Source organism: Actinomadura sp. J1-007, from assembly GCF_009793335.1.
In the GTDB taxonomy this organism is placed as follows: Bacteria; Actinomycetota; Actinomycetes; order Streptosporangiales; family Streptosporangiaceae; genus Spirillospora; species Spirillospora yumaensis.
This window is the reverse complement of the sequence record NZ_WING01000002.1, coordinates 226,969-282,789: the sequence shown is the minus strand read 5'-3', so window position 1 is coordinate 282,789 and position 55,821 is coordinate 226,969. Positions and strand designations below refer to the sequence as shown.

The window sequence follows — 55,821 nt, the reverse complement described above, 5'->3', positions numbered from 1 at the left end:
AACACCAGCGACGACCCGGCGTACCGGTACCGGGTGGGGAACAGCTCGGTGATCCAGGCGGCCTCGGCCCCGACCAGCCAGAAGAACACCGGCGCCCAGACCAGCAGCGCGACCGACGGGACGAGCATCGCGACGCGGCGGCCGGCGCGGTCCGACCAGGCGCCGCCGCCGATCATGCCCGCGAACTGGAGCGCCGACGCGCGAGGTCGGCGACGGTGATCCCGGCGGGGCACTGCGAGACGGCGTCCAGCGCCCGCAGGCCGCGGTCGAGGGTCTGGAGGGTCGTCATCGCGGTCGCCGTCCTCCCCCGAAGCCGCCGGTCACGCCTGCGACGATCCCACACGCCCCGCGGCCCGTCCGCCCCGGCCGGGCCCGTCCGCGGACGGCGGGCGGACTCGCCGCGGGCCGCGGGCCGCGGGCCGCGGGCGCGGCGTGGCGTGGCGCGTGGTCCGCGTCTGGGGGTCACGGCTCGGGAGGGGTGGCGCGGCCGACTCTGCGCGCGAGCCGCCGCACGGCGTCCTCGGTGATCGCGAAGTGGCGGCCGGCGATGCGGGCGGCCTCGTCCCCGTCGCCGCGCGCGATCGCGTCGGCGAGCGCGTGGTGGTGCGGCCTGGCCTCCTCGTAGATCGCCCAGGTGTACGGCTCGGCCGACACGCCGAGGCTGACCTCCGACAGCAGCCGCTCGTGCAGGGCGAGCAGCCGCGCGTTGCGGGCGGCGCGGGCGATCGCGCGGTGCAGGGCCACGTCGTGCTCGCGGGCCTCGCCGGGCGTCGCCGCCGCGTCGAACCCGGCGAGGGCCCGTGCGATCGCGGCGCGGTCGTCGGCGGTGGCGCGCTCGGCGGCGGTACGGGCGATGAGGCTCTCGATCAGGCGGCGGTAGTCGAACAGCTCCTCGAACTCGTCCCACCGTTCGAGCAGGGCGCTGCGGACGGCGTGCTCGCTGGCCTCGGCCCACTCGGCGCGGACGAACGCCCCGCCGCCCCGGCCCCGCCTGATCTCCACCAGCCCCGAGCCGGACAGCGTGCGCAGCGCGGTGCGCACGCTCTCGCGGCTGACCTGGAGCAGCGCCGCGAGGTCGCGCTCGCTCGGGAGCCGGTCGCCGAGGCTGAACTCGCCGAGGGCGATCGCCGTGGCGAGCCGGTGCGCGACCTGCTCGCCCGTACGGGCCGGGCGCAGCGGGCCCAGCGACTCGTGGCCCATCGCGCCGCCCTCCCCCGGTGCCGTCCGGTCCCGCCGGTCGTTCCGCCTCGCGGCGCCCCCACCCCGCGGGTCGGACACCGTCCCGGAAACACTAACGTTACAGAAAGGTCTGGGATTTAGACCTTTTACGGCATATCCTCGCTGTCATCAGCGTTCACCCAGCTCACAGGAGGTCCGCGTGTCCGGAGCGCCCGCCGTCACCGAGGGGTACGCCCCGTTCCGCGGTCACCGGACCTGGTACCGCGTCACCGGCCCGCTCGACTCCGGCCCCGCCCCGCTCGTCGTGCTGCACGGCGGGCCCGGCTGCACCCACGACTACGTGCTGTCGTTCGCGGACCTCGCCGCGTCCACCGGACGCCCCGTCGTGCACTACGACCAGCTCGGCAACGGCCGCTCGACGCACCTGCCGGACCGGGGCGCGGACTTCTGGACGGTCGGCCTCTTCCTCGCCGAGCTGGACAACCTGCTCGGCCACCTCGGCATCGCGGACGGCTACCACCTGCTCGGGCAGTCGTGGGGCGGGATGCTCGGCGCCGAGCACGCCGTGCTGCGGCCCGCCGGCCTGCGCTCGCTCGTGATCGCGAACTCGCCGGCCTCGATGCCGCTGTGGCTCGCGGCGGCGGCCGGGCTCCGCCTCGACCTGCCGCCCGAGGTCGAGGCGACGCTGCGCGAGCACGAGGACCGCGAGACGACCGGCTCGCCCGAGTACGCGGCGGCGATGCGGGTCTTCTACGACCGGCACGTGTGCCGGATCCCGTGGCCGGACGAGGTGGCGCGCACGTTCGCCGCGATCGACGCGGACCCGACCGTCTACCACACCATGAACGGGCCGAGCGAGTTCCACGTCGTCGGGACGCTCCGCAACTGGTCGATCATCGACCGGCTGGACCGGATCGAGGTCCCGGTCCTGGTGCTGTCCGGCCGGTACGACGAGGCGGCCCCGGCGGCCGTCCGCCCGTACGCCGAGCGCATTCCGGACGCCCGCTGGCGGATCTTCGAGGAGTCCAGCCACATGCCGCACGTGGAGGAGCGGGAGGCGTGCCTCGCCGAGGTCGCCGCCTTCCTCGCGTCCCGCTGACCCCGCGACGCCCCGGCCCCGCCCGCTTCCCCGCCGGCCCCGCCCGATCCCCGGGCCCGCGCCCGGCCCGATCCCCCGGCGGCGCACCAGCGCCGATGCGCCGCCCCGCACCCGAACCACCCGTACCCCCTGAAAGGCGCGTGCGAATGACGACCGCCAAGCCCGGCGCGGCACAGCCCGGCGCATCCGACAGCGGCGAGGAGACGCTCGGCTCCTTCGGCTACGCCCAGGAGCTCAAGCGCTCCCTCAGCCTGACCGACCTGGTCGTCTACGGCCTGGTGTTCATGGTGCCGATCGCGCCGTTCACCATCTTCGGCGTCGTGTTCAACGGGTCGAAGGGCATGGTCGCGCTGACCTACCTCATCGGCCTGGTCGCGATGCTGTTCACCGCGCTCAGCTACCGCGAGATGTCCCGGGCGTTCCCGATCGCCGGGTCGGTCTACGCCTACGCGGGCCGCGGGATCAACGACAAGGTCGGCTTCCTCGCCGGCTGGGCGATCCTGCTCGACTACCTGCTGATCCCGACGCTGCTGTACGTGATGAGCGCCGCGGCGCTGACCTCCCTCGTCCCGGCCGTCCCGCAGTGGGCCTGGGTGATCGTCTTCGTGCTGGTCAACACGGTCGTCAACTTCCTCGGCATCGAGTCCACGGCCCGGCTCAACCGCCTGTTCCTGTTCGGCGAGCTCGTGGTGCTCGCGCTGTTCGTCGGGTTCGGCCTCGCGGCCGTCGCGCGCGGCGAGAACGGCGCGCGCTTCACGCTCGACCCGCTGCTGAAGCCCGAGCTGCTCACGCCGGGCCTGATCTTCGGCGCGCTGTCCATCGCGGTGCTCAGCTTCCTCGGCTTCGACGGGATCTCCACGCTGTCGGAGGAGGTCCGCGGCGGCGGGCGCAGGCTGGTCGGCCGCGCGACGATCCTCGCGCTGTGCCTGGTGGCGGGGCTGTTCGTCGTCCAGACGTACGTGGCGGCGCTGCTGGTGCCGGGCCGCGAGTCGTTCCCGGACGGCGACGCGACCAACTCGGCGTTCTACGACATCGCGTGGATCGCGGGCGGCGGCTGGCTGAAGGTGACGGTCGCGGTGGCCGCCGCCCTCGCGACCGGCATCGCCAACTCGCTGGTGGCGCAGGCCGCGACGTCCCGGCTGCTGTTCTCGATGGCGCGCGACCGCAAGCTGCCCCGGTTCCTCGCGCACGTCCACCCGACCCGGAGGACGCCCGAACGCGCGATCCTGTTCGTGGCCGCGATCTCGCTCGTCCTCGGGCTGTTCTTCACCGGGCAGATCGACCTGCTGTCCTCGCTGGTCAACTTCGGGGCGCTGTTCTCGTTCCTGATGCTGCACGTCGCGGTGTTCGTGCACTTCAGGCTCCGCAACCGCAGCACCCGCTGGCACCTGCACATCCTCGCGCCCGCGCTCGGCTTCCTGATCATCGGCTCGGTCTTGGTGAACGCCGACACCCGCGCGAAGATCGGTGGACTGGCCTGGCTGGCCGTCGGCGCGGTCGTCCTGGTGTTCTACACGCGTTCCGGACGGGGCGCCGACCTGAAGTTGGAGGACTGATGCACATCCGGCGCACGCAGCGTCACCACGTGTGGGACAACGCCATCGCCCCCGTCGCGACGCTCGCCCCCGGCGAGGAGGCGACCGTGGAGACGGCCGACGCGGGCGGCGGGCAGTTCAGCCCCGCGTCCACGTCAGCCGACGTCCCGGCCCTGGACTTCACCCGGATCAACCCGGTGACGGGCCCGTTCCTCGTCGAGGGCGCCGAACCGGGCGACGCCCTGGTCGTCGACCTGCTCGACGTGGCGGTGGGCGACTGGGGCTGGACGGCGTGCATCCCGGGCTTCGGGCTCCTCGCCGACGACTTCCCGGACCCGCGCCTGCGGATCTCCAAGATCGCCTCGACCGCGGACCTACTGGGGCTGGCCGTCCCGGTCGTCCCCATGGTCGGGACGATCGGCGTGGCGCCGCCCGAGCCGGGCGAGCACTCGGTCGTGCCGCCGCGCCGCTGGGGCGGCAACCTCGACGTCCGCCACATCGGGCCCGGCGCGCGCCTCGTCCTGCCGGTCGGCGTGCCGGGCGCGCTGCTCTCGCTCGGCGACGCGCACGCCGCCATGGGCGACGGCGAGGTCTGCGGCACCGGCGTCGAGACCGAGGCCGCGGTCCGCCTGCGGGTGGACGTCCGCAAGGGCGCCGCGCCCCGCACGCCGGTGATCGAGACCGACCCGCGCGCCCAGCGCACCGGCGCGGCCCTCGCGACCACCGGGATCGGCCCCGACCTGCACCGCGCCGCGCGCGACGCCACCCGGTACCTCGTGGACGAGATCTCCGCGCGCACCGGCCTGGACCCGGTGGACGCCTACCTGCTGGCGAGCGTCGCCGCCGACCTGAAGGTCTCCCAGGTCGTCGACGTCCCCAACTGGACGGTCACCGCCCACCTGGAGCTGTCCCTGATCTCGTAGGGCGCGTACGAGCTCGGCGCTCGACCGCGGCATCACGATCGCGTGGCACAAGGTGCCCTACCAGCTCGGCGGGTGGGCCGCCTGGAACCCCACGGACCCCGCCCACGGGCCCGCCTACCGGACGCTCCTGCGACCGCAGGGCGGCGACCGGTTCCGCGCTCACGCAGGGATTCGTGTAGCGGCCCGCGTACGGGTCATACCGGCGTATGACAGGACGGAGAAGGACTCCGGCGGGATCTCGTCCACAAGGGCCGCTCCGTAACGTCCTGCACGGCACCGAGACCGGAGGCGCAGAGACCATGACCGACCCGCCCGTCGTCCTGACCGAGACCGAGGTACGGGCGATGCTGCCGATCGGCGACGCCGTGCCCGTCGTGCGCGGCGCGCTCGTCGCGCACGCGGCGGGGGCCGTCACGCAGCCCGGCCGGTGGCGCCTGCGGACGTCCCGGACGCGGGTGGACGTCACCGGCGCGCACGTCCACGGCGGCGAGCACTTCACCGCGAGGCTCGCGACGCCCGCGTCCGGCCTCAGCGTGGTGGGCGACGCCGACGGGCGCCCGTCCGTGATCGTCCTCGACGACGGCTACCTGGGCGACGTGCGCACCGCGGCGGCGGGGGCGCTCGCGGCCGACGCCCTCGCCCGTCCCGGCGCCGCGACGGTCGCGCTCCTCGGCACGGGCCCGCTCGCCGAGCTCCACCTCGAAGCGCTCCTCGCCCTCCGCGCCCCGTCCGAGCTCCGCGTCGCGGGCCCGCCGGACGCCGCGTTCGCCTCGCGGATGCGCGCGCTGCACGGATGGACGGTCACGCACGCGGACGCGCCCGCCGACGCCGTGCGGGGCGCGGACATCGTCGTCACCCATGCCCCCGCGCCGTCCGTCCGCGGCGAATGGCTCGCGCCCGGCGCGCACGTCACCTGCCTCGGACCGGACGGCCACCGCGCCCTCACCGCCTCGGTCCTGGAGGCGGCGGCGCTCGTCGCGGCCGACGACCTGCCCCGCAGCCGCCACCTGCGCGACCTCGGCCACCCGGCCGACCTGCGCCTGGTCCTGCTCGGCGACGTGCTGACGGGCCGCAGCCGCGCGCCCCGCGACCGGACCACGGTCGCCGACCTCACCGGCCTCGGCGCGGCCGACGCCGCCCCCGGCGCCCGCGTGGCCCTGATCACCCGCGCGATCACCGGCGCCGTGCTGCCCTCCGCCTGACCTCCGGAACGGTCCCGCCTCCGCGCCCCCGCGGCGGCGGCCCGGGGTCCCGCCTCCGCGGAGGCCGAATGATCTCCTTCACGTCGCCGGGCGGACAGGCCGGGGACGGCGCGGCGACACCCGGCGCCGAGACCGTGTGGCGGCCAGTGGAGATCGTGAAAGGGAACCGCGATGCCTTATCCCGTCCGCCGCCTGCGCGGGCCGCTGCTCGTCCTGACCGCGCTGGCGGTCCTGGCGTCCGCGGCGCTGGCCGTCCTCGCGGGACGTTCCGCGAGCGCCGGCGACGCGCGCCTGCGCGCGATGACCTACAACGTCCGGCTCGACGCCGACGCGCCGCCGAAGGACTGGGCCTCGCGCCTGCCGCTGATGCGCGACGTCCTGCGCCGCCACCGCCCCGACCTGCTCGGCGTCCAGGAGGCGCTGTGGCGGCAGATGCGCGGCCTGGACGGCGCGCTCCCGCAGTACGACTGGGTGGGCATGGGCCGCCAGGGCGGGACGCGGGACGAGTTCTCGGCGATCTTCTACCGCAGGGACCGGTTCGAGGTGCTCGACTTCGACCACTTCTGGCTCTCCGACACCCCGAACGTGATCGGCTCGGCCACCTGGGGCAACACGATCACCCGCATGGTGACGTGGGCGAAGTTCCGCGACCGCCGCAGCGGCACGGTGTTCTACCACGTCAACACGCACTTCGACCACCAGTCCGTGAACGCCAGGACCAGGAGCGCGCAGCTCGTCCTCCAGCGCGTGCGCGGCTTCGAGGCGGGCGTCCCGGTCGTCCTGACGGGCGACTTCAACACCGCCGCCGAGAAGACCGAGCCGTACACGATCCTGACCGGTCAGGACGCGTTCGCCGACACCTGGAAGACGGCGCGCAGGCGCGGCCCGGCCATCAACACGTTCGGCGGCTGGAAGCCCCCGTCCCGAACGGCGACCGCATCGACTGGATCCTCACCCGGGGCGCCGTCTCGACCCTCTGGACGGAGATCGACCCGTACCAGCGGAAGGGCCTCTACCCGTCCGACCACTACCCGGTGGTCGCCCACCTCGTCATCGGCTAGATCCCCCGCCCGCCCGGCCCCCGGAAGCCCCGGGGACCGGGCGGGCGGCCCGTTCAGTCGCCGGGCGCGCCGAACCACCTGGCCATCTGGACGAGCAGATCCTCCTGCTCGTCGCCGACCCACGCGACGTGGCCGTCCGGCCGCAGCAGCACCGCGGGGACGTCCAGGTCCCCGCCGCCGTCGACGACGTGGTCGACCCGGCCCGTCCAGCCCGCCGCCGAGAGCCGTCCGGTCCGGTCGAGCAGCAGCCCGCGGCCTCCGCGCATCAGCGCGTAGAGGCGGCCCCGCTCCAGCTCGACGTCCCGCATCCGCCGGCCGAGCAGCTCGTGCCCCTCGCCGAAGTCGTAGCGGATCCCGGTCGCGATGATCTTCTCCGTCAGGTAGCGGGCCACGTCCTCGAAGTCCATCAGCTCCGACAGCAGCCGCCGCAGCGCCCGCGGGCCCGGCTCGACCGACATCAGCTCCGCCTGCGCGCGGGTGTTGCTCAGCACGTCGGCGGCCACCGGATGCCGTTCGGCGTGGTAGCTGTCGAGCAGCCCCGCGGGCGCCCAGCCGCGGACCTCGGCGGCCAGCTTCCAGCCGAGGTTGAACGCGTCCTGCATGCCGAGGCCGAGGCCCTGCCCGCCCATCGGCGGGTGGACGTGCGCCGCGTCGCCCGCCAGCAGCACCCGGCCGGTCCGGTAGCGCTCGGCCTGCCGGGTGGCGTCGTCGAAGCGGGCGAGCCGGCGCGGCGAGTGCACGCCGAAGTCGGTGCCCGCGAACGCCCGGAGCCGCCGCTTGAACTCGTCGAACGTCGGCGGGACCGCGCCGTCCTCGGCCACCCCGTCCGCGGGCACGATGATGCGGTACACCCCGTCCCCGATGGGTCCCGCGCCGATCCGCAGCTGGGTCTTGCGGAGCTCGGCCATCGCGGCGTCCAGCGTCTCCGGCGGCGCGGCCACCTCCATCTCCCCGAGCAGCGTCTCGGCCGCGGCGGGCTCGCCGGGGAAGCCGACGCCGAGCAGCTTGCGGACCGTACTGCGCCCGCCGTCGCAGCCCACCAGGTAGCGCGAACGCAGCCGCGTCCCGTCCGCCAGCTCGGCGGTCACCCCCTCCTCGTCCTGGCTCAGCCCGGCCAGCGCGCGGCCCCGGCGGATCTCGGCGCCGAGCTCGCCGGCGCGCTCGGCCAGCAGCCGGTCGGTGACGGGCTGCGGGATGGCGAGGACGTACGGATGCGCGGTGTCCAGCCGTTCCGGCGCGGGCTTGACGATCCCGGCGAAGTGACCGCGGACCGGATGCATCCGGCCGTACGGCAGGAACCGCTCCAGCAGGCCGCGCTGGTCGAGCACCTCGATGCTGCGCGCATGCAGGCCGAGCGCGCGGATGAGCCCCGAGGGCTCCGCCTCCTTCTCCACCACGAGCACGCGCACCCCGTGCAACCGCAACTCGCCGGCCAGCATCATGCCGGTCGGCCCCCCGCCCGCAACGATCACGTCGATCACGGACCCCCGTTCATCTCGCCCGGCCACCCCCGCGCGGCTCGGCGGCGCGCACCCGTTCCACGCCTCGTCCCAGCAGAGGACGAACGCCGCGCGCACCACCGATTTCCGCAGGCCATGGCCCCGGCCGGAGATTCTGCAACACCCCCCGGGCCTTGCCGCAAGCCCCCCGTCCCGCTATAGATTGAAAATGGAAGGAGTAACCGCCTCCTCCCCTTTCCTTTTTCAGCGAAATGGTTTCCGGCGCGCCCGACCGGATCATGCGCGGCTACGACCGCGGGAATGGCGCCGACCGCGCGGCGTTCAGCGCTTCTCCGGGGGGTCGGCTTTTCCGCGCCCGGGGCGGTTGGCGGCGATCAGGGCGGCGGTGTGGTCGGCCATGAGCCGGGGCACGCCGATCCGCAGCAGCAGCCGATGCACCGCGGACACGGGCCGGCTCCACTCCCCGGAACGTTCCTGCCGATTCGCCATGCGCGACCCCCGATCAAGATCGTTCAATAATGCCTGATCGGGACCGTCCGCGGGGCCGTTTGCCACTATCTGCTGGCAACGTGCCCGCCGCCGTCGCGCGCGGTCACCGCGGCGCCTCGGAGAGGAGGCGAGGGCGGACGCGGGCGGCGGGGCTCAGCGCCGTCCGTGCGGGTAGAGCGTCGGCGGCAGCCATCCGGCGGCACGTTCCCGTGCAGCCTCGCCTTGTCGATCACACCGGTGGACGCGGCCGTCCTGCCGCCGACCATCAGGCAGTCGACCTTCCCGGAGAACGTGACGCCGTTCTCGTGCGACGCGTCGAGCCAGTGCTCGACCTCGAACGTCCCCGAGGCGGGCGGCACGGTGGCCCGGGGTTCACTGGTCGGGACGGTCGTCCAGGCGCATCAGCGTCTGCTGGCCCGTCGCGATGAGCGTCCTGCGTTCGTCGCGGACGCCGAAGACCTCCAGCCGGCACACGGTGAGGGTGCGTCCGGACTTGACGACCGTCCCCACGGCCTCGATGCGGTCGCCTTCGGCGGGCGCCAGCAGGTTGATCTTGTATTCGACGGTGAGGACCGTGCTGTCCTCGGGGAACAGCGTGAAGCCCGCGTAGCCGCCCGCGGTGTCGGCGATGGCGCTGGTGGCCCCGGCGTGGACGTAGCCGTGCTGCTGGGTGACCTCGGGCCGGCTGGGCAGCGTGACGTGCACGCACCCGGGCGCCATGTGCGTGATGCGCGCGCCGAGGTGGCCCATCAGGCCCTGCCGGTCGAAGCTGGCCTGCACGCGCGCCCGCACCTCGGGGCTGAGCTGGTCCGATGACGTCTGGTCCTGCACGGCTCTCCTCGGGATCGGGGGCGGGTCGTACGGCGCCGGTCCCGTCGGGCGGGACCCGCCGATGTCGATCATCATGGCACCCGCGGCCCCCGCTCCGGCCGTCCTACCGGACGAACGGGGCCAGCAGCTCGAGCAGCGGTTCCGGACGGTCCAGCGGGATGATGTGGCCGGAGTCGACGACACGGCCGGTGAGGTCCGCGGCGACGGGCTCCAACTGCCGTTCGAGCGCCCGTCCCACCGGATGCGCGCCGATCGCCATCGCGGGCACCGTGAGCCGGGCGGTCGCGACGGCGTCCCGGATCTGCCGCGCGCTGGTCGGCATGGCCCTGTAGTGCTCGAACGCGCAGCGCAGCGCCTCCGACCCGGTGTAGGCGTCGACGAACGCGTTCCGGATCTCACTCGGAACGCCGCGCCCGTGCGTCCCCGCGTCGAGGAACCAGTCGATGTACGCCGCCTCGTGGCCGGTGAGGACGGTCTCGGCTAGGCCCGGCACGGCGTGGAAGCCGAACCACCACGGCGGCCCGGAGGACAGGAAGTCCTCCGCGCCGGGCAGCGTGCCGAGCAGCGATTCCATCAGGACGAGCCGCCGGACGCGTTCGGGCCGCCGCATGGCCAGCAGGAACGCGGGCGGCGTGCCCGCGTCGATCCCGACCACCGCGGCGGACGGGACGCCGAGGGCGTCGAGGACGCCTTCGGCGTCGGCTGCGAGGTTGGCGGCGTCGTAGCCGTCCGCCGCGCGCGTGGTCGCGCCGAGTCCGCGCAGGTCGGGGGCTATGACGCGGTGGGACGACGCGAGGCGCGGGATCACGTGCGTCCACAGCCGCCAGGTGTGCGGGAAGCCGTGGAGCAGCAGAACGGCGGGCCCGTCCCCCGCGACCGCCACGTTGGCGCGGATGCCGTTGGCCTCGACCCGGCTCACGGAGATCGGAAACGTGCGGTCGGCGGGCAAGGCGCCCCACCCCCTCCTAGTGGTCACCATCGGTTACCAGGCAACGTTAGGTAACCTCTACAGGCCGGCCAAGACGGCACTTTCACGACAGGTGGTGAGCTCCAGGTGACCTCCGGCGCCGAGGGCGCGCGCGGCGACCTCTTCGATCCCGCCTGCCCGACCCGCAAGCTGCTGGACCGCATCGGCACCAAGTGGACGTCGATGACCATCAAGATCCTCGCGGCGGAGGCCCCGGACGAGGTCCGCTTCGCCGAACTGCGGCGGCGGATGCCCGGCGTCTCCCAGAAGATGCTGTCGGTCACCCTGCACAGCCTGACCCGCGACGGCCTGGTCGAACGGCGCGTCGAGCCGACCGTGCCGCCCCGCGTCCACTACCGCCTGACCGACCTCGGCCTCTCCCTGGAGACCCCGCTCGCCGCCCTGCGCGCCTGGGCCGAGGAGCACATGGCCGAGGTAGACCGCGCCAACGCCGCCTCAGACCGAACGGCACCCGCCTGACGCCACCCGCCGGAGAAGCCGCCCGAACCGTCCGGCCGCGCGGCCCGCCCGACCAGGACCAGTGCGCGCGGCGGCCCGCGTGTTTCCTGTGGGCACGGGCGGCAACAAGGGACCTAGGCGTTGGTTACCCAGGGTGATCGCCTTGGACGGTTCCGTGGCGGTCGAGTCCCCAGCGCCGTTCCAAGTGAAAGAGACACCCATGTCACTCCCGAACGCCCCTCTCCCGTCCGGCGCCGACCCGGGAAGCGTTCCCGCCGTGCGGTGGCCGCAGCGGCGCATCCCCGACAACACCTGGATCGACCAGCAGATCCGTGCACTGGGTTGGGATCCCCTCACCAGGAGGCCGATCGGCGGCGAGGTGACCGGTTACCGGCTCGACCTCTCCTCGCTTGAGGGGGAGAAGTTCCTGAACTGCGCTCTGGCCGACCCCGGTCTCTGGACCGTGCTGGTCCGCGGCAGCGAGATGGCGTACGCGTCCGGGCCGTTCGAAGCGGTCACCGGCCTGGTGTTCAACCGCACGCCCGACGAGGTCACCGAGAACGTGACGTGGACGCACAGGGTCGGCTCCACCACCGGCTTCGCGCTGCGCGCCGAGGTCTCGGCGTGCTTCTACGGCATCGTCAACGCTTCGGTGGCAGCCTCGCTCGGCTACTGCTGGACCACCGAGGACACCGTCTCCAAGGACCACTCTCTGCGGGTGCCCGCCGAACACGCCGGCTGGCTGGAGCGCAGCGCGGCCATGCAGACCCTCACCGGTGAGATCTGGGTCATCACCACGGCCGGGGTCTGCGCCTTCCGCGGCGAGGCCAGCGTCACCGGACCCGCCACCGACGGGCGGCCCGCGGGCGCCCTGGTCGCCAGGTACCGGCCGATCACTCGAAGCGAACGGCGCCGGTAGCGAGCGGCCCCTCCGCGCCTGGGCCGGGGCGCCGCGTTCGGCGGGGCGGTGGCGAGGCGGAGGATCTACCAACAATCTATATACGTTCAGCAATCATTCAGATGCGGAGGGTTACATAAGGGGGGCATCCAAGCAAAGGAGCATGTCATGGCACCCCGGGCCCCGCAGGCCGTGGCGGCCTCTCCCCTCACCCTCCCGGGTCCGGTCCGCGCGGACCGGCGGCCGAGCGCGACGGCGCCGACGGTGCCCCGGCTTCGGCGGAGGCCGTCCCGATGATCAACCAGTCGTTCGCCCGCGGCCTCCGGCTGGAGAGGCTCTACCACCATGGCGCCCGCCTGCTGATGGTGCCGCTCGACCACTCCGTCACCGAGGGGCCGCTGGCCGGAGGCCGGGACCTCGACACCTTGGTGGGGGAGATCAGCCGCAACGGAGCCGACGCGATCGTGCTGCACAAGGGCGCCCTGCGCTACGTCCGGCAGGACCGCTTCGCGCACACCTCCCTGATCGTGCATCTCAGCGCCAGTACGGTGCACGCTCCCGATCCCGATGCCAAGTACCTGGTGGCGAGCGTCGAGGAGGCGCTGCGGCTCGGCGCCGACGTGGTCAGCGTGCACGTGAACGTGGGCTCGTCCGACGAACGGCGGCAGGTCACCGACCTGGCGAAGGTGGCCGACGCCTGCGACCGGTGGAACGTCCCGCTGCTGGCGATGATGTATCCGCGCGGCCCGGGGCTCGACGGCCCGCCGGACCCGGCGCTCGTCGCCCACGTGGTCACGCTCGCCACCGATCTCGGCGCCGACATCGTCAAGACCGTGTACACCGGCTCGCCCGGCACGATGGCGGAGGTGGTGCGGACCGCGACGGTTCCCGTCCTGGTCGCGGGCGGCCCCCGCCGGGACGCCTCGGCCGCAATGGCGTTCGCGTCCGAGGCCCTGAGCAGCGGCACCGCCGGCATCGCGATGGGACGCACCGTCTTCCAGGCCGACGATCCCGCGGCGATGACCCGCCGGCTCGCCGGGATCGTGCACGCCGCCCCGCCCCGCGGCGCCGGACCCGTGCCCGGACCGGCGCGCGGCGGCCATCCTTCGAAGGAGGAAGCTTGAAGATCACGTGGCTGGACGTCAGCGCTCTGGGCGAGACCAAGAAGGCGACCGTCCAGGAGGCGCTGCACGCCCGGATCGACGGCATCGTGGCCTCCGACACCGCCGATCTGGCACCGCTTCCGCCGACCGTGCGGCGGGTGCTGTTCCCCCGGGACCGGCCGCTGCCCGAGGACCTCTCCTGCGCGGACATCGTGATCGTGGATCCGGCCGTCCACGGAAGCACCGCGGAACTGGCGGCCGCCCACGACGATGTGGAGTTCGGGCGGTTCGTCGAAGTCGTCGACGCCGACACGCTGGAGCAGGCGTGCCAGTCCGCCCGCGCCGAGCGCTGGAGCGTTCTGGAGTTCAAGGACCCCACCAGGATCCCGCTGGAGATCGTGATCGCGGCGGCGGCGCAGGCCACCGGCAGCATCATCACCGTCGCCTCCGACGTCTCCCAGGCCGAGATCCTCTTCGGGGTGCTGGAGCACGGCTCGGACGGGGTGCTCCTGGCTCCGGCGGCGGTCGGCGACGCGACCGCGCTGACCCGGGCGGCCACGTCCCGGCCATCGGAGCTGACGCTGACCGAGCTGCGGATCACCGCGACCGAGCATATCGGGATGGGCGAGCGCGCGTGCGTGGACACCTGCGCCTACCTGCGCAAGGACGAGGGCATCCTGGTCGGCTCGCACTCCAAGGGCCTGATCCTCTGCGTCAGCGAGACCCACCCCCTGCCGTACATGCCGACCCGGCCGTTCCGCGTCAACGCCGGCGCGATCCACTCCTACACGCTGTCGGACGACGAGCGGACGCGGTACCTGAGCGAGCTGCGGTCGGGAAGTACGGTGCTGGCCGTCGACGTCAAGGGCCGGACCCGGGCGGTGTCCGTGGGCCGGGTGAAGATCGAGTCCCGGCCGCTGCTGTCGATCGACGCGGCCGACGCCGAAGGCCGCCCGGCCAACCTGATCCTCCAGGACGACTGGCATGTACGCGTGCTCGGACCGGGCGGAGCCGTTCTGAACAGCTCCGAACTGAAGCCCGGTGACGCGGTGCTGGGGTATCTGCCGTCCGCCGACCGGCACGTCGGCTACCCGATCGACGAATTCTGCCTGGAGCAGTGAGATGGGCGGCGTCGTCGATTTCCACGGCGGGCATGTGCGCGTCGACACCGGCAACGACGGGCTGCTGTCGTCGTGCGCTCGGGCGGACGGCCGGCCGGTGCCGTTCTGCTTCGGCGACCCGCACCGGGACGCGTCGCTCTGCCGCGAGCGCGCCGAACGCTTCCGGGGGCTGGAGTCCGCCAAGGCCGCGGTGGCGCGTCCGGACCCCGACCGGCTCGTCGGGAGGTCATGCCGATGAGGGCCTTCGGCGGCGCGCCCCAGCCCCGGTCCCGGTCCCGGCCCCGGCCCCGGCCGGGAGACTGGAAGAGCTACCGGGAACTGGCGCGGCTTCAGGACGCGCTGCTGCCCGGGGCGCTCGCGCGCGCCGCCCGCTCCCCCTTCTACGCCTCCCGTTTCGCGGACGGGCCGCCCGCGGACCGTGCCGGGTTCGCCGCGCTGCCGATCACCACCAAGCAGGACCTGCGCGACGGCTACCCGTTCGGACTGCTGGCCGTGGACCGGACGGAACTGGCGACCTACCACGAATCCAGCGGCACGGCCGGACGGCCCACCGCCTCGTACTACACCGCGGCCGACTGGGCGGAACTGGCCGAGCGCTTCGCCCGCAAACCGACCGGCATCCGCCCCGCCGACACGTTCCTCGTGCGCACCCCGTACGCCCTGATGATCACCGGTCACATGGCCCACGCCGGGGCGCGGTCGCAGGGGGCGACGGTGGTGCCCGGCGACAACCGCTCCCTGGCGATGCCCTGCTCCCGGGTGGTGCGCGTGCTGCACGACCTGGCGGTCACGCTCACGTGGTCGATGCCCAGCGAGACCCTGCTGTGGGCGGCGGCGGCCCGCGCCCATGGGCTCGACCCCGCCACCGACTTTCCGGCGCTGAGGGCCCTGTTCGTCGGCGGGGAGCCGCTCGGCGGCGCGCGCCGCCGCCGGATCGAGGAGATCTGGGGGGTCCCGCTGGTCGAGGACTACGGCACGACGGAGACCGGCGGCCTGGCGGGCGAATGCGAGCACGGGCGCATGCATCTGTGGGCGGACCGTGTGCTGTTCGAGGTGCGCGATCCCGCGACCGGGCGGATGTCCGCGGAAGGAAGCGGCCACCTGGTCGCCACCCCGCTGTTCCGCGAGGCGATGCCGCTGATCAGGTACGACCTGGAGGACGAGGTCGAGGTCGCCTACGACGACTGCCCCTGCCGCTGGCGGCTCCCGACCGTGCGCGTGCTCGGCCGCGGGGCCCGCGGGCACGCCGTCGCGGGCCGCACGGTGACCCAGCACGACCTGGAGGAGCTGGTGTACGGCCTGCCCGCCCGTCACGGCGTGCTGTTCTGGCGGGCCAGGGCCGAGCCCGAACGGCTCGTGGTGCAGATGGAAGCGCCCGGCGACCAAGGCACGGCCGCCGCGTCGCGGCTCGCGGCGCAGGTGCGTTCGACGCTGGGCGTGCCCTGCGATGTGACGGCCGTGCCGCCGGGGACCCTCGTGCCCGAACGGGTGCTGACCGCCGCGTACGACGTCGTCAAACCCCGCAGCCTGTTCGGCGCGACCGAGCGCTGGGACAAGGCCGTCCTCTACTACTGACCGTCCGGCCCTCCGGGACCGCCTCGACCCTCAGGGAACGACATGCCGCGAAACACGATCGACGTCGCCGTGGTCGGCGGCGGCGTCGCAGGGCTGACCCTCGCCATCGGACTGACCAGGGCGGGGCTCCGGTGCCGGGTCTACGAGCAGGCGGCCGAGTTCAGGGAGATCGGGGCGGGCGTCCAGCTCTCGCCGAACAGCACCCGGCTGCTGCACCGCCTCGGCGCCGCCGAGCCGCTGGACGCGATCGCGGTGAAGCCCGCCGGGGTCGTCGCGCGGCACTGGGCCACCGGCGCGCTGCTGAGGAGCACCCCGCTCGGCCGGATGTGCGAGGAGATGTACGGCGCGCCGTTCTACTGCGTTCATCGCGCGGAGCTGCACGCCGTCCTGCGCGGCCTGGTGCCGCCGGGGACGGTCCGGCTGGGGACGCGCTGCGTGGGCGTCACCGACCACCCCGACGGGGCCGGGATGCGGTTCGCCGACGGGTCCGCCGAAACCGCCGACGTCGTGGTCGGCGCGGACGGCATCTGCTCCGTCGTGCGCGAGGCCCTGGAAAGCGACACGCCGCGCTTCTCCGGCAAGAGCGCCTACCGGGGGCTCATCCCAGCGGACCGGCTGCCGGGATCGTCCACCGAGGCGCAGGTGCGGTTGTGGCTGGGTCCCGACAGGCATCTGGTGCACTATCCCGTCTCCCGCGGCCGGTGGATCAGCTTCGCGGCGATCACACCCGCCGCGGACTCGCGCGCGGAGACCTGGACGACGCCCGGCCGGGCCCGCGACCTGAGGACGGCCTACGAGGGCTGGCACAGCGACGTCCAGGAGTTCTTCGCCGCGGCCGGCGCGGTCACCCGGTGGGCGCTGCACGATCGCGCGCCGATCGGCCGGTGGCACCGCGGCCGGATCACGCTGGTGGGCGACGCCGCCCATCCGATGCTGCCGTTCGGCGCGCAGGGCGCCAGCCAGGCCATCGAGGACGCCGCGGCGCTCACCGCCTGCCTGCGCGGCGCCGGGCCCGGACGCGAGCAGATCACGAGCGCCCTGCGGCGGTACGGGGAGGTCCGCCGGGCACGCACCGGGGACGTCCAGCGCATGGTCCAGGAGAAGTCCCGCACCCACCACTACTTCGACGGCGCGGAACAGCGCGAACGGGACCGTACGTCACACCAGCGGGAAGGACTGCGGCAGCGGGAGTGGCTCTACGGGTACGAGGCCGAGGCCGCGGTGCTCCGTTGAACGGCGCGAGTGAACGGCACGCGCGGAACGGTCAGCGGCCGCAGACCCGATCGAGGATGGTGCTCCACCGGCGTTCGGCCGTGCCGCCCTGCCAGGCCACGTGCTGATCGGGGCGGACGAGCACCAGGTCGCAGCCCCACGCGGCCCGCACGGCGGGGATGTCGCACGGGACGCACGTCAGCGGCATACGGCGGCGCTCGGCCTCTGCGACCAGTGAGTCGCCGGCCGCCGAGTCGGTGAGCCCGACCAGGGTGAATCCCGGCCCCAGCCGGTCGAACAGGCGGTCGCCACCGGGCAGGCGGATCGAGGGCAGCCGCCCGCCGGGCCACGGACGGTCGTCCACCCGGTCCCAGGACCACGCCGGCGCGGTCCCGTCCGCCGGCCAGACCACCGGGGAGCCGGAGTAGCGGTGGCCGAAGTGGACACCGAGGTTGTCGAGCTGGACCATCTCCCGCTCCAGGAAGCCGGCGAGCTGCTCGTCGGAGGTGCCGGCGGCCGAGAGCCGGATGAACCTGTTCCAGGTCTCCACGAGCTTGCCGCACATCTCCCGGTTGAACAGCGCGACGGGACGGCGTTCGGCCTCGTAGGAGTCCAGAAGCCCCGGGCCCGCCCAGCCGGCCGCCACCGCCGCGACCTTCCACCCCAGATCGGCCGCGTCGGCGAATCCCGTGTTGGCCCCGTGCCCGCCCAAGGGGGAGAACTGGTGCGCGGCGTCCCCGGCGAGAAAGACCGGACCCGCACGGTAGGCGTCGGCTACGGCGAGCGTGACCCGCCAGTGGCTCACGTCCAGCAGTTCCTCGACCGCGAACGGGGCGCCGAACCTCGCTCGGGCCTCCGCGACCGGATCGTCGAGCTCCTCGCCGTCACCGACCGGGAAGCTCATGCTCCAGAGGCGATCGCCGTCGCGCGAGACCAGGTTCACACCGGTCGCCGTGACGGTCACGAACGGCGGGCACTCCCTGCGCAGCAGCGGGTCGTCGCTGACGAAGTACAGCGAGCAGCGCCGCGTGCCGGGTCCGTCGTCCTGGACGCCGATGCCGGCGGCTTGCCGCACGCCGCTGTCCGCTCCGTCGCATCCCACGAGCCAGCGGGCTCTGAAGCGCTGCCGGCCGCCGTCGCGCCCGACCGCGCTCACCTCGACCCCTTCCTGGAGCAGGGTGTAGCCGGTGAACCGGCATCCCTCCCACAGGTCGATGAGCGGATTCTCGCGCGCGGCGTCGCGGACCACCTCTTCCAGCAGGGAACCGCGCACCCGCTGGTAGGCGTGGGCGGGGGTGGCGCCGTCACCGTGCGCGGCGTACCTGCGGACGGTGTCGGCCACCGATGGCTGCCGCCATGCGGCCACCGGGGGCCGGGCGGCGTCCCGAAGGAACACGTGGTCGGCCGGCTGGTCCGCGGCCACCCCGCGTGCGCGGATCTCCGAAGTGACCCCGAGCCGGTCCAGCAGCTCCATGCTGCGGCCGTTGACGTAGTCCATCTTGGGAAAGCGGGGCGGTCGCGTCGAGCGTTCCAGCACGACGCTGGGGGTCTTCTGCCGGGCGAGTTCCAGGGCCAGTACCGCGCCCACCGGTCCCGCTCCGACGATCAGGACCGGGACGTCGGGGCCCGGAGCGCCGTCCGAAGGAACTCGCCGTCCTGCGACTTGCGGCGCCATCGTTCTCCTTCGCACGCTTTACCACTGATCACTGCGGCGGCACAACAATGCAATGAACCGCTCCCAGTAAATGATGCGTGATCACCCGGACATACTCAATAAAGCGCGAGTCAAAACGCGCGCCGGACTTTGACCATGGAAAATGCGGGGACGCCATCGGACGCACCCTTGCCCGACACCGGACAAACACCCGAACATTCCCGGTAGTCGTGTCGTTCGCCGACACTTCGGGCTATTTACGCACCTTTCCGAGAAAAGGCGTGGAGGCGCGGGCGCGGCCGGGCTCCTACGGCACGGCGTTCCAGCGAGGTTCCGGCCCGGGGTTCCGACCTGGTCGGCCAGTCGAACGGACGCGGCACCGGCAGGTTACGCGTTCTCGGGGGCGAGGCCGCTGCGGCGGGCCAGGACTCTGGTTCCCGGGCCGGAGGCGGCGCCGGGGCCGGGGAGCGCGGTCACATTGGCGTCGGACACCGGTTTCCCGCATTCCGAGCAGCAGACCCGCGGCGTGAATTCCGTACCGCATTCCTGGTGAACGAGGCGCACGGGCGGGCCGCCCTCCGGTGTCGACCATTTGTCGCCCCAGGCCATCAACGCCATGAGGACCGGTACGAGTTCGCGGCCGGCCTGGGTGAGGTGGTACTCGTGCCGCAGGGGGCGCTCCTGGTACGCCCGGCGCTCCACGATGCCGTCGGCGACCAGCGCCTCCAGGCGGCGGGTCAGCAGGTTGCGGGAGATGCCGAGGTTCTCCGCGAGGTCGTCGAACCGGCGCAGGCCGAGGTGGAGGTCCCGCACGATCAGCGGCGTCCACCACTCTCCGACGCGTTCCAGGGACTGCCCGATCGAGCAGTGCATCTCCGCGAAGCTGGTCCGTTGCATGGCTCCAGTGTAGAGGGTTGATTCATTGAACTCACTGTGGGTACGGTGGGCCCACCCAGAGAGTTCAATGAGAGGACTGACTGATGCCGTTCGTGGAGCTGTTCGTTCCCAAGGGCTCGCTCGACCAGGACCGCCGGGAGAGGATCGGGGGGCGGCTGGTGTCGGAGGTGATGGTCGCCGAGGGCGCCCCGGACACCGAGGCGGCCAGGGCCATCTCGTGGCTGGTGGTGAACGAGATCGACGCCTGGTTCGTGGGCGGCCGCCAGCTGCCCGCCGGGGAGAAGCCGAGGTACGTGGTGCGCGTCGGGGTCCCGGCCGGTTCGATGAACGACGACAAGCGCCGCGACATCGTGCGGCGCGTCACGCGGGTGCTCGCGGACGCCGACGAGGACCCGGAGCGCTTCGCCCACGCCGCCGCCGCGTGGGTGCACATCAACGAGATCCCCGAGGGCAACTGGGGCGCACGCGGCGAGATCGTGCGGATCGAGGACATCGCCGCCTTCGTGACCAGCGGCTAGAGCACGGACGCGCCTCCGCTCCCGATGGGAGCGGAGGCGGGTGCGGCGACGCCCGCAGGCCCGGGTCCGCGGGACGGCCTTGCCCGCCGCATCCGGCGGTCCGCGGGTCCGCGAGAACGCCGGTCGGGCTCAGGCCGCCGCAGCGTTGCGGCGCAGGGTGAACCAGAACGTGGGGAACGGGTTCGTGCCGGGCGTGGTGTCGACCAGGTCCCAACCGGCGAACCTGGCGCGCAACTCCTCGGCGGTGACGCCCGAGACCGGGTCGTCGAACGCCTCGGGCCCGTACCCGAACATCAGCAACCGCGCGCCAGGAGCGGCGCGGCGGGTGAGCCCGGAGGCGTAGCCGTCGCGGCGGTGCGGCGGTATCCCGCAGTAGCAGCTCAAGTCGAAGAACAGGTCGTACGGTCCGGGTACGTCCAGCTCGTCGAGACGGGTGGCGTCCCCGCACAGCACCCGCGCCGCCGCTCCGACCTTCTCCCGGGCCTGCCGGACGGCGCGCTCGACCAGGTCGACCGCCACGACCTCCCAGCCGCGCCGAGCCAGGTACGCGGCGTTGGTTCCGGTGCCGCAGCCGAGTTCGAGAGCGCGGCCGGGCGGCGGCGCGCCGCGTCCCTCCACCAGGGCGACCAGCTCGGGCGGCGTCACGCCGGTGTCCCAGGGCGGCCTGCCGGCGCGGTAGTAGTCCTCCAGCTCGCGGCGGACGGCCTCCTCTTGGTCGCGTTCCGCGCGGGCCCGCTCCGCGTCCGGTAGCCGCACGGCGTCGGCCTGGTCCATCGCTTCCTCCAGAAACTAGAGTTGAACTCTAGTGACGGACTCTAGACATAGACTCGGGGCATGGACAAGGCCAAGCGACCGGACAGGCGGGCCGAGCGCTCGCGGCGCACCCGCGAGAAGATCGTCGAGGCGGCGCGGGAGCTGTTCGTCGCGCAGGGGTACGGGGCGACGAGCATGCAGGACGTCGCCGACCGGGCCGGAGTGGCGGTGCAGACGCTCTACTTCGTCTTCCGCAACAAGCGCACGCTGTTCAAGGACGTCGTCGACACGTCCATCGCCGGCGACGCCGAGCCGGTCGCCACCATGGACCGCGCGTGGTTCCGCGCCGCGTGCGCCGCGCCCACCGCCGCCGAGCAGGTGCGCTCGCACGTTCGCGGCACCCGCGGCATCCTGGAGCGGGTCGCGCCGATCATGCCGCTGATCGCGGCCGCCGCGGCCACCGACCCGGAGATCGCCGCCCAGTGGCCCGACGGCCCCGATCCGCGTCACACCGTGCAGCGCGCCGCGGCCGAAGCGCTGGCCGCCAAGCCCGACGCGCGCCCCGGCGTCTCCGTCGCGATGGCCGCGGACCTGCTGTACGGCCTGCTCAGCCCCGAGCTGTACCTGGTCTTCGTCAGCGACCGCGGCTGGTCGCCGGACGCATGGGAGCGGTGGGCCCGCGCCACCCTGACCGCCCAACTCTGCACCGCGTCCGAGCCGGGCCGGTAGTCAGGCCGTCCGGTCGGCCGGGCTGTCGCTGAGGGCGCGGGCGCGGAGGGTGTCGGCGAGCGTGCTCTCCCCCGCTTCGGCGGCCAGGCAGAGGGACGAGACGCGCGCGAGGGGCCCGGCGAGTGCGGCGCCGGCGGAACGGGCCCAGCGGCCCTGGCAGGACGGCAACGAGTCGGCCCACGCGTTCAGGCTCCCCGGGAGGTCGGGGGGCGGCGCGGCGGCCTGGAGTTCTGCGTCCTGGTCGATGGACGCGGCGAGCATCAGCGACCGCGCGAAGACCTCGGTGAGCTGGACCCGCTGCCGGGACGAGCGCAAGGCGTCCGGGAGGAGGAGCAGCGTCGAGGACAACGCCTCGTCCAGCGCCCGGCCCTGGACGACGTGGCCGTGCTCGGCGCACGGCTGGACGAGCGCGGCGGCCGTCCGGTGCGAGGCGAGCGCGGCGGCGAGCCTGCGGGCCAGGTCGTCCGCCTCGTCCCGGAGGTCGTCCAGGCGGGTGGTGGCGGCGGTGATGCGCTCGTCCTGGCCGTCCAGGGTCCGGTCCAGGTCGCCGCCGTCGGCCAGTAGGCCCGTGATGGTGTCCTCAAGCGCCTTGCGGGCTTCGCGTTCGACGCGCAGCGCTGCCGCCATGGAGAAATCGACCTGCCGGAACGCGTCCTCGGCTTTGCGCACCGTCTCGCGCGCTTTGGCGACAGCCGGGGCGGTCGCGTCGGCGGGCGGGAAGTCGGCAGGGTCCGGAGCGGGCGCTGGTTGCGGAGCCGACACGTTCGGCTGGGCAGGGGTTTCCGCGGCGGTCGGTGGCGGGGCCAGGAAGTCGGCGGTGATCCGCGCTTCGTGGCGTACGCGCAGCAGGTCGGCCTCCAGGCCGGCGTCGAGTTCGGCGATCTGCCGCAGGACCGGCGTCAGCCCCAAGGCGCGTGCGACGTCGCTGTATCCAGCGAGTGAGGCGGCGCGCCGGGTCGCGCGTGTTCGGGCCACCGTGAGGGCGCGGTCCACGACGCGGACGAGGACCAGTGCCCGGCGGTGGTCGGCGCCCACCTCGTAGGTGAAGACCTCCGCGAGGTACACGCGGGTCTCGACGGCGTCGCGGAGCAAGGTCAGCAGGACGTGCGCCTTGGCGGTGAGCAGCGCGGCCGGGACGGACGCGCCGGTCAGCTCCGCGACCAGGCGGGACCGCAGATCCGCGCCGGGGGGACGCTCGGGCTCTCGGGTCACATCCGCATTATCCGGACTTGACGGCGTCCGGTCAGCCCGCGACGGGCTTCGCGGGCGGACGGGGCCGCCCGCCCGCGAGCGGTCAGATGATGCCCTGGGCGAGGACGGCGTCGGCGACGCGTTCGAGGCCCGCGATGTTGGCGCCCGCGACGTAGTCGCCGGGGACGCCGTAGCGGTCGGCGGTCTCGTAGACGTTGTCGTGGATCGCCCGCATGATGTGGGACAGCTCCTCCTCGACGCGGTCGAACGGCCACGACTCGCGGGCCGCGTTCTGCCGCATCTCCAGGCCGCTCGTCGCGACGCCCCCCGCGTTGGCGGCCTTGCCGGGGCCGAACGCGACGCCCGCCTCGCGGAAGGCGTGCACGGCCTCCAGCGTCGCGGGCATGTTCGCGCCCTCGGAGACGGCGGTCACGCCGTTGCGGATCAGGGTCGCGGCGGCCGTGCCGTCCAGCTCGTTCTGGGTGGCGGACGGCAGGGCGATGTCGGCGGGGACGTCCCACACGCTGCCGCCCTCGATGTAGCGGGCCGAGGACCCGCGCCGCTCGGCGTAGTCGCTGACGCGGCCCCGCTCGATCTCCTTGACCTCCTTGAGCAGGTCGAGGTCGATGCCCTTGTCGTCCACCACGTAGCCGCCGGAGTCGGAGACGGTGAGGACCTCGGCGCCGAGCTGTTGGGCCTTCTCGATCGTGTAGATCGCGACGTTGCCGGAGCCGGAGACGACGACCTGGCGGCCGTCGAGGTCCTGGCCGCGGCACTTGAGCATCTCGGCGACGAACAGCACGTTGCCGTAGCCGGTCGCCTCGGTGCGCCCGGCCGAGCCGCCCCAGGACAGGCCCTTGCCGGTGATGACGCCCGACTCCCAGCGGTTGGTGAGCCGCCGGTACTGGCCGAACAGGAACCCGATCTCCCGGCCGCCGACGCCGATGTCGCCCGCCGGGACGTCGGTGTGCTCGCCGAGGTGGCGGTGCAGCTCGGTCATGAACGACTGGCAGAACCGCATCACCTCGGCGTCGGAGCGGCCGTGCGGGTCGAAGTCGCTGCCGCCCTTGCCGCCGCCGATGCTGAGCCCGGTCAGGGCGTTCTTGAAGATCTGCTCGAAGCCGAGGAACTTGACGATGCCGAGGTTCACCGACGGGTGGAAGCGCAGGCCGCCCTTGTACGGGCCGAGGACGCCGCTGAACTCGACCCGGAACCCGCGGTTGACGTGGACGCGGCCGCCGTCGTCGGTCCAGGGGACGCGGAAGATGATCTGCCGTTCGGGCTCGACGAGCCGCTGGAGGACGGACGCCTCGACCAGTTCGGGCCGGGCGGCGACCACCGGGGCGAGGGTCTCCAGCACCTCGCGGACGGCCTGGTGGAACACCGCCTCGCCCGGGTCGCGCCGGAGGATGTCGTCGTACAGGCCGTCCAGGACGGTCCGGGCGGCTGCGGCTACATGACCGTCGAAGGTCAGGGACATGCGCGTTCCTCTCGTTGGCGGCTCCTGCGCGCCGGAGGCTCCCGCGCCCCCGGCCGGCTCCAGGTCGCCCCGCGGGCGACGACCGGCGCCAACTTTATCTCCCGGTGGAAAAGTCCCCTCATGGTGATCAGCCGGGGGACGCGGCGGGGCCCGCGCCGTACGGCGTTGACCGGGTTCGGGACGGGCGATGGCGATCCCTTGGCCCTGGGGAGGGTTACGGTGGCGGAGTGCTGAGAACGTCCGACGCGCCGTCGCGGGGCTCCGCGTGAGGGTCGCGATCTTCGTCACCTGCGTGAACGACACCCTGTACCCCGGGACCGGGAAGGCCGTGGTGCGCCTGCTGCGGCGGCTCGGGCACGACGTCGGCTTCCCGGCGGCGCAGACGTGCTGCGGGCAGATGCACTTCAACACCGGCTACCGCGCGCAGGCGGTGCCCCTGGTGAAGGGCTTCGCCGACGCGTTCGCGCCGTACGACGCGGTGGTGACGCCGTCGGCGTCGTGCGCGGCGATGGTCCGCGAATGGCATCCGCGCCTCGTCCCCGCGGCGTCGGGCACGGCGTCCCGGGTGTACGAGCTGTCGGAGTTCCTGGTGGACGTCCTCGGCGTGACGGACGTGGGCGCATCCTACCCGCACCGCGTGACGTACCACCCGACGTGCCACTCGCTGCGGCTGCTGCGCGTGGGCGACCGGCCGCTGCGGCTGCTGCGCGAGGTGCGCGGCATCGACCTGGTCGAGCTGCCCGGCGCGGACGAGTGCTGCGGCTTCGGCGGCACGTTCGCCCTGAAGAACCCGGCGGTGTCGTCCGCGATGGGCGCCGACAAGGCCGCGCAGGTGCGGGCGACGGGCGCCGGCACGCTGTGCGCCGCCGACAACTCGTGCCTGATGCACATCGGCGGGACGCTGTCGCGCGCGGGCGCGTCCGTGCGGCCGGTGCACCTCGCGGAGATCCTCGCCGCGACGGAGGGGGCTCCCGCATGAGCGACGGCGCGATGCCCACCTACGTCGGGATGCCCTCGTTCCCGGACGCCGCGCGGGAGGCCGTCGGCGACCGGCGGCTGCGCGCCAACCTCGGCCGCGCGACGGCCACGATCCGCGCCAAGCGCGCGGGCGCGGTCGCCGAGCTGGACGACTGGGCGGCGCTGCGCGAGTCGGGCAAGCAGATCAAGGACCACGTCCTGGCGAACCTCGGCCACTACCTGCGGCTGCTCGAACGGCGCGTCACCGAGGCCGGCGGGACGGTGCACTGGGCGCGCGACGCCGCCGAGGCCAACGCGGTCGTGACCCGGCTGGTGCGGGCGACCGGGGAGCGCGAGGTCGTCAAGGTCAAGTCGATGGCCACGCAGGAGACCGGCCTGAACGAGGCGCTCGCGGACGCCGGGATCGCCGCGTACGAGACCGACCTCGCGGAGCTGATCGTCCAGCTCGGCGACGGCGACCGCCCGTCGCACATCCTGGTGCCCGCGATCCACCGCAACCGGTCGGAGATCCGCGACGTCTTCCGGCGCGCGATGCCGGACGCGCCGGAGGGCCTCACCGACGCGCCGGCGGAGCTGGCCGAGGCGTCCCGGCGGCACCTGCGCGCGAAGTTCCTGTCGGCCAAGGTCGCGGTGTCCGGCGTCAACTTCGCCGTCGCCGACACCGGCACGCTCGTCGTGCTGGAGTCGGAGGGCAACGGCCGCATGTGCCTCACGCTCCCCGAGACGCTGATCTCGGTGATGGGCGTGGAGAAGGTGATCCCGACGTGGCGCGATCTGGAGGTGTTCCTCCAGCTGCTGCCCCGCTCGTCCACCGCCGAGCGGATGAACCCGTACACCTCGTCCTGGACGGGCGTCACGCCGGGCGACGGCCCCCGCGACTTCCATCTCGTCCTGCTCGACAACGGCCGTACCGACACGCTCGCGGACGAGGTGGGAAGGCAGGCGCTGCGCTGCATCCGCTGCTCGGCGTGCCTCAACGTGTGCCCCGTCTACGCGCGCGCGGGCGGCCACGCGTACGGGTCGCCGTACCCGGGGCCGATCGGCGCGATCCTGTCGCCGCAGATCCGCGGGATCGGCTCGGACGTCGACGCGTCCCTCCCGTACGCCTCGTCGCTGTGCGGCGCGTGCTTCGACGTCTGCCCCGTCGCGATCGACATCCCCGAGGTGCTGGTCCACTTGCGCGCCCGCGCGGTGGAGAGCGGCCCGCGCCATCCGCTCGAACGGGCCGCGATGGGCGCCGCGGGCTGGGCGCTCCGCTCCCCCGCCCGCCTCGCGCTCGCGCAGCGCGTCGCGTCCGCGAGCCGCAACGTCGTCGGGCGCGGGGGCCGCATCCGCCGCCTGCCGGGCCCGCTGAAGGCGTGGTCCGCCACCCGCGACGCGCCCGCGCCGCCGCCCGAGTCGTTCCGCGCCTGGTGGGCCCGGACGGACGGCGGCCGTACGGAGGAGGACTCGTGAACGCCCGCGACGCCGTGCTCGGCAGGATCGACCGGATCGTGCCGCCCCGTTCCGCCGCCGAGGTCGCGGCCGACCACGCCCGCATCGACCGCGCGTACGCGACGCGGCACCACGCCGAGGGGATCCTGGACCTGTTCGCCGAACGCGTCGCCGACTACCGCGCGACCGTGCGCCGCGTGGCGCCGGACGCCGTCGCGGCGAAGGTCGCCGAGGCGCTCGCGGCCCGTCCCGGCGCGCACGCCGTCCCGTCCGGCCTCGCTCCGGAGTGGCTCGCGGGCGTCGATCCGTCCCGTCTGGTCCGCGACCCGTCCGTCGCCGAGCTGGACCGGCTCGCGGGCGCGGTCACCGGCTGCGCCGCCGCCATCGCCGAGACCGGCACGATCGTCCTCGACCACGGTCCCGGGCAGGGGCGGCGGGCGCTGTCGCTCGTCCCCGACTACCTCCTGATCGTCGTGCGGGCCGATCAGGTCGCGGCCGACGTCCCCGAGGCGCTCGGCCGCCTCGACCCCGCGCGCCCTCTGACGTTCGTGTCGGGCCCGTCCGCCACCAGCGACATCGAACTGGACCGGGTGGAGGGCGTGCACGGCCCCCGCACCCTCGAAGTGCTCCTCGTGGACCCGGGAACGGGCTGAGGCGCGACGCGGCACCGCGCCGACGGGCCGGGCATATCCGCCACTCGTCGCGAACCGCCCCCGGCGCCGGGTTATCCTCGGCCGATGCGGTGGGTTCGGGGTCGTCGGCGGACGCTCGGCGTCACGCTGCTCGCCGGCGCGGCCGGCTACGCGCTCTCCTGGATGGTCGTGAGCCTGGCGATCCTGCTCATGAGCGAGTCGGCGCGCGCGTCCGAACGGATCGAGGGCCCGCCGCCCGTCTCCCTCCCCGGCGTCAAGAACTTCGCGTACGTGGACGGTCGCCTGTGGCGCGGCGCGGCGCCGACCGCCGAGGGCTACCGGGGCCTCGCGCGGCGCGGCGTCCGGACGGTCGTCGACCTGCGCGCCGAGGACCTGCCCGCCTCGTCGCTCGCGCTGCCCGGACGCGCGGGGCTGGCGGCCGTGCGGATCCCGATGCGCGACGGGCAGGCGCCGTCCGCCGAGCAGGTCCAACGGTTCATGGACGCCGTCCGGCGGGCGCGCGGCCCGGTGTTCGTGCACTGCGGCGCCGGGGTCGGGCGCACCGGGACGATGGCCGCCGCGTACCTGGTGCGCACCGGGCAGGCCGACGCCGCCACCGCCACCGCGCGCAGCCTCGCGATCGGCCCGCCGACGCTGGAGCAGGTGTCGTTCATGCGCGGCCTGGACGGGCGCCGCGCGGCGCGTCCCCCGGCGGCGGTCGTCGCGCTCAGCCGCATCGCCGACTCCCCGCGCCGCTCGTGGGCCCGCCTGCACTGGTGAACGGCCCGCCGCCCGCCAGGGCGCCCCCAGGACGCCGCACGCGCCCCAGGGGCACCGCGCGCGGGATCGTTCGGGATCGAATGTGCCGGAGAGTGACCCGAAAGCCAGGTGACGACTACGGAACGGTTCGGTTCTGACGGTTGACACGCGGGCCGAGACGGCGGTTGATAGCACTGCGGTCATGGCCGGGGCCGGGGATGGTCCCGGGCCGCCCGTGGACGCGACCGGGCCGGGGAGCCCGCGCGGGCACGGCGATGTCCGGGGCGTGTCACCCGGCCGCGCCGACGAACGATCGCTAAGGTAATCTCCGCAATTCTCAACAAACACAACTAGAGGCACAATCACGGCGTTTCGACCGCCTGTCGCTGTTGGGGTGTGGACATGGAGGGTCGTGCGACCCACGACGCGGATGACCGGCCCGGCAACGCTCCCCTGGTGGGCCGCCGGGAGGCTCTCGACGCGCTCGGCCACGCGCTGGACGCGACCGAGGGCGGCACGTTCGCGTTCCTCGCGCTCGTCGGCGAGCCGGGGGCGGGCAAGACCCGGCTGCTCGGCGAGCTGACCGACGCCGGCGCCGCGCGCAGCCTGCCCGTCCTGTCCGGCCGCGCCGCCGAGTTCGAGCAGGAGATGCCGTTCGGCGCCGTCGTGGACGCGCTCGACGACCACCTCGAAGACCACCGCACGGGCCTCAGCCCGCAGGCGCTCCGCCTCCTCGGCACCGTCTTCCCCGCCCTCGCCGACTTCGGCGAGAGCGGCCCCGCGACGGCGCCCGCCGGGAGCAACGGCTCCGCCGACCCGCGCGTCGCGCGCTACCAGCTCCACCGCACCGTCCGGCACCTGCTGGAGGAGCTGGCCGGGCCCGCCGGGCTCGTCCTCATCCTGGACGACCTGCACTGGGCCGACGAGGCGACCGTCGAACTGCTGGACCACCTCGTCCGGCACCCGCCGAAGGCCCGCGTCCTCGTCGCCGTCGGCTACCGCCCGGCGCAGGCGTCCCCGCGCCTCGCCGCGCTGGTCGACGCCGCCGGGCCGCACAGCGTGCACGTCGCGGTCGATCCGCTGACGATGAGCGAGGTCGAGGAGTTCCTCGGCCCGGACGTGAGCGCCTCGCGCTGCGAGGCCCTCTACAAGGCCAGCGGCGGCAACCCGTTCTACCTGGAGGCGCTCGCGCGGATGGACCGGGGCGGGGAGCCCGCCGTGGTCGCCGACGACGCCGAGGGCGTGAGCTGGGACATGGGCGTCGCCAAGCTCACCGAGGTCCCCTCCGCCGTGCGCACCGCCCTCCAGGTCGAGCTGAGCGCGCTGCCCCCCGAGGCGCTGACCCTGGCGCACGCCGCCGCCGTCGCGGCCGACGAGTTCGAGCCGGGCCTCGCGGCGGTCGCCGCCGAGATGGACGAGGCCGAGGCGCTCGCCGCCCTCGACGTCCTCACCGCCCGCGACGTCGTGCGGCCCGCCGCCGTCGGCCGGTTCCGGTTCCGGCACCCGCTCGTGCGGCACGTCGCGTACGCCTCCACCGCCGCCGGGTGGCGCCTCGCCGCGCACGACCGCGTCGCCGCGCACCTCGCGGGCCTCGGCGCCCCGGCCGCGATCCGCGCCCACCACGTCGTACGGTCCGCGCGGTTCGGCGACGCGTCCGCCGCCCGCACCCTCGTGGAGGCCGCCGGCGTCGTCGCCGCGCAGGCCCCGGCCACCGCCGCGTACTGGCTGGAGGCCGCGCTCGACCTGATGCCCGACGACCCCGCCCCCGACCAGAACGGCGCCGCGCCCGCGGACGGCTCCCCGACCCGGGTCGAGCTGATGCTGGAGCTCGCGCACGTCCAGGCCGTGTCCGGACGCGCCAGCGAGGGCCGCCTCACCGCCCGCAACCTGCTGAACCTGCTGCCCACCGACGACACGATCCGCCGCGCCCGCGCCGTCCAGCTCTGCGCCGTCATGGAACGCCAGCTCGGCCGCGTCCACGAGGCCCGCGCCCTGGTCCTCGACGAGCTGCGCGGCATCAGCGACCGCCAGGCCCCCGCCGCCGTCCTGCTCCGCATCCGCCTCGTCTTCGACCGCATCCAGCGGATCGACATCCGCGGTTCGCAGGCCGTCCTGGACACGATCCCCGAGAGCGCCCCGGGGTGGGGCCCCGGCCTGAAGGCGGCGATCGCGTCGATGCGGCCGATGACGGCGTACGGCGCGGGGAAGATCTCCGAGGCGATCGCCTACGCCGAGGCCGGCGACCGGCTGTTCTCCGCCGCGTCCGACAACGACTTCACCGACTGCCTGGACTGCATGGTCTGGCTCGGCTTCTGCGAGATCTTCCTCGGCCGGTACGAGGCGGCGCTGCGGCACCTAGAACGCTGCGTCTCCATCGCCCGCTCCACCGGGCAGACCTACATCCTCGGCTACTTCCTGGCCGGCTACTCCCGGGCCCTGCTGCTCCAGGGACGCCTCGCCGAGGCGGCGGCCGCCGCCGACGAGGCCGCCGCCGTCGGCCGCGAGCTGCGCTCCCGCGAGGTCGTCGCGTACGGGTGATGCAGCAGTGCCTGGCCGCGAGCTGGGCGGGCGACCACGAGTTCGCGCTGAAGCTGGGCGACGAGGCCGTCGCCAACGACACCGGGTCCGGCGAGTGGTGGACGGCCATGGCGTGCGTCGCGCGCGCGTGCGCGATGGTCAACGCCGGACGGCTGGAGGAGGGCTCGGCCGCGCTGATCGAGGCGTGCGGCGACGGCACCAAGGGCCTGGACATGAGCACCCTGACGATGTGCGCGGAGACGCTGGCCTGGGTGCGCGGCGTCCAGGGCGACGCGCAGGACGCCTCGTACTGGGCCGACATCGCGGGCGCGCTCGCCGTCGAGGAGGTCGTCGGCGACACCGGGCTCGCGCGGCTCGCGCGCGCGCACGCGCTTCGGGTCCACGAGCCCGCGCGCGCCGCCGTGCTCGCCGCCGAGGCGGCCGATATGCTCCGCGCCGCCGGGCGGCTGCCCGACGCGGGGCGCGCCGAGTTCACCGCCGGGCTCGCCAACGGCGCGGCCGGGCTGCGCGCGCCTGCGCGGGAGCGCCTGCGGGTCGCCGCCGAGATCTTCGAGTCGTGCGGGATGCACGGCCCCCACGCGCAGGCCGTACGGGAGCAGCGGCGCCTCGGGGTGCGCGTCCCCGCGCCCGGCGGGCGGGCCGCGTCCGGAGCGGGCGGACGCGGGAACGCGCCGTACGGGCTGTCTCCCCGCGAGCTGGAGATCGCCCAGCTCGTCGCGGAGGGCCGCAGCAACCAGCAGATCGCCGAGCAGCTCTTCCTCAGCGTGCGGACCGTGGAGACGCACCTGTCGCGGGTCTTCGCCAAGATCGGCGTGACCTCGCGGGTGGGGGTCGCGACCGCCATGAACCGGCACGACTGATCCGGACTCTCACTACTTGTACGTACGGGTCGCCGACCTGCACTCCACGTAAGTACGTGTTATCCACGATGCACCGTACATATGCGTGTTTGGCAAGGTTGTGGCCGTGACGAAGGCGGAGGGGCAGGCCATGGAGAAGCGGATCACGCGTTTCACGCTCGGGGGCGTGAACGACGCGGCTGTGACCGTGCACCCGTTCGCCACCGCGGACGGCCTGGGGCTGAACCTGACCAGGTTCCACCAGGCCGACTGCGACGACGTCGTCCTGCTGATCCACGGGCTGACGACGTCCAGCGACATGTACATCATGCCGGAACACACGAACCTGGTGTCCTTCCTGCACGCCGGCGGCTTCGGCGACGTGTGGACGCTCGACTTCCGGATGAGCGGCCGGTTCCCCTACGACACCGAGACCCACCGCCACACCCTCGACGACATCGCCGCCTACGACCACCCGGCCGCCCTCGCGGAGCTGCGCAGGCACATCGGCGACCGGCGCGTGCACGTGATCGCGCACTGCCTCGGCTCGGTGTCGTTCGCGATGAGCCTGTTCGCGGGCAAGGCGACCGGCGTCACCAGCCTGACGTGCAACAGCGTCGCGCTGACGGTCCGGCCGCCGGCGTGGTCGAAGGTGAAGCTCGCCTACGGGCCGGCGCTCATGGAGTACGTCCTCGGCCCGTCGTTCATCGATCCGCGCTACCGCGACAGCCCGCCGTTCACGCGGGGCTGGATGCTGTCCAAGGCGGTCTCGCCGTTCCACAGGGGCTGCGACGAGCCCGCCTGCCACATCCTCAGCTTCATGTGGGGCGGCGGCAAGCCGATCTTCAGCCACGACAAGATGTCGCCGGTCACGCACGCGCGGCTGCCGGACCTGTTCGGCGCGTGCGGCGTGCACTACTACCGGCACGTCTCCCGGATGGCGAAGGCCGGCCGGGCCGTGAAGTGGGACCGGGCCGGGCGCCATCCCGACCTCCCCCGCGACTACCTGTCGCGGGCGGCGGACGTGACGACCCCGATCCTGCTGCTGACCGGCGACCGCAACCACGTGTTCGGCGACTCCAACATCGTCTGCCACCGCACGCTGGACCGCGCCGCGCCCGGACTGCACGAGCTGGAGATCCTCCCCGGGTACGGGCACCAGGACGCGTTCATGGGAGCCGACGTGGCCTCCGATGTGTTCCCGCAGGTCCTCGACTTCCTGAAGCGCAAGGCAGGCTGACTATGGAACACGTTGACGCCGTCGTCATCGGCTCCGGATTCGGCGGCTCGGTCGCCGCGTACCGGCTGGCCGAGGCCGGCCGCTCGGTGGTGCTGATGGAGCGCGGGCAGCCGTACCCGCCGGGGAGCTTCCCCCGCTCGCCGAGCGAGATGGGCCGGGCGTTCTGGGACCCCGCGGCCGGGCTGTACGGGATGTTCGACGTGTGGCGCTTCAAGGGCTGCGACTCGGTGGTGTCGTCCGGGCTGGGCGGCGGGTCGCTGATCTACGCCAACGTGCTGCTGCGCAAGGACGAGCGCTGGTTCGTCCACGACCAGCCGCTGCCGGGCGGCGGGTACGAGTCGTGGCCGGTGTCGCGCGCCGACCTCGACCCGCACTACGACGCCGTCGAGGCGATGCTCGGCGCGACGCCCTACCCGCTGTCGCGCGCGCCGTTCGACGACACCCCGAAGACGCACGCGATGCAGGACGCTGCGGCCGAGCTCGGCCTGGAGTGCAGCCTGCCGCCGCTCGCGGTGAGCTTCGCGTCGCAGCCGGGCGCCGAGCCGGGGCTGAGCCTGCCGATCGTGGACGCCGGGTACGGCAACGTCCACGGCGTCGGGCGCCGGACGTGCAGGCTGTGCGGCGAGTGCGACATCGGCTGCAACGAGGGCTCCAAGAACAGCCTCGACCACACCTACCTGTCGGCCGCCGCGCACCACGGCGCGGACCTGCGGACGGGCCACGAGGTGAAGGCGATCCGGCCCCGGGCGGGCGGCGGCTACGAGGTCGACTACGTCCGCCACGACGTCACGGCTGAGGCGAAGAGGCCGCCGCTGCGGACGATCTCCTGCGACCGCCTGGTCCTCGGCGCCGGCACGTACGGCACGACGTTCCTGCTGCTCAGGTCGCGGGCGGCGTTCCCGGGCCTCAGCGACGCGCTCGGCACGCGCTTCTGCGGCAACGGCGACCTGCTGACGTTCCTGCTCAAGGCCAAGGACCGCAACCGGGTCCGGCCGCTGGACGCCAGCCGCGGCCCCGTCATCACCAGCGCGATCCGGCTGCCGGACGAGCTGGACGGGGTGCCCGGCGCGGGCCGCGGCGCCTACATCGAGGACGGCGGCTACCCGTCGTTCGTCGACTGGATGGTGCAGCCGTTCGACATGGGCGACCAGATCGAGCGCGCCGTGCGGGTCCTGTGGCAGCGGTTCACCGAGTTCTTCAGGGACGCGCCCGACACCAACCTCGGCGCGGAGCTGTCGGAGCTGATCGGCGACGGCGCGCTGTCGGTCAGCTCGCTGCCGCTGCTCGGGATGGGCCGCGACACCGCCGACGGCCGCCTGCTGCTCAAGGACCGGCGACTGGCCGCCGAGTGGACGACCAGGACCAGCGAGGAGCACTTCCAGCGGGTCCGCAAGACGATGCAGGGCATCGCGGACGTGCTGGGCGCGGACTACGCCGACAACCCGATGTGGTTCCGCAAGCGCGTCATCACGGTCCACCCGCTGGGCGGCGCACCGATGGGCGCCCACGCGGACGAGGGCGTCTGCGACGCCTTCGGTGAGGTGTTCGGGTTCCCGGGCCTCTACATCGCCGACGGGGCGGCGATGCCGGGCCCGGTGGGCCCGAACCCCTCGCTGACCATCGCCGCGTTCGCCGACCGGATGGCGGAGCGGATGCTGGAGACCACCGCCGCACAGCGTCGTGCGGCGGGCGGAACGGGGGCCGGGCCGGTCGCGGGGACCGGCTCGCCGCAGGGGAACGGCTCGGCGTACGCGCCGGATCCGGGGAGCCTCACCGCGATCGGGGGATCGCCTGAGGACGCCGGCCGTACGTCGCTGTCGTTCACCGAGGAGATGAAGGGCCACCTGACCCTGGGCGTGTCGGAGCCGCGCGCGGGCGAGACGGCCGGGGACCGCGAGCCGTTCTCGTTCCGCCTCACCATCACCGCGGACGACGCGGCGCGCTTCCTGACCGACCCCGAGCACACCGCGCGGGCCGAGGGGTGGATCGAGGCCGCCGGCTGCGGGGGCCGGCGTCCCGTCCAGCGGGGCTGGTTCAACCTGTTCGCGCCCGCGGGCGGTCAGGACCGCCGGGTGATGAAGTACCGCCTGCACTTCACCGACGGCGCGGGCCGTCCCCGCACCCTGTCCGGACAGAAGAACGTGCTGCACGGCCCGCCGACCCGGATCTGGCCCGACACCTCCACCCTCTACGTCCGCCTGTACGAGGGACACCTCACCGAGGACCAGGAACCGGGAGCCGCCGTCACGGGCGCCGGCGTCCTGCACATCCAGCTCACCGACTTCGCCCGCCAGCTCACCACCTTCCGCACGGTGGGCCCCGACGGCGCGGGCACCCTACTGGAGTTCGGCCGCTTCTTCGCCGGCGAACTCTGGGAGGTCTACGGCCCCGACCTCACCTGAGGGGGCCCACAAGAACGCGCGAGCCGAGAGAACTGCGGGGTGCTCTCGGCTCGCGCCCCTTTTTTCGCGGCGGGTCGTTACAGTTCGCCGGCGCGGCGGGCGGGGCAGCTCGGGGGGCAGTGCTCGGTGTGGGCGGGGAGCCAGCGGGCGAACGCCTTGAGCATGAGGGTCAGGCCCCATTTCAGGGCCGGGGCGGTGCCGGGGATCAGAGGCTGGAACGTGGCCTTCCAGGTGATAAGCGTGCCGTCGCCGCGCGGTTCGAGGGTGACGTCGGAGCGGTAGTGGCGGACGGGCAGCCCGGCCAGCGCGATGTAGCCGAAGTGCTTGTACGGCTCGTAGGCGACGGTCTGCTCTCTGGCGGGCCAGATCTTCTTGACCGTGCCGACGCCGTACCGGCCGTCGTCGCCCTTCCGGTGCCGGACGGCCTTGGTGGGGAAGCGGCCCCACGCGCCCCACGCCTCGGGGACGGCGAGGTGGGTGAACAGCGCCTCGGGCGTCGCGCCGGACGTCGCGGTGACCTCGATCTGGTGCGGCATGGCGTCTCCCCGTGGTGTCGACACCGCACGCTAACGGTGGCGCGGGCGCGGGGACAAGGCGTCGGGCGTTCAGGGCAGCCGGGAGCGGTAGACGGCGCGGGCCTCGCCGAGGAGCGCGAGGTGGTCGCCGAGCTGGGCGGGGGTGAGGCGGGCGCGCCGGCGGAGCATGTCCTCCAGGCCGTCGAGGTACTCCAGGCACCAGCGCACGTCGTCCTCGCGGGCGACGTGGCGGCCGTGCACGTGGACGTGGACCGGGCTGGTGTGGGCGTACGCGCCGGAGCGGTGCATCGAGCGGTCGCAGGGCGGGCCGGACGCGGTGGCGACGACGTAGGTCGGCTCGGTGACGGTGATCTCGGCGGTGAGCTCCGGCGGCGGCCCCTCGGCGGCGATCCCGTCCGCCGTGCGGATCTCCAGGCGGGTCACCTCGGGGCCGATCGTGCGGGCGGTGACGGTGACGCGCGTTCCGGGGGCGGCGTCGAGGGCGTCGCCGGGCGCGCGGCCTCCGACGTCCAGTTCGAGCCAAGGGCCGGTCGTCGCGAACGTGCGGCCCCGGCGGATCGCGTCGGCGAACGACGCCGCGGAGAGGGGGCCTTCGACGCGGGCGTAGACGCGTTCCCAGCCGGGCGGGCTCGACTGGTTGCCGCGGCGCTGGAAGGACAGCATCGAGTCGGTGCCGGCGGTCGCGGCGAGGACGGCGCCCGCGCCGAGCAGGCGGCGGTAGACGACCGCGGTGGCGTGGACGGCGGAGTGGTTGAGCACGTCCAGGCTGTCGACGAGGCCGAGCGCGGCGTCGGCGACGATCTCGCGGGCCGAGCAGTTGCGGCCGGACGCGAGCGCGCCGGAGGGCGGGTCGTCCTCGCCGAGGGGCAGGTGGAACGGGTGGCTGTAGCCCGTGACGGCGCCGAGGCCGCGCAGTTCTGCGCAGCCGGCGGCGTTCGGCGGCCAGTCGGCGGTGCCGAGGAAGCCGGTGTGGTAGCGGCCCGGGGGCGCCTGCACGCCGAACGCGTACAGGTGGCCGAGCAGGTCGTTGCGGTACTCGACGCCGAGGCGGGCGAGGTGCGTCGCGTCCGACCAGGGCAGGTCGGCGCCCGCCCAGTGTTCGAGGGCCTCGCGGTCGTAGACGCGTTCGGACGCGACGTTCCCGGCGACGAGGTTGAGGACGTGCAGGTCCTCGCCGTGCTGGACGGCGGCGGCCTGGGCGGGGTGCCGACGCTGTCGCCGGTCCAGTTCATGTGGACGTGCATGTCGCCGCCGTACCAGCCGCGGGCGGCGGCGTCGTAGAGGCGCGGCGGAGCCAGCTCCACGAGCGTGTCGCCGGACGGGGCGAGGGTGCGGGAGGCGGTGCCGTACTCCATGCCGCGGGTGACGCGGACGGTGAGCGGTTCGGCGGGGACGTCGAGGAGGAGGTCGTCGCCGTGGAAGTAGGGGGTGCGGTGCGCGTCGATGCGGTGCGGGGCGCCGTCGGGGTACCAGCCCTGCCCGTTCTCGCCGGTGACGCTCCAGCGGCAGGGGAACCCGGCGCGCAGCCGGAGCCGGGCGGGCGTGGCGGCGCGGGTCAGCGCGCCGAGGTCGACGGGGCGTCCGGCGGCGCGGAGGCGGCTGCGGGAGGTGACGGGCAGGAGGCGGGCGCCGCGCGGCGGGATCTCGTACCGGGTCCCGTCGAGGTCGAGGGTCACCGGCTCGTCGCGGGTCGAGTCGGCGAGCAGGGTGGTGTGGAACGGGCCGTCGCCGAGGACGGCCTGCGTCCGGGCTTCGAGGACGGCGCCCTCCGGGGTGAGGCGGAGCGCGGCGAGGTTGTCGAGGACCTGCCCGGCGAGCGCGTCGCGGATGACCTCGTGCAGGTCGAGCAGGGGGACGGCATTCTCGATCTCCTCGTCGGTCGCGCCCGGGTGCCGTTCGACCGCGTGCTGGAGGCAGGCGGCCCAGAACGCGTGCTCGTCCAGGACGTACGCGCTGGACTCGATCTGGCGCACGTACCCGATGGGGTCCTCGCCCCAGGCCGGGCCGTGCTCGCACAGCAGCCGGCGGTACTCCTCCAGGGCACGTTCGACCTCGGGCGGGTGGTCCTCGCACATGCCGGCGCCTCCCGGTGCTCGTGGGCGCCGCCAGCGTGGCACGGAACGGGCGCGGCGGGAACGGCGGAGGCCGTGCGGGCCGCCGTCCGGCATCGGCCGGGGAACGATCCGCATCCCGGGGTGCACGATCCTGTCCTGTGGCGCACGCGATCCGTTCCCCGAAAGCCGGATCGTCCGACGACGGTCAGGACTGCGCGCGGGCGCGGAACGCGGCGGTCTTGACGCGGTTCTGGCAGGCGGTCGAGCAGAACCGGCGGGTGCCGTTGCGCGAGGTGTCGACGTAGACGCGGTCGCAGTGGGGGCGGTGCACACGCCGAGCCGGTCGTGGAGTTCGCTGCCGAGGACGACGGCGAGACCCGTGGCGCAGGGCGCGGCCCACTCGGCGGCGAGGGTGCCGGCGGTGCCGTGGAAGTGGACGTGCCAGGGCTCGCCGTCGTGCCGTTCGAGCCGGGGGCGGGCGCTGGTCTCCTCCAGCAGGCGGTTGACCTGGCGGGCGGCGGCGTCGACGTCGCCGGCGGCGACGGCCTCGAAGACGGCGCGCAGGTCGCGGGCGACGGCGGCGAGCCCGTCGAGGTCGCGCTCGCGGATCTCGGGGCGGCGGGAGATGCCGCGCAGCGCGTCCTCGGCGGCGGCGGCGCGGGCGGGGGCGTCGGGCGGCGTGTACGGGCGGCCCCGGCGCTCGCCCTCCGTCAGCGCGTTGACGAGCGCGACCGCGGTGGCCACCACCCTGTCGGTGTGACTGTTGAAGTTCACTTGACCAGTTACGCCCTTCCGCTCTAGCGTGTAACCATCCAAAGGCTATACGACAGTTACAGGAGTGGCCATGACGGCGCCCGCCCCCGAGATCGCCCCCGACGTCGCCGCGCGCTGGATCGCGCGCTGGGACCGCCAGCAGCAGGGCTATCTGCCCGACCGCGAGGAGCGCTTCACCGCGCTGATCGACGCGGTGGAGGCCGCGACCGGGCGGCCCGACCCGCTCGTCCTCGACCTCGGCTGCGGGCCCGGCTCGCTGTCGGGCCGCCTGCTCGACCGGCTGCCCGGCGCCACCGTCGTCGCGATCGACACCGACCCGCTGCTGCTCTCGCTCGGCAAGGCGGTCCACGCCGGCCGCCGCGGCCTGCGCTGGGCCGACCTCGACCTGCGCGTCCCCGGCTGGGCGGCGCGGCTGCGGCTCGACCGGCAGGCCGACGCCGCCGTCAGCACGACCGCGCTGCACTGGATCACCGGGGACGAGCTGCGCGTCACCTACGGGGAGCTGGCGACCGTCCTGCGCCCCGGCGGCCTGTTCCTCAACGGCGACAACCTCACGGTCGAGGACACCTCCCCGGCCTCGCCCGCCTGGACCGCGAGCTGCAACGGCGCGAGGCCGACCGCGTCTTCGCGGGCGGCCGTCCCGAGGACTGGCGCGAGTGGTGGGACGCGATCGCCGAGGAGCCGTCCCTCGCCCGGCTGCGCGAGGACCGCGAGGACTCGGCCGCCGCGCACCACGGCTCGGAGTCGATCCTGCTGTCGACGCACGTCAGCGCGCTCCGCGAGGCGGGCTTCACCGAGACCGGCACCCTCTGGCAACGCGGCGACAACCGCCTCCTCGCCGCCCTGCGCCCCTGACTCTCTACCGGGGGGCGCACGCCCCACCTGCGGAACGCCACGCACCGCTCCGCGCGCCCGGCCCGGCGCGTACCGCTTGGTCGGTCAGAGGTAGGGGCCGGGCGGGGTGTCGGGGCCGGGGTGGTGGGGGCGGGGGCGTTCTTGTCGGGGTCGGTCGTGGCGGCGTGCAGGTCGGACGGGCGGAGCGTGCGCACCTCCTCGTCGTCCACGGCGGCGGGCGAGGAGGTGATGCGCTGCGCCTGGACGGCCACGGCGCGGTCGAGCAGGTTGCGCATCTCGCGGGCGTTGCCGAAGTGCGGGCCCCGGCGCGGGCGCCGGGCGGCGGCGCGGACGGCGTCGAGCGCCTCAGGATCGACGCGGTACCCGGCGTCCGCGGCCATCGCCTCGAAGATCGCCACCAGCTCGTCGTCGGCGTAGTCGGGGAAGCGCAGCACCCTCGGGAACCGCGAGGCGAGCCCGGGGTTGGAGCTCAGGAACTCCTCCATCTCCCGGTCGTACCCGGCGACGATCACGACCAGGTCGGAGCGGTGCTCCTCCATCAGCCGCAGCAGCTCGGCGACGGCCTCCCGGCCGAAGTCGCCGCCCGGCGCGTGCGCCCCGGCGAGCGCGTACGCCTCGTCCACGAACAGGACGCCGCCGAGCGCGCGGTCCACGGCGGCGCGGACCTTCGGCGCGGTCTGCCCGACGTACTCGGCGACGAGGTCGGCGCGCGTCACCTCGACCAGGTGGCCGGACGACAGCAGGCCGAGCCGCGCGTAGACCGACGCGAGCAGCCGCGCGATGGTGGTCTTGGCGGTCCCGGGGTTGCCGGTGAAGACCATGTGGCGGGTCGGGCGGGCGACGGGGACCCCCGCGTCGCGGCGGAGGCGTTCGGCGCGGGCCTCGGCGACCAGCAGCCCGACCTCCTCCTTGACTCCCTCCAGCCCGACGAGCCGTTCAATCTCGGCGAGCGGGTCGCCGGAGCCGCCGCCCGCCGCCCGGTCGGCGGGCAGCAGGGTCGCGGGACGTCGGCGACCGTGAGCACGTCCAGGCCCGGGTCCTCGTCGAGCGCGCCGCCGGTCAGGACGCGCCGGCCCTGCCGCGCCACCGTACGGTCGAGCAGCGCGGCCATCAGCCGGGCGTTGCCGTGCCGGACGCCTTCGGGCGCGTCGCGGACCAGCTCCGCGACGCGGTCCAGCACGCCCTCGCCGAGCTCGAACCCGTCGGCGGCGGCGCGGGCGGCGAACACCTCGACCAGCTCGGCCGCGGTGAGGTCGGGGAACCGCACCGTCCGGGGGAACAGCCGCGCCAGGTCGGGGCGGGCCTGCCGCAGCCCGCCGAGCCCGGCGTCCGGCGCGGCGAGCACCACGACGACGTCGCCGGGGTACGCCTCGACGGCGGCGACGAGCGCGTCGGCGGCCTCGGCGTCGCGCGGCGACCCGGCGGGGTCGAGCAGGTGGGCGTTGTCCACGAGCAGCACGCCGCCGAGGGCCCGTTCGACGGCGCGGCGGACGCGGGGGCCGGTCTCGCTCGGGTACGGCCCGGTGAGGTCGGCGCGGTCGATCTGGACCAGGTGGCCCGAGGTCAGCACGCCGAGCTCGGCGTAGAGGCGGCCGAGGATCCCGGCGACGGTGGTCTTGCCGGTGCCGGGGCCGCCCGCGAACACCAGGTGCCGGGACCGGACGTGCGCGGTCATGCCCGCCTCGTGGCGCAGCCCCGCCGCCTTCGCCTCGGTGACGAGCGCGCGGACCTCCCGCTTGACCGGCTCGATGCCCGCGCACGCGGCCAGCTCGGCGAGCGGGTCGGTGACGGGCGCGCCGGGCGTGAGCGGCCGGTGCGGGACGTCCGCCTCGACGACCTCGTCCGCGCCGCGCAGCCGCGCGCGGGCCAGGCAGTGGTCGGCGAGCTGCCGCGTCAGCCGGGCGTTGCGCATGTTGAGCTGCGGCGGGGTCCGGACGAGCAGCGCCGCGGCGGCGCGGGCGACGCGCCGGTCGACCCGCGCGCCGCGCGCGCGGACCGTCCGGGCGAACAGCTCGGCGTGGTCGGCGGCGCCGAAGTCGCGGGTCCGCGCGACGGTCATGGCGCGGGCGAGCGCGGGGTTGGCGGCGAGGATGCGCTCCTCGCCGCCCGTCCGGCACAGCGCGATCACGTGCAGGCCGGGGTGGTCGGCCATGGCGCGCCGCAGCTCCTCGGCGGCGGGCGGCCCGGCGGGCTCGTGGCCGGCGAACGCGTCGAGGTGGCGGACGACGAGCGGCCGGCGTCCCTCCACGCAGTCGCGCACGCGGGCCTGGAGCCACAGCACCGCGTCGCTGACGGGCAGCGACGCGAACGCCTGGTCGGAGACCACCAGCGCCTCGCCCGCCGCGGCGCGGGAGGCGAGGGCCCGTTCGAGCGCGGCGGCGGACGTGCGCCGCCCGGAGCCCTCGGGCCCGCAGATCATCAGCCGGACGGGCCGCCCCTCGTCCTCCGCCGCGGCGACGGCCTCGCGGAGCGCCGCGCGCAGCGACGCGGGCCCGACGATGCCGTCCAGCTCGTCCGGCATCCGCTCGTCGAACGCGCCCTCCCCCGGCTCGCGCTCGTCGCCGGACGGAACGGCCACGAGCCGCGCCCCGAAGCCCTGCGGGGCTCCCGCCCGCTCGCCGCGTGCCGCCGGGGCCGGGGCCGGAGGAGCGAGGCGCCCGGCGAGCGGGTTGGGGACGCCGCGCCGTACGAACAGCCGCCGCACGTCGTGCTGGAAGTGGTGGACGGGCAGGCGGCAGCGCGGGCTGGTCGCGGCGTCCGGGAGGCCCTGCACGGCGCCGGTGATCCGCACCGCCATGTCGAGCCAGGCGCGGCAGGCGTCGGCCTCGCCCGCGACGAGCCCGCGCGCGAGCCATGCGCGCAGCTCCCGCTGCCAGGGCTCGACGGCGAACGCCGCGCGCAGCGCCCGCGTCCGCTCGCGCAGCTCCTCGTAGCGGGCGGTGCCGAGCGCGACGGCCAGCTCGGCGGGGACGGCGCCCGTCTCGGCGGCGAGCAGCAGCCGGGCGAGCGCGGCCGGCTCCGGCTCGCCCTCGCCGAGGACGGCGACGAGCCGTTCGTGCGCGGCGCCGAACCCCGCGCACGCCCAGCCGAGGTAGGCGACGGGCCCGGCGAGCTCGGGCAGGACGGCGAGCGCCGCGTCGGGCGCGTCCGCGGCCCACTCGTCCTCCAGCCGGTCGTACGGGACGGCCATGTCACGCTCGCGCGCCGACGGGTCGTCCGCCCGCCGGTCGAACAGGCCGATGAGGGCGCGGCGGCGTTCCTCCAGCGGTTCGAGGCCCTCGAAGACGTCGAGGCCCGCGCGCGCCAGGTCGAGCATCACCGCGCGGCGCTCGGGTCGTGGCCCGCGGGCTCGGGCAGCCACAGCGCCGGCGGGCGCCACCGCCCGCCCTGCGAGAACCACGCCAGCGGATCGCGGACGGGCGGCTCGGGGACGGCGAGGAAGTCCGACAGCAGCTCGTAGTCGACGTCCCCGCGCGAGCCGCCGCGCAGCGCCGACGCGCCCAGCAGGAACGTCAGCAGGGACCACTGCTCGGCCCCGGCCGCGCTCGTGCCCGTCCCGTAGAAGTCCGAGAGCCGCCGGGTCAGGACGATCGCGCGGGGATCGCGGTTGTAGGCGGTGGCCCGGCGGCGCAGCTCCTCGTACAGCCCGTCGGGGACCCGCCACGGTCCGTAGGCGTACACGTCCAGTACGGGCTCGTCGGTCAGGAGCACCTCCAGGTGCTCGGGCAACCGCGGGACGCCCACCTAGTCAGCCTCCGCCAGCGGGGATCTCCATTGTTCCAGAAGCGCCGCCAGACTCATCGCGGCGGAAGGAACCTTGCGACGCTCGGGAGGGCCCGCGCGACCGCGCGGTGACTCGTCAGGGAGGTGGCGATGCAGCGGCCCTTCGACCACGAGCGGACGGACGGCGAACGCGTGCGGGCCCCCGGCCGCCCGTTCCGGCCCCCGCACGCGACGTCCCCGCAGGCGCGCGAGCCCTGGCTGCGCGTCCTGCGGCCGCAGGAACGCCTCGTCGTCGAGCTCGTCCTGTGGGACCACTCGCAGGAGCAGGTCGCCGAGTTCCTCGACCTGCCCCTCGCGACCGTGCGCGGCATCGTGGAGCGCGCGGACGTCGAACGCCGCCGCCACGAAGCCGACCGCCGGCCCGACGACGACGCCGCCTGACCCCGGCCCCGCGCCCTCTCCCTCCCGTCCCCGCCCCGTCCGCGGCGCGGGGCGGGGGCCGGGTCAGGACCGGGCGGGGGCGCCGTACAGGCGGGTGACGTGCAGGTTGAGGACGACGCGGCGGTCCTCGACCATCGCGCGCCGGTAGTCGTCCCAGTCGGGGTGCTCGCCCTGGATGGCGCGGTACAGGTCGATCAGCGCCTCGACGGCGGCGTCGTCCCGGGCGGCGGCGGGGCCGATCAGCTCGGCGTCGCCCTCGGCGACGGTGTACGCCCAGCCGTCCGGGCTGCTGACGTGCAGGACGGCGCGCGGGTCGCGCCGCAGGTTGCGGGTCTTGGCGCGGTCCTCGGTGATCGAGACCCGCGCGAGCCTGCGCGCCGGGTCGTAGTGGTAGTTGATGTTGGAGAGCTGGGGCAGCCCGTCGCCCTTCACCGTGGCGAGCACGCCGAGGTTCCGGTCAACGAGCAGCTTCTCCAGCGCGGCGTCGTCCGCCATCGTTCCGCCTTCCGGGTCGGCCCGCCGCACCGCGGTTCGGGCGGACGGGTTCGGTCGCCTTGCACAACCGCGCGGCCGCCGGGGGCCTTCCCGCCCGGGGCCGGCCGTGTCCGGGACCGGCCCCGGGCGGGGCGGTCAGGCGCGCTGCGCGACGGCGAAGGCGGGGAGGTCCAGCAGGGCGGCGGAACGGTCGCCGGGCCCGCCGCGTTCCCCGTCGCCGCCGTGCCCGTCGCCGCCGCGCCCGTCCCGCCCGGCGCGGCCGGTCAGGATGTGCCCGCGGAACGTGGTGCCCTTCGCGACGATCTTGATGGCCTCGAACTCCGCCGGGGGCAGGGAGCAGAACCCCGTCTGCACCACGTCCTCGAACAGCGAGTCCGACACCACGTAGGCCACGTCCCGCCGCGCGTCGTCCTTGAGCAGCTTGCGCAGCGGCGCGGCGTCCAGCAGCCGCTGCACCACGATCGGCGCGTCTCCCGCGGGCCCGAACGGCCCGGCGGTCAGCGTGCCGTGGTGCAGCGCGAGCCGTACCCGCAGCGGCTTGCCGCCGCCGCGGTCGGCGTTGATCTCGCGCAGCCGGGCGGCGAGCCCGATCGCGAAGTCCCCGGCCACCGGCGCCGGGTCCACCTCCTCGGGCAGCGTCGCGAGCTCCCCGTCGCCGCCGACCTGCTTCTCCCAGCGGCCGCGGTCGAGCCCGACACCGCGCGCGGCGTGGTCGAGCGCGTCCGACAGGTGCCGCTGCGCGATGAGCTGCTCGCGCGTGTCGCGCTTGCTGTACGCCTGGATGTCGACCGCCAGCAGCAGGCGGTAGACCAGGTGCCCGTTTCCCTTCACTCCCGTTCGCCTCTCGGTCCTCCGAGCAAAGTGGGGCCCGTTGCCCCCATCCGCTCCACAGTGGAGAGAGTGTTGCCTGGTGAAGGACCACCGTGCCGACCCGGGTGCGCCTCCTCCGTCGCTGTGTGACGCGGTCGCTCGCCCCGTTGGACGTGCCGCCGCCCCGGGCCGCACCTGACGGTAAGGCGATAGTGGCGAACCGGTAAGGGCCCGTGTCCGGCGCCCCGCCCCAGCCGCTCTCCATCCGCTCTCGATCAGGGCCCGCTTGGTTGGCCGGGGGGCCGCGTTGAACCGCACCCGCGTTGAACCGCGCCCGCCACCCGCACGTACTGCCTCCCGACCGCCCGGCACCCCGCGTCCGCACCACGGCCCACCGTCCGCACCACGGCCCACCATCCGCACCGCCGAGCACGTCCGCGGCGCGGAACGCAGCCGTTCGGCGCTCTCGTCCGGATCACCGCCCGCCCCCTCCCGCCGGAGAATCCGATGGCCCACAGATCCCCCGCCGTACCGGCCCCGCGCGCGCAGGCGCGACCGTCCGCCGGGCCGTGGAGCTGGTTCCGCGGCCCGCATCCGGCGGGCCCCGTGGACGACCAGGCGATCGTGACGGAGCTGTACCGCGTGTACGGCCGCCCGCTGCTGTCGTTCGTGCTGCGCCTGACCGGCGGCGACCGGCACTGGGCGGAGGACGTGGTGCAGGAGACGATGATCCGCGCCTGGCGCAGCGCCCACCAGCTCGACGCGAACGCCGCGTCGCTGCTGCCGTGGCTCGCCACCGTCGCGCGCCGGATCGTCATCGACGACCAGCGCCGCAAGAACGCGCGGCCGCAGGAGGCGGGCGAGGGCCCGCTGGAGAACCTGCGCGCCCCCGACGGGCTGGAGGACCTCCTGCGCTCGGTCGTCGTCTCCGAAGCGCTCCTCGCGCTGTCCGCCGCGCACCGCGAGATCCTGGACGAGACCTTCTTCCGGGACCGGTCGGTCAACGAGGCCGCCAGGTCCCTCGGCATCCCCGTGGGCACCGTCAAGTCCCGGGTCTACTACGCGCTCCGGGCGCTGCGCGCCGCCCTGGAGGAGAGGGGTGTGACGCCATGAGCGCGGACCTGCTGCACGTCGACGTCGCCGCGTACGCGCTCGGGCTGCTGGAGGTGCCGGACCGCCGCGCGTTCGAGGCGCACCTGCCGTCCTGCCCGCCGTGCCACGAGGAACTGGCGGTGCTGCGCGGGGTGGCCGCGACGCTCGGCGGGATGGCGCCGATCGACGGACCGGCGGACGCGCCGTCCCCCGCGCCCGGCCCGGCCGTCGTGTCCGACCTGCCGCGCCGCCGTGCGCGCGGGGGCGGGGACGCCGCAGGGCGCGGGTCCTCGCCGCGGCGGCCGCCGCGGCCGTTCTGCTGGGCGGCGCGGCGGGCACGGGGTTCGCCCTGGGCGCGGACCGCCGCGAGACCCCGCCGCCGGTGGCGGGCGCGGAGCTGGAGGCGCTCTTCCGGAACGGGCGCAGCGTGGCCGCGTCCGATCCCGGCACGGGCGTCACCGGAACGGTCGCCATGGAGGGCAAGGGCTGGGGAAGCCGCGTCGGCCTGCGCCTGAGCAAGGTACGCGGCCCGCTGGAGTGCGAGCTGGTCGCGATCGACCGCCGGGGCGCGGGCACACGGTCGCGGGCTGGTCCGTACCCGCCAAGGGGTACGGGCAGCCGGGCTCCCCGCGCCGCTGGCCCTCCAGGGCGGCACGGCCGTCGCGCCTGGGGACATCGCGAGGTTCGAGGTGCGCACGCTCGGCGACGACCGGACGCTGCTCACCGTCCCGGCGTGACGGAGGCCGCACGGGCCCGCCACAGCGCGGGCCGGGGGCGGACGCCGGGGCGGGTCCCCGGTGGTCATAGCCTGAGGTGGTGACTGCTACTCGACGTTCCGCGGGGCCTTCGGGCGCGCCCCGCCTGATGCTCCCCGCCCTGCGCGAGGTGTACGAGGCGTACGTCCGCGAGGCGGAGGGGCTGCCCGGCCTGCCCGGCCCGTTGCAGGCGGAGGTGTGGGCATCGGCGCAGGCGGGCGCGCTGGAGGCCGCCGCCCCGCACGCCGAGGGACGGCGCGCCGCGCTGGGCGACCTGGTGACCTGCCTGCGCGCCGCCGGGACGCCGGGCACGCGGGCGTTCCTGCGCGTCCTGGCGGAGATCGGGCCGGAACGGGCGCGGCCCATAGCGGGACGGGCGGCCGACTCCATGCGCGGCCTCCCCGAACCCCCGTGGATCGGCTCCGTCGGCAAGGTCGTCCCAGGGCAGGTCTGGCTGATCCAGGAGGGGCCACTGGACGGCGACCGGCTGGTGTGCGAGTTCCGTTACGAGGACGCCGGGACGGCCGGGATGCACGCCTTGGCCGTACGGCTGTCGTACGGCGACGCGCCCCAGGAGGTCGTCATCGTCGGTGACGTTCCGGCCCTGATGACGGCGGCGCGGCAGGCGATGCAGGCGGAACTGTGCGTCGTCCAGCCCTACGACCCGGCGGCCGTCGGGGAACGACTCCGCGCCGCGCTGAACGCCACGGAATCGTTCCCCGAGGACTGCTATCCGGCACTACCGCTGGCGCGCCACCGAGCCCAGCTGCTCCCCAGCCCCTAGCCCGAGCGAAATCGGGGTCAGCGGCCCCGCCCGCGGTGGTGGCGTACGGCCAGCGGGAAGAAGACCGCCGCGATCAGCAGCGGCCAGACCACCGCCATCAGGACGGCGTGCTGCGCCGCCCAGGAGTCGCCGGCGGCCTCCGGTCGGCCGAACAGGGTCCGGCAGGCGGTGACGGTGGCCGACATCGGGTTCCACTCGGCGACCGCGCCGAGCCAGCCGGGCATCGTGCTGGGCGCGACCATGGCGCTGGACAGGAACCCGACCGGCCACACCAGCACCTGAACGGCCGTCACCGACTCGGGCCCCTTGGCGGCGAGGCCGAGGTAGACGCCCATCCACAGCAGCGCGAACCGCAGGAGGAGCAGCAGCCCGAACGCAGCGAGCGCCCGCCCCGCGCCGTCGTGCCAGCGCCACCCGACCGCCAGCCCGCACGCGATCATCACGGCGAGCGCGGCGACCGAGTGCAGCATGTCCGCCGCGCCGCGCCCGGCGACCACGGCGGACGGGGCCATCGGCATCGCCCGGAACCGGTCGGCCACGCCCCGCGAGGCGTCCGCCGCGATGGCGACGAACGTGTTCTCCACCCCGAACACCATGGTCATCGCGAACATCCCGGGCATGATGAACTCCCGATAGTCGCCCCCGCCCGGCACGTCCATCTGGCCGCCGAACAGGTAGCCCATCATCAGCACGACCATCACCGGGAACAGCAGCCCGGCGACGACCTGGCCCGGCCGGCGCGCCCAGTGCGCGAGCGCCCGGACGGTCAGCGTCCATCCGTCCGCGACGGCCCAGCGCAGCCTTCCCGCCGCCGTGCGCGGCGCCTCCGGTACGGCGATCGTTCCGCTCATGCGCGCACCCTCCCGTCCGTCTGCCGGCCCTCGCCGGACGGGACGTCCTGGCTACCGGGTCGCGTCGCGTCGATGACGCCGGTCCCGTTCGTCCGCCCGTCCGAGTCGGGCAGGGCGGACGGGTCGGACGGGTCGGGCCGCTCGGGCCGCTCGGGTGGGTCGTCGCGGTCGCCGTCGCCGGGGTCGCCGCCGCCGCCCTCGCCGGAGGCGGAGGGGGTCGGGCGGTGAGGCGGAGGAAGACCTCGTCGAGGGTGGGGCGGCGGACGCCGATGTCGGCGACGGCGACGCCCGCCTCGTCCAGGGCCCGTACGGCTCCGGTCAGGGCCGCGGCGCGGCCCGCGACGGGCGCGCCGACGCGCAGCGCGGCCGCGTCGACGTCGGGTTCGGCGCCGGTGAGGCGGGCGACGATCCGCGCCGCCTCGGCGAGCCCGGCCGGGTCGCGCAGGACGAGGTCGAGGCGGTCGCCGCCGACGCCGGACTTCAGCTCGTCCGGGGTGCCGCGCGCGACGACCCGGCCGTGGTCGACGACCGAGACGCCCGCGGCGAGCCGGTCGGCCTCCTCCAGGTACTGCGTGGTGAGCAGGACCGTCGTGCCGTCCGCGACCAGGGCGCGGACGGCGTCCCACACCTCGGCGCGGGACCGCGGGTCCAGGCCGGTCGTCGGCTCGTCCAGGAACAGCACCGGCGGAGAGAGGATCATGCTCGCGGCGAGGTCGAGCCGCCGCCGCATCCCGCCCGAGTACGTCCCGGCGGGACGTCCCGCGGCGTCCGCGAGGCCGAACCGTTCGAGCAGCTCGTCCGCCCGGCGCCGCGCCGCCCGCGCGCCGAGGTGGTAGAGCCGCCCGAACATCACCAGGTTCTGCGCGCCGCTGAGCACCTCGTCCACGGCGGCGTGCTGGCCGACGAGGCCGAACCTGGTCCGCGCCCGCGCCGCGTCCCGCACCACGTCGTGCCCGGCGACCTCGGCGCGCCCGCCGTCCGGGCGGACGAGCGTGGTCAGGATCCGGACGACCGTCGTCTTGCCCGCGCCGTTCGGGCCGAGCAGGCCGTGCACGGTGCCCGCGGGTACGGCGAGGTCGATCCCCTTCAGCGCCTCGGTGCCGCCGTACCGCTTGCGCAGCCCCTCCGCGGTGATCGCGTGCCGTCGTGCGCCCATCCGTCCTCCAAATTCTGTACGTCGTACGGAGTAACCGTCGGGCACTATAACGTACGCCGTACAGAGTTTCATTCCCGGGACGGTACGGTGGGCCGGTGACCACGGAGTACAGCGGGAGCGGCGACCCGAGGCGCAGCCTGGAGCTGCTGTGGGGCGTCCGGGAGCGGCCGCGGCGCGGGCCGAAGCCGCGGCTGGCCGTCGAGGACGTCGTCCGCACGGCGATCGCCGTCGCCGACGCCGAGGGGCTGGACGCGCTGTCGATGCGCCGCATCGCCGAGGAACTCGGCGTGGCCCCGATGTCGATCTACACGTACGTGCCGGGCAAGGCCGAGCTGATCGACGTGATGCTGGACCGCGTCGCCGGGGAGCTCACCCCGCCCGACGACGTCCGGGGCGGCTGGCGGCCCCGGCTGGAGCACATCGCCCGCGAGAACTGGCGGCTCCTGCACGCCCACCCCTGGATGCTCCAGGTCGCCGTCGCCCGTCCGCCGATGGGCCCCAACCTGCTCGACAAGTACGAGTACGAGCTGCGCGCCGTGGACGGCCTCGGCCTCACCGACGTGGAGATGGACTCGGTGATCGCCCTGGTCAACGGGTTCGCGGAGAGCTCGGCGCGCGTCTCGGTCGACGCCGCCCAGGCCGAGCGCCGCACGGGCGTCACCGACGCGCAGTGGTGGGAGGCGACGGGCCCGCTGCTGGAGAAGCTCGTCGACATCGCCCGGTACCCCGTGGGCTCCCGCGTCGGCACGGCCGCCGGGCAGCAGTACGGCGGCGCCGTGGGGCCCGAGCACGCCTTCGAGTTCGGCCTCCAGCGCGTGCTGGACGGCATCGAGGCCCTCATCGCGTCCCGCTGACCCCTCCCCCGGTCAGGGGCGGCGGGGGTTGAGGCGGCGGGTGGCCGGCGATCGCGCGGGGTCCTCGGGCCAGGGGTGGCGGGGGTAGCGGCCGCGCAGGTCGGCGCGTACGGCGCGGTAGCCCTCGCGCCAGAACGAGGCGAGGTCGGCGGTGACGGCGGCGGGACGCCCGGCCGGAGACAGCAGGTGCACCACGAGCGGCACGCGCCCGCCCGCGAGGCGCGGTGCGGCGTCCCAGCCGAAGAGTTCCTGGAGCTTGACGGCGAGGACGGGGCGGTCGCCGGAGTAGTCGACGCGGACCTTCGATCCGGACGGCACCTCGACCCGTTCGGGCGCCATCTCGTCCAGTCTCGCCGCGCACTCCCAGGGGAGCAGGCCGCGGAGGGCGGCGGCCACGTCCACGCGGCGCAGGTCGGCGCGGCGCCGCGCGCCCGCCGCGTCCAGCCAAGCGGGCACGTGGTCGAGGAGCGCGCCGTCGTCCACGGCGGGCCAGGGGTCGCCGAGCGCGTCGCGGCAGAACGCGAGCCGTTCGCGGAGGGCGGTGGCGGCCCGGGTCCAGGTGAGCAGGCCGAGCCCTTCGGCGCGCAGCCCGTCGCGGAGCGCGGCGCGGACGAGCGACGGGTCGGCCGCGGGCAGCGGGCGCTCGTTCAGCTCGATGGCCCCGAGCGTCTCGACCTGCCGGGCGGCGACGTCCCCGTTGCGCCAGGCGACCTCCTCGGTGCGCGCGAGGAGGGGCGCGGCGGCGAGCCGCGCGACGTCCTCGCCGATGACGACGGCCTGGCGGATCCGCGCCGACGCGGCCCCGGCGGGACGGTCGGCGGAGGCGACGGCGAGCCATTCGGGACGCGCGGCGGCGAGCGCGGAACCGTCCGCGAGCACCGCCCCCGTCCCGGACGCCATCAGGTACCCGCTGCCCGCGCGGGCGCGCGCGACGCGTTCGGGGAAGGCGAGCGCGACCACGGTGCCCGCCCGCGCGTCGTCGGACGCCCCTGCGCCGGGCTCGGCGGCGGGTTTCGAGGAGTGGGCCACGGCGGACAGGGCGCTCTCCAGACGGCGGGCCTCGTCGCGCCAGCGGGCGGCGTGGGCGTCGGCGGGCGGGCCGTTCCGCCGCAGCGAACGCCACGCGGCGGTCAGGTCGTCGCCCGCGGCGCGCGGCGGCGGCTCGGAGAGCAGCGCGACGACCTGCGCGGCCGTACGGGCGCCGACCTCGGCGGAGCCGTCGAGCAGGGCGCGCGCCAGGCGGGGGTGGACGCCGACGCGCGCGAGGCGCCGGCCGCGCCCGGTCACCCTGCCGCCCGGCGACAGCGCGCCGAGCGCCAGCAGCGTGGACCGCGCGGCGTCCATCGCGGCGGCGGGCGGCTTGTCGGGCAGCGCGAGCCTCGCCGCGTCCGGGTCGCCCCAGCAGGCCGCCTGGAGGGCGAAGCCGGTGAGGTCGGCGAGCTCGATCTCGGGGCGCGGACGGGGCGGCAGCCGCTGGTGCTCGGCCTCGCTCCAGCAGCGGTAGACGACGCCGGGCGCCTCGCGTCCGGCCCGTCCGGCGCGCTGCTCGGCCGCCGCCCGGGAGGCCCGCACGGTGGTCAGCGCGCCGAGCCCGCGCGCGTGGTCGGTGCGCGGTTCGCGGGCGAGCCCGGAGTCGACGACGATCCGCACGCCGGGAACGGTCAGGCTCGACTCGGCGACCGACGTCGCGAGCACGACGCGGCGCCGCTCCCCCGGGGCGAGCACCGCGTCCTGGACGGCGGCGGGCGCCCGCCCGTGCACCTGGAGGACGTCCGCCGGGACGCCGCCGAGCATCCCCGCCACCCGGGCGATCTCGCCGACGCCGGGCAGGAAGCACAGCACGTCGTTCGGCCCCGGCCCCGCGTGCTCCGCGAGCGCGCGGCGGACGGTCGCGGCGACGTGCGCGAGCAGCGCCGGGTCCACGCGCGTCCCGTGCGGCGGCGCGACGGGCCGTTCGGGCGGCGCCCAGACGGCCTGGACCGGATGCAGCGCCGCGTCCGTCTCCACGACCGGCGCGGGACGCGCGTCCGGCCCGCCGAGCAGCCGCGCCCACGGCCCGGTGTCGGCGGTGGCGGACGCGGCCACCAGCCGCAGGCCGGGCCGCAGGGTCTCGCGGACGTCCAGCAGGAACGCGAGGGCGGTGTCGGCGTCGAGGTGCCGCTCGTGGCACTCGTCCAGGATCACGGTGCCGACGTCGGCGAGCTCGGGATCGTTCTGGAGGCGCTGGAGGACGACGCCGGTCGTGACCACCTCGACCCGCGAGCCGGGCCGGTGCTCCCCGCGCACCGTGAGGCCGACCCGCGCTCCGACGCGTTCGCCGAGCAGCCAGGCCATCCGGCGTGCGGCGGCGCGGGCGGCGAGCCTGCGCGGCTCCAGCACGAGCACCTTCCCGCCGTCCCCCGACCCGTCCGGGCCCCGGTCCGCGCGGCCGTTCACCGGCCCGTCCGGGTCCGCGGCCGTGTGGCCGCGCGGCGGGAGGAGGCCCGCCAGGGCGAGCGGGACGAGGGTGGTCTTGCCGGTGCCGGGCGGGGCGGCGAGCACCGCCGCGCCGCGTTCCGCCAGGGCGGCGTGGAGGGCGGGCAGGGCGTGCCGTACGGGCAGCGCGGCGGCGGTGGAGCGCATCGCTCCAGTCTGGCGCGCCGCCCGTCCCGTCCGGCACCCGGGCGGTCTCCGGTGGCCGCGCCCCGGCGCCGGGACGCCATTGCGGGGCGCGGCCGTCCGGCCGGGAAAATGCGGGCCCGAAAGGGACGGAGATGCTTGCGGTGATACTTGCACCGCGCTTTTCATAATGGCCGCGAGAACCTTCTCTAGCTGCGAACAAGGACCCGCCGCAAGCGCTGCGCCACACCCCACGTTAAGCGATGCCACCTCGACTTCCGCTTGCTTTGCGGCCTGTGTTCCGTCACCGGGGGTGCGTCGCGGCAATAAGTCAGGTATTCACTTGAACGTGACGTCGCCGCAGGTGCAGGAGGTCAGTTGATGATCGGCAGCTCCATCTACCTCAGGGACCGGGTGGCGTTCACCGGCGGTACGCCGCAGGCCGTATACGAGGAACTGTGGCAGCGCGGACGCAAGGGCCGATTGCGCATGCGGGCCATTCTCACGCTGGCGACGCTCGTGTTGTGCGGAGCACTGGTCAACCCCGTTTTCGGCGTCGTCATGGCCGTTCTGGTCGCGGCCGCCGACACCTACTTCCATTGGCGCGGCTATAACGCCGCCAGCGTGTGGCGGCGCGGCCTGCGCGGCGAGGAGCGGATGAACCGGCTGCTGCGCTGGACCCTGGAGCGGCGCGGCCACCGCGTCCTGCACGCCCGCACGGTGCCCGGCCACGGCCCGGCGGACGAGTTGCTGGTGGGGCCGGGCGGCGTCTACCTGATCCACAACGAGGCGTGGCATCCGGAGGCGGAGATCTCCCACCACGGCGGCAAGCTGTTCATCGACGGCCGTACCCAGTCCAAGCTGGTCGCCGGGCTCACCGGCGCGGCGGGCACCGCGGGGCGGCTGATCTCCGACCAGGGCGGCGTCCTGGTGAAGGTGATCCCCGTGCTGGCGGTCCACGGCGGCAAACTCCCGAGGAGGACGCCGTTCCGCGCGGACGGCATCACGTTCGCGCCGCCGTTCAAGCTGGTGCGGTGGATCCGCCGCAACCCCTCGGCCGTCCTGTCGCCCGAGGAGGTCGAGACGGTCGCGCGCGCCGCCGTGCACGCGCTGCCCATCGGCGGCCGGACGATGACGTCCGCATGACGGGCGCCGCAGCATGGGACCGCGTGTCGGCGCGGGTCCCGTGGCGAGGGGACCCCTTCTGGCCGGGGGGCCGCTCGTGCTGGGAGGGCTCAGCCGGCGCGGGCGCCGCCCTCCTCAGTGCCGCCGCCCGTACGGGCCCCGCCGCTCGTACGGGCGGTGCGCCGGAGCCAGAACAGGCCCACGACCGGCAGCACCAGCGGCACGAACCCATAGCCCCGCCCGTACCCGGACCAGACGGTCGCGTCCGGGAACGCGGCGGGGTCGGCCAGGCTCAGCGTCCCGACGACCAGCACGCCCGCCAGTTCCACCGAGCACGCGGCGACGGCGACGCGCCACGACGCCCGGCCGCCCAGCGCGAGCGCCACGGTGGCCAGCACGTAGACGACCGCGGCGAACGCCGACAGCGAGTAGGCGACGGGCGCGTCCGAGAACCGGGTGGCGATCTGCACCCCCGCCCGCGCCCCGGCCGCCAGCGCGAAGACCGCGTAGACGGCGACCAGCAGCCGTCCCGGCCCGCTGCCGGTCCCTCGACCCGCCGGGCCGGCCCCGCCCGCCGTCCGGGGCCGCCCGGCTTCCCCTGAACCTCCGCTGGGGCGGACGCCGCCGGGGTCTCCGGTCTCGCGATCACCGGAGCCCCCGGCGGCACTCTCCTGCGAACCACCCGCAGCGGCCGGCGCGGCCGGGGTGGTCGGATCGCCGGGGCCGGTGGGGGCGGCCGGGTCGGTCGAAGCGGCCGGGTCGGTCGGGTCGGTGGATTCAGGCAACGGTTCCCTGCCAGGTCTGATTCATGTCGAGCCGCTACGTTCGGTACCAGGCCACCAGCGACGGCAGCGACGGCAGGTGAACAGGCCAGGACCGGGGGCGTTCAGAGCGCATCGGGCTCGGGCGTCCCGGAGAGACCTGCCGATCGCGTCACGTCCGCGCGCGGCCGCTGACGGCACCTGTGACGCTACACCCGCGCCATGAGCGCGCTTCCGGGCCCCGACCCAGCCGGGAAGGCCCGCCGCCGACGCGGCGCCGTCACGCCCGCCGCCGCTGAGATGGGGGCCCTGTCCCAGCCCGGGACAGGGCCCGCCCCCCGATCCCACCGCCACATCCCCCAAGCCACTACCTCTCGGAAGTAAAGGACTCGCCAAATGCTGCGGGCGCCGAACGAGCCGGCCCAGAACCGCGCCGTTCGCGAAGCCGCGGGCGGTGCGAGGGGGCCGGGTCAGGCGGGGACGCCGTCCCAGATCTGGTTCATCCTGACGATCATCACGGCGACGGCGAGGCAGGCGACGACGATCACGCCGGGGCCCAGCGCGAGCGCTCCAGCATTCCCCAGCCCGCGCCCGCGGCGGGGATCAGGAGGATGCCGACCAGGTAGCCGATGAACGTCGCGCTGTCGGAGGGGCCCTGGTCGTCGGCGAGCTTGACGAACCCGAGCACCGCCTGGACGACCAGCAGCACCTCGATGACGCCGAGCGCGCCGAGGTGCCACCGGTCCATCGCGCGGTCCCGCATGGCGGTGACCAGGCTGTGGAGGGCGGCCAGCAGCGACACGACGATGATCCCGTTCGCCAGCGCGTTCGTCACGGCAACCGAGAGTACTACCGGTCGTAGAGGATCGCTCGACTTGCCCGGCATGGGATCATTGCCCGCGTGAACGCGTTCCAGTGGCTCAACCTGGCCCGGCACGGCGAGAGCACCGGCAACGTCGCGTTCGGCGCGACCCGCGGCACCGACGCCGAGGAGACGGG

The 55,821-nt window shown here is 74.8% G+C and carries 54 protein-coding genes and 4 pseudogenes (2 of these 58 cut by a window edge); 31 read left to right on the top strand and 27 right to left on the bottom strand.

All coding sequences use genetic code 11. From position 1 onward, the window contains the following. The 3 genes from GEV43_RS35300 to GEV43_RS35295 all read right to left on the bottom strand — a co-directional run. Window positions 1-176: the 5' portion of a hypothetical protein gene (locus tag GEV43_RS35300; protein WP_206681550.1), read on the bottom strand. Its footprint begins 175 nt before the window's first position; 176 of the gene's 351 nt are visible here — the first part of the coding sequence; its start codon is at window positions 174-176; its stop codon lies off the left edge, out of view. Beyond that, window positions 173-289: a helix-turn-helix domain-containing protein gene (locus GEV43_RS56585; RefSeq protein ID WP_375539119.1), complete on the bottom strand. Its 117-nt coding sequence runs from the start codon at window positions 287-289 to the stop codon at window positions 173-175. The genes GEV43_RS35300 and GEV43_RS56585 overlap by 4 nt, the downstream gene beginning before the upstream one ends. 173 nt (window positions 290-462) lie before the next feature. After that, entirely contained in the window at window positions 463-1,200 is a 738-nt protein-coding gene (locus tag GEV43_RS35295; RefSeq protein ID WP_160825123.1) for a FadR/GntR family transcriptional regulator, read from the bottom strand. Between the two features lie 178 nt (window positions 1,201-1,378). On the opposite strand from GEV43_RS35295, the gene GEV43_RS35290 reads away from it, so the two are divergent. The 5 genes and pseudogenes from GEV43_RS35290 to GEV43_RS56580 all read left to right on the top strand — a co-directional run. Next, window positions 1,379-2,278, top strand: coding sequence for a proline iminopeptidase-family hydrolase (locus tag GEV43_RS35290; RefSeq protein WP_160825122.1), 900 nt, complete (start codon window positions 1,379-1,381; stop codon window positions 2,276-2,278). Between the two features lie 146 nt (window positions 2,279-2,424). Beyond that, on the top strand, window positions 2,425-3,834 hold the full coding sequence (locus GEV43_RS35285; protein WP_160825121.1) for an APC family permease: 1,410 nt from the start codon (window positions 2,425-2,427) through the stop codon (window positions 3,832-3,834). After that, entirely contained in the window at window positions 3,834-4,736 is a 903-nt protein-coding gene (locus tag GEV43_RS35280) for an acetamidase/formamidase family protein (protein ID WP_160825120.1), read from the top strand. The genes GEV43_RS35285 and GEV43_RS35280 overlap by 1 nt, the downstream gene beginning before the upstream one ends. A 299-nt stretch (window positions 4,737-5,035) precedes the next feature. Beyond that, entirely contained in the window at window positions 5,036-5,938 is a 903-nt protein-coding gene (locus tag GEV43_RS35275) for an ornithine cyclodeaminase family protein (RefSeq protein WP_160825119.1), read from the top strand. Window positions 5,939-6,109: 171 nt separating this feature from the next. Continuing rightward, window positions 6,110-6,799, top strand: a pseudogene (locus GEV43_RS56580) (endonuclease/exonuclease/phosphatase family protein); the annotation flags it as partial. A gap of 253 nt (window positions 6,800-7,052) precedes the next feature. Here the strand turns inward: GEV43_RS56580 and rox are convergent. The 5 genes from rox to GEV43_RS35250 form a co-directional block, all read right to left on the bottom strand. Beyond that, window positions 7,053-8,480 carry a rifampin monooxygenase gene (gene rox / locus GEV43_RS35265; protein WP_160825117.1) on the bottom strand — a complete coding sequence of 476 codons (1,428 nt, stop codon included), beginning with the start codon at window positions 8,478-8,480 and terminating at the stop codon, window positions 7,053-7,055. 300 nt (window positions 8,481-8,780) lie between these two features. Then, window positions 8,781-8,906 (bottom strand): hypothetical protein, encoded by a 126-nt coding sequence (locus GEV43_RS54240; RefSeq protein WP_302931354.1) that lies wholly within the window; start codon window positions 8,904-8,906, stop codon window positions 8,781-8,783. Window positions 8,907-9,013: 107 nt separating this feature from the next. Next, a complete protein-coding gene (locus GEV43_RS35260; RefSeq protein ID WP_160825116.1) occupies window positions 9,014-9,307 on the bottom strand; it encodes a hypothetical protein in 294 nt (97 codons plus the stop codon). Window positions 9,308-9,320: 13 nt separating this feature from the next. Next, on the bottom strand, window positions 9,321-9,854 hold the full coding sequence (locus GEV43_RS35255; protein ID WP_206681549.1) for a PaaI family thioesterase: 534 nt from the start codon (window positions 9,852-9,854) through the stop codon (window positions 9,321-9,323). 28 nt (window positions 9,855-9,882) lie between these two features. Beyond that, entirely contained in the window at window positions 9,883-10,698 is an 816-nt protein-coding gene (locus GEV43_RS35250; RefSeq protein ID WP_309240102.1) for an alpha/beta hydrolase, read from the bottom strand. A gap of 135 nt (window positions 10,699-10,833) precedes the next feature. Between GEV43_RS35250 and GEV43_RS35245 the strand changes: the two genes are divergently transcribed. The 7 genes from GEV43_RS35245 to GEV43_RS35215 all read left to right on the top strand — a co-directional run bounded on the left by GEV43_RS35245 (window position 10,834) and on the right by GEV43_RS35215 (window position 17,135). Then, window positions 10,834-11,226: a helix-turn-helix domain-containing protein gene (locus GEV43_RS35245; protein WP_160825114.1), complete on the top strand. Its 393-nt coding sequence runs from the start codon at window positions 10,834-10,836 to the stop codon at window positions 11,224-11,226. Window positions 11,227-11,425: 199 nt separating this feature from the next. Further along, window positions 11,426-12,124 carry a hypothetical protein gene (locus GEV43_RS35240; protein WP_160825113.1) on the top strand — a complete coding sequence of 233 codons (699 nt, stop codon included), beginning with the start codon at window positions 11,426-11,428 and terminating at the stop codon, window positions 12,122-12,124. A gap of 272 nt (window positions 12,125-12,396) precedes the next feature. Further along, entirely contained in the window at window positions 12,397-13,227 is an 831-nt protein-coding gene (locus GEV43_RS35235) for a 2-amino-3,7-dideoxy-D-threo-hept-6-ulosonate synthase (RefSeq protein WP_160825112.1), read from the top strand. Further along, window positions 13,224-14,327, top strand: coding sequence for a 3-dehydroquinate synthase II (locus GEV43_RS35230; protein WP_160825111.1), 1,104 nt, complete (start codon window positions 13,224-13,226; stop codon window positions 14,325-14,327). Before GEV43_RS35235 ends, GEV43_RS35230 begins: the two co-directional genes overlap by 4 nt. A gap of 1 nt (window position 14,328) precedes the next feature. After that, window positions 14,329-14,565 carry a hypothetical protein gene (locus GEV43_RS35225; RefSeq protein WP_160825110.1) on the top strand — a complete coding sequence of 79 codons (237 nt, stop codon included), beginning with the start codon at window positions 14,329-14,331 and terminating at the stop codon, window positions 14,563-14,565. Next, entirely contained in the window at window positions 14,556-15,902 is a 1,347-nt protein-coding gene (locus GEV43_RS35220) for a phenylacetate--CoA ligase family protein (RefSeq protein WP_241684153.1), read from the top strand. The genes GEV43_RS35225 and GEV43_RS35220 overlap by 10 nt, the downstream gene beginning before the upstream one ends. Window positions 15,903-15,944: 42 nt before the next feature. Further along, window positions 15,945-17,135: an FAD-dependent monooxygenase gene (locus GEV43_RS35215; protein WP_160825109.1), complete on the top strand. Its 1,191-nt coding sequence runs from the start codon at window positions 15,945-15,947 to the stop codon at window positions 17,133-17,135. A gap of 31 nt (window positions 17,136-17,166) precedes the next feature. On the opposite strand, the gene GEV43_RS35210 is transcribed toward GEV43_RS35215, so the two are convergent. Beyond that, window positions 17,167-18,789 carry an FAD-dependent monooxygenase gene (locus GEV43_RS35210; protein WP_160825108.1) on the bottom strand — a complete coding sequence of 541 codons (1,623 nt, stop codon included), beginning with the start codon at window positions 18,787-18,789 and terminating at the stop codon, window positions 17,167-17,169. A gap of 366 nt (window positions 18,790-19,155) precedes the next feature. Continuing rightward, the gene (locus tag GEV43_RS35205; protein ID WP_164717256.1) at window positions 19,156-19,665 is read right to left on the bottom strand and encodes a helix-turn-helix domain-containing protein; all 510 of its coding nucleotides are present in this window, start codon (window positions 19,663-19,665) and stop codon (window positions 19,156-19,158) included. Window positions 19,666-19,748: 83 nt separating this feature from the next. Here GEV43_RS35205 and GEV43_RS35200 point away from each other — a divergent pair, with 83 nt between their 5' ends. Further along, the gene (locus GEV43_RS35200) at window positions 19,749-20,183 is read left to right on the top strand and encodes a tautomerase family protein (protein WP_160825107.1); all 435 of its coding nucleotides are present in this window, start codon (window positions 19,749-19,751) and stop codon (window positions 20,181-20,183) included. 129 nt (window positions 20,184-20,312) lie between these two features. Here the strand turns inward: GEV43_RS35200 and GEV43_RS35195 are convergent, their stop codons facing one another. Beyond that, the gene (locus GEV43_RS35195) at window positions 20,313-20,957 is read right to left on the bottom strand and encodes a methyltransferase domain-containing protein (protein ID WP_160825106.1); all 645 of its coding nucleotides are present in this window, start codon (window positions 20,955-20,957) and stop codon (window positions 20,313-20,315) included. A 60-nt stretch (window positions 20,958-21,017) separates the two neighbouring features. On the opposite strand from GEV43_RS35195, the gene GEV43_RS35190 reads away from it, so the two are divergent. Beyond that, window positions 21,018-21,665, top strand: a complete 648-nt coding sequence (locus tag GEV43_RS35190) for a TetR/AcrR family transcriptional regulator (protein ID WP_160825105.1) — start codon at window positions 21,018-21,020, stop codon at window positions 21,663-21,665. Here GEV43_RS35190 and GEV43_RS35185 read toward each other — a convergent pair whose 3' ends face one another. Beyond that, on the bottom strand, window positions 21,666-22,877 hold the full coding sequence (locus GEV43_RS35185; RefSeq protein WP_160825104.1) for a hypothetical protein: 1,212 nt from the start codon (window positions 22,875-22,877) through the stop codon (window positions 21,666-21,668). It lies immediately after the preceding gene. 82 nt (window positions 22,878-22,959) lie between these two features. Next, window positions 22,960-24,336, bottom strand: a complete 1,377-nt coding sequence (gdhA, locus tag GEV43_RS35180) for an NADP-specific glutamate dehydrogenase (RefSeq protein WP_160825103.1) — start codon at window positions 24,334-24,336, stop codon at window positions 22,960-22,962. Window positions 24,337-24,601: 265 nt separating this feature from the next. On the opposite strand from gdhA, the gene GEV43_RS35175 reads away from it, so the two are divergent. From GEV43_RS35175 to GEV43_RS35145, 8 genes are all read left to right on the top strand, one after another. After that, entirely contained in the window at window positions 24,602-25,315 is a 714-nt protein-coding gene (locus GEV43_RS35175; protein ID WP_160825102.1) for a (Fe-S)-binding protein, read from the top strand. Beyond that, a complete protein-coding gene (locus GEV43_RS35170) occupies window positions 25,312-26,769 on the top strand; it encodes a lactate utilization protein B (RefSeq protein WP_175250970.1) in 1,458 nt (485 codons plus the stop codon). The genes GEV43_RS35175 and GEV43_RS35170 overlap by 4 nt, the downstream gene beginning before the upstream one ends. Beyond that, the gene (locus GEV43_RS35165) at window positions 26,766-27,401 is read left to right on the top strand and encodes an LUD domain-containing protein (RefSeq protein ID WP_160825101.1); all 636 of its coding nucleotides are present in this window, start codon (window positions 26,766-26,768) and stop codon (window positions 27,399-27,401) included. The genes GEV43_RS35170 and GEV43_RS35165 overlap by 4 nt, the downstream gene beginning before the upstream one ends. A gap of 84 nt (window positions 27,402-27,485) precedes the next feature. Continuing rightward, complete coding sequence (locus GEV43_RS35160; protein WP_160825100.1) at window positions 27,486-28,160, top strand: dual specificity protein phosphatase family protein; 675 nt, start codon at window positions 27,486-27,488, stop codon at window positions 28,158-28,160. A gap of 381 nt (window positions 28,161-28,541) precedes the next feature. Further along, a complete protein-coding gene (locus GEV43_RS35155; protein WP_241684152.1) occupies window positions 28,542-30,677 on the top strand; it encodes an AAA family ATPase in 2,136 nt (711 codons plus the stop codon). Then, window positions 30,677-31,537 carry a helix-turn-helix transcriptional regulator gene (locus GEV43_RS51975; RefSeq protein ID WP_241684151.1) on the top strand — a complete coding sequence of 287 codons (861 nt, stop codon included), beginning with the start codon at window positions 30,677-30,679 and terminating at the stop codon, window positions 31,535-31,537. Before GEV43_RS35155 ends, GEV43_RS51975 begins: the two co-directional genes overlap by 1 nt. A 106-nt stretch (window positions 31,538-31,643) precedes the next feature. After that, window positions 31,644-32,756 carry an alpha/beta hydrolase gene (locus tag GEV43_RS35150; protein WP_309240101.1) on the top strand — a complete coding sequence of 371 codons (1,113 nt, stop codon included), beginning with the start codon at window positions 31,644-31,646 and terminating at the stop codon, window positions 32,754-32,756. A 2-nt stretch (window positions 32,757-32,758) separates the two neighbouring features. Next, window positions 32,759-35,158, top strand: coding sequence for a GMC oxidoreductase (locus GEV43_RS35145; RefSeq protein ID WP_160825099.1), 2,400 nt, complete (start codon window positions 32,759-32,761; stop codon window positions 35,156-35,158). A gap of 77 nt (window positions 35,159-35,235) precedes the next feature. Here GEV43_RS35145 and GEV43_RS35140 read toward each other — a convergent pair whose 3' ends face one another. Beyond that, window positions 35,236-35,694, bottom strand: coding sequence for an SRPBCC family protein (locus GEV43_RS35140; protein ID WP_160825098.1), 459 nt, complete (start codon window positions 35,692-35,694; stop codon window positions 35,236-35,238). A 69-nt stretch (window positions 35,695-35,763) separates the two neighbouring features. Beyond that, complete coding sequence (locus GEV43_RS51970; RefSeq protein WP_241684282.1) at window positions 35,764-36,861, bottom strand: CehA/McbA family metallohydrolase; 1,098 nt, start codon at window positions 36,859-36,861, stop codon at window positions 35,764-35,766. 248 nt (window positions 36,862-37,109) lie between these two features. Between GEV43_RS51970 and GEV43_RS51965 the strand changes: the two genes are divergently transcribed. Continuing rightward, a complete protein-coding gene (locus GEV43_RS51965; protein ID WP_241684453.1) occupies window positions 37,110-37,991 on the top strand; it encodes a hypothetical protein in 882 nt (293 codons plus the stop codon). Here GEV43_RS51965 and GEV43_RS51960 read toward each other — a convergent pair. Next, window positions 37,954-38,079, bottom strand: a complete 126-nt coding sequence (locus GEV43_RS51960) for a CGNR zinc finger domain-containing protein (protein ID WP_309240100.1) — start codon at window positions 38,077-38,079, stop codon at window positions 37,954-37,956. The two genes, GEV43_RS51965 and GEV43_RS51960, sit on opposite strands and share 38 nt — an antisense overlap. Before the next feature lie 92 nt (window positions 38,080-38,171). Then, window positions 38,172-38,492: pseudogene (locus tag GEV43_RS51955) on the bottom strand (ABATE domain-containing protein); the annotation flags it as partial. 100 nt (window positions 38,493-38,592) lie between these two features. On the opposite strand from GEV43_RS51955, the pseudogene GEV43_RS51950 reads away from it, so the two are divergent. Beyond that, a pseudogene (locus GEV43_RS51950) lies at window positions 38,593-39,000 on the top strand (methyltransferase); the annotation flags it as partial. Window positions 39,001-39,073: 73 nt separating this feature from the next. On the opposite strand, the gene GEV43_RS51945 reads toward GEV43_RS51950, so the two are convergent. From GEV43_RS51945 to GEV43_RS35110, 3 genes are read right to left on the bottom strand one after another with little or no spacing between them, the layout of a single operon-like run. Then, window positions 39,074-40,198: an AAA family ATPase gene (locus GEV43_RS51945; protein ID WP_241684150.1), complete on the bottom strand. Its 1,125-nt coding sequence runs from the start codon at window positions 40,196-40,198 to the stop codon at window positions 39,074-39,076. Then, the gene (locus GEV43_RS35115; protein WP_241684280.1) at window positions 40,090-42,693 is read right to left on the bottom strand and encodes an AAA family ATPase; all 2,604 of its coding nucleotides are present in this window, start codon (window positions 42,691-42,693) and stop codon (window positions 40,090-40,092) included. The genes GEV43_RS51945 and GEV43_RS35115 overlap by 109 nt, the downstream gene beginning before the upstream one ends. Next, window positions 42,693-43,121, bottom strand: a complete 429-nt coding sequence (locus tag GEV43_RS35110) for a hypothetical protein (RefSeq protein ID WP_160825096.1) — start codon at window positions 43,119-43,121, stop codon at window positions 42,693-42,695. Before GEV43_RS35110 ends, GEV43_RS35115 begins: the two co-directional genes overlap by 1 nt. Before the next feature lie 129 nt (window positions 43,122-43,250). On the opposite strand from GEV43_RS35110, the gene GEV43_RS35105 reads away from it, so the two are divergent. Beyond that, on the top strand, window positions 43,251-43,541 hold the full coding sequence (locus tag GEV43_RS35105; RefSeq protein WP_160825095.1) for a sigma factor-like helix-turn-helix DNA-binding protein: 291 nt from the start codon (window positions 43,251-43,253) through the stop codon (window positions 43,539-43,541). Window positions 43,542-43,604: 63 nt separating this feature from the next. On the opposite strand, the gene GEV43_RS35100 is transcribed toward GEV43_RS35105, so the two are convergent. Beyond that, entirely contained in the window at window positions 43,605-44,036 is a 432-nt protein-coding gene (locus GEV43_RS35100; RefSeq protein WP_160825094.1) for a PPOX class F420-dependent oxidoreductase, read from the bottom strand. 135 nt (window positions 44,037-44,171) lie between these two features. Further along, window positions 44,172-44,867, bottom strand: a complete 696-nt coding sequence (locus GEV43_RS35095; RefSeq protein WP_175250969.1) for a hypothetical protein — start codon at window positions 44,865-44,867, stop codon at window positions 44,172-44,174. 603 nt (window positions 44,868-45,470) lie between these two features. Between GEV43_RS35095 and GEV43_RS35090 the strand changes: the two genes are divergently transcribed. The 3 genes from GEV43_RS35090 to GEV43_RS35080 all read left to right on the top strand — a co-directional run bounded on the left by GEV43_RS35090 (window position 45,471) and on the right by GEV43_RS35080 (window position 47,477). After that, window positions 45,471-45,959, top strand: a complete 489-nt coding sequence (locus GEV43_RS35090; protein WP_309240230.1) for a sigma-70 family RNA polymerase sigma factor — start codon at window positions 45,471-45,473, stop codon at window positions 45,957-45,959. After that, window positions 45,956-46,453: an anti-sigma factor gene (locus GEV43_RS35085; RefSeq protein WP_160825092.1), complete on the top strand. Its 498-nt coding sequence runs from the start codon at window positions 45,956-45,958 to the stop codon at window positions 46,451-46,453. The genes GEV43_RS35090 and GEV43_RS35085 overlap by 4 nt, the downstream gene beginning before the upstream one ends. Before the next feature lie 301 nt (window positions 46,454-46,754). After that, on the top strand, window positions 46,755-47,477 hold the full coding sequence (locus GEV43_RS35080) for a hypothetical protein (RefSeq protein WP_309240099.1): 723 nt from the start codon (window positions 46,755-46,757) through the stop codon (window positions 47,475-47,477). A gap of 17 nt (window positions 47,478-47,494) precedes the next feature. Here GEV43_RS35080 and GEV43_RS35075 read toward each other — a convergent pair whose 3' ends face one another. Continuing rightward, complete coding sequence (locus GEV43_RS35075) at window positions 47,495-48,328, bottom strand: ABC transporter permease (RefSeq protein ID WP_160825091.1); 834 nt, start codon at window positions 48,326-48,328, stop codon at window positions 47,495-47,497. A 223-nt stretch (window positions 48,329-48,551) separates the two neighbouring features. Continuing rightward, window positions 48,552-49,484: pseudogene (locus tag GEV43_RS35070) on the bottom strand (ATP-binding cassette domain-containing protein); the annotation flags it as partial. Window positions 49,485-49,579: 95 nt separating this feature from the next. Between GEV43_RS35070 and GEV43_RS35065 the strand changes: the two are divergent. After that, window positions 49,580-50,338, top strand: coding sequence for a TetR/AcrR family transcriptional regulator (locus tag GEV43_RS35065; protein ID WP_160825090.1), 759 nt, complete (start codon window positions 49,580-49,582; stop codon window positions 50,336-50,338). Window positions 50,339-50,350: 12 nt separating this feature from the next. Here GEV43_RS35065 and hrpB read toward each other — a convergent pair whose 3' ends face one another. After that, window positions 50,351-52,960 carry an ATP-dependent helicase HrpB gene (hrpB, locus tag GEV43_RS35060; protein WP_160825089.1) on the bottom strand — a complete coding sequence of 870 codons (2,610 nt, stop codon included), beginning with the start codon at window positions 52,958-52,960 and terminating at the stop codon, window positions 50,351-50,353. Window positions 52,961-53,317: 357 nt separating this feature from the next. On the opposite strand from hrpB, the gene GEV43_RS35055 reads away from it, so the two are divergent. Next, the gene (locus GEV43_RS35055; RefSeq protein ID WP_241684149.1) at window positions 53,318-54,082 is read left to right on the top strand and encodes a nuclease-related domain-containing protein; all 765 of its coding nucleotides are present in this window, start codon (window positions 53,318-53,320) and stop codon (window positions 54,080-54,082) included. Between the two features lie 89 nt (window positions 54,083-54,171). Here GEV43_RS35055 and GEV43_RS35050 read toward each other — a convergent pair whose 3' ends face one another. Together GEV43_RS35050 and GEV43_RS35045 are read right to left on the bottom strand one after the other, a co-directional pair. Beyond that, window positions 54,172-54,585, bottom strand: a complete 414-nt coding sequence (locus GEV43_RS35050; protein WP_160826008.1) for a hypothetical protein — start codon at window positions 54,583-54,585, stop codon at window positions 54,172-54,174. Window positions 54,586-55,366: 781 nt separating this feature from the next. Then, on the bottom strand, window positions 55,367-55,657 hold the full coding sequence (locus GEV43_RS35045; RefSeq protein ID WP_241684148.1) for a hypothetical protein: 291 nt from the start codon (window positions 55,655-55,657) through the stop codon (window positions 55,367-55,369). A gap of 80 nt (window positions 55,658-55,737) precedes the next feature. Between GEV43_RS35045 and GEV43_RS35040 the strand changes: the two genes are divergently transcribed. After that, on the top strand, window positions 55,738-55,821 hold the start of the coding sequence (locus GEV43_RS35040; protein ID WP_309240098.1) for a histidine phosphatase family protein. 636 nt of this gene lie beyond the right edge of the window; only the first 84 of its 720 coding nucleotides appear in the window; the start codon lies at window positions 55,738-55,740; the stop codon falls past the right edge of the window.

Coding starts and splice junctions, on each gene's coding strand:
- GEV43_RS35210 (WP_160825108.1), bottom strand. CDS start 18,789: ATGGCGCCGCAAGTCGCAGGACGGCGAGTTCCTTCGGACGGCGCTCCG.
- GEV43_RS51975 (WP_241684151.1), top strand. CDS start 30,677: ATGCAGCAGTGCCTGGCCGCGAGCTGGGCGGGCGACCACGAGTTCGCG.
- GEV43_RS35155 (WP_241684152.1), top strand. CDS start 28,542: ATGGAGGGTCGTGCGACCCACGACGCGGATGACCGGCCCGGCAACGCT.
- GEV43_RS35220 (WP_241684153.1), top strand. CDS start 14,556: ATGCCGATGAGGGCCTTCGGCGGCGCGCCCCAGCCCCGGTCCCGGTCC.
- GEV43_RS35145 (WP_160825099.1), top strand. CDS start 32,759: ATGGAACACGTTGACGCCGTCGTCATCGGCTCCGGATTCGGCGGCTCG.
- GEV43_RS35195 (WP_160825106.1), bottom strand. CDS start 20,957: ATGGACCAGGCCGACGCCGTGCGGCTACCGGACGCGGAGCGGGCCCGC.
- GEV43_RS51945 (WP_241684150.1), bottom strand. CDS start 40,198: ATGGTCTTCACCGGCAACCCCGGGACCGCCAAGACCACCATCGCGCGG.
- GEV43_RS35085 (WP_160825092.1), top strand. CDS start 45,956: ATGAGCGCGGACCTGCTGCACGTCGACGTCGCCGCGTACGCGCTCGGG.
- GEV43_RS35240 (WP_160825113.1), top strand. CDS start 11,426: ATGTCACTCCCGAACGCCCCTCTCCCGTCCGGCGCCGACCCGGGAAGC.
- GEV43_RS35215 (WP_160825109.1), top strand. CDS start 15,945: ATGCCGCGAAACACGATCGACGTCGCCGTGGTCGGCGGCGGCGTCGCA.
- GEV43_RS35160 (WP_160825100.1), top strand. CDS start 27,486: ATGCGGTGGGTTCGGGGTCGTCGGCGGACGCTCGGCGTCACGCTGCTC.
- GEV43_RS35200 (WP_160825107.1), top strand. CDS start 19,749: ATGCCGTTCGTGGAGCTGTTCGTTCCCAAGGGCTCGCTCGACCAGGAC.
- GEV43_RS56585 (WP_375539119.1), bottom strand. CDS start 289: ATGACGACCCTCCAGACCCTCGACCGCGGCCTGCGGGCGCTGGACGCC.
- hrpB (WP_160825089.1), bottom strand. CDS start 52,960: ATGCGCTCCACCGCCGCCGCGCTGCCCGTACGGCACGCCCTGCCCGCC.
- gdhA (WP_160825103.1), bottom strand. CDS start 24,336: ATGTCCCTGACCTTCGACGGTCATGTAGCCGCAGCCGCCCGGACCGTC.
- GEV43_RS35115 (WP_241684280.1), bottom strand. CDS start 42,693: ATGCTCGACCTGGCGCGCGCGGGCCTCGACGTCTTCGAGGGCCTCGAA.
- GEV43_RS35105 (WP_160825095.1), top strand. CDS start 43,251: ATGCAGCGGCCCTTCGACCACGAGCGGACGGACGGCGAACGCGTGCGG.
- GEV43_RS35295 (WP_160825123.1), bottom strand. CDS start 1,200: ATGGGCCACGAGTCGCTGGGCCCGCTGCGCCCGGCCCGTACGGGCGAG.
- GEV43_RS35205 (WP_164717256.1), bottom strand. CDS start 19,665: ATGCAACGGACCAGCTTCGCGGAGATGCACTGCTCGATCGGGCAGTCC.
- GEV43_RS35140 (WP_160825098.1), bottom strand. CDS start 35,694: ATGCCGCACCAGATCGAGGTCACCGCGACGTCCGGCGCGACGCCCGAG.
- GEV43_RS35275 (WP_160825119.1), top strand. CDS start 5,036: ATGACCGACCCGCCCGTCGTCCTGACCGAGACCGAGGTACGGGCGATG.
- GEV43_RS35190 (WP_160825105.1), top strand. CDS start 21,018: ATGGACAAGGCCAAGCGACCGGACAGGCGGGCCGAGCGCTCGCGGCGC.
- GEV43_RS35170 (WP_175250970.1), top strand. CDS start 25,312: ATGAGCGACGGCGCGATGCCCACCTACGTCGGGATGCCCTCGTTCCCG.
- GEV43_RS35255 (WP_206681549.1), bottom strand. CDS start 9,854: ATGATGATCGACATCGGCGGGTCCCGCCCGACGGGACCGGCGCCGTAC.
- GEV43_RS35055 (WP_241684149.1), top strand. CDS start 53,318: ATGATCGGCAGCTCCATCTACCTCAGGGACCGGGTGGCGTTCACCGGC.
- GEV43_RS35225 (WP_160825110.1), top strand. CDS start 14,329: ATGGGCGGCGTCGTCGATTTCCACGGCGGGCATGTGCGCGTCGACACC.
- GEV43_RS35100 (WP_160825094.1), bottom strand. CDS start 44,036: ATGGCGGACGACGCCGCGCTGGAGAAGCTGCTCGTTGACCGGAACCTC.
- GEV43_RS35280 (WP_160825120.1), top strand. CDS start 3,834: ATGCACATCCGGCGCACGCAGCGTCACCACGTGTGGGACAACGCCATC.
- GEV43_RS35235 (WP_160825112.1), top strand. CDS start 12,397: ATGATCAACCAGTCGTTCGCCCGCGGCCTCCGGCTGGAGAGGCTCTAC.
- GEV43_RS35285 (WP_160825121.1), top strand. CDS start 2,425: ATGACGACCGCCAAGCCCGGCGCGGCACAGCCCGGCGCATCCGACAGC.
- GEV43_RS35075 (WP_160825091.1), bottom strand. CDS start 48,328: ATGAGCGGAACGATCGCCGTACCGGAGGCGCCGCGCACGGCGGCGGGA.